Annotated in this window: 47 protein-coding genes (1 of these 47 cut by a window edge); 19 read left to right on the top strand and 28 right to left on the bottom strand. The window is 58.0% G+C overall.

The window, feature by feature from the left end:
- The 3 genes from uca to ACNAZS_RS07180 all read left to right on the top strand — a co-directional run.
- Positions 1-2,485: the 3' portion of an urea carboxylase gene (gene uca / locus ACNAZS_RS07190; protein WP_415787684.1), read on the top strand. The gene continues 1,223 nt to the left of window position 1, outside the view; the window shows 2,485 of its 3,708 coding nt (coding positions 1,224-3,708); its start codon lies off the left edge, out of view; the stop codon is at positions 2,483-2,485.
- A gap of 1 nt (position 2,486) precedes the next feature.
- Complete coding sequence (locus ACNAZS_RS07185; protein WP_415787682.1) at positions 2,487-3,209, top strand: GntR family transcriptional regulator; 723 nt, start codon at positions 2,487-2,489, stop codon at positions 3,207-3,209.
- Between the two features lie 89 nt (positions 3,210-3,298).
- Positions 3,299-4,279: a phosphoribosyltransferase gene (locus ACNAZS_RS07180; protein WP_415787680.1), complete on the top strand. Its 981-nt coding sequence runs from the start codon at positions 3,299-3,301 to the stop codon at positions 4,277-4,279.
- Positions 4,280-4,305: 26 nt separating this feature from the next.
- On the opposite strand, the gene ACNAZS_RS07175 is transcribed toward ACNAZS_RS07180, so the two are convergent.
- Positions 4,306-5,412 (bottom strand): DUF1615 domain-containing protein, encoded by a 1,107-nt coding sequence (locus ACNAZS_RS07175; RefSeq protein ID WP_415787678.1) that lies wholly within the window; start codon positions 5,410-5,412, stop codon positions 4,306-4,308.
- Between the two features lie 331 nt (positions 5,413-5,743).
- Here ACNAZS_RS07175 and hppD point away from each other — a divergent pair, with 331 nt between their 5' ends.
- The gene (hppD, locus tag ACNAZS_RS07170; protein ID WP_415787676.1) at positions 5,744-6,820 is read left to right on the top strand and encodes a 4-hydroxyphenylpyruvate dioxygenase; all 1,077 of its coding nucleotides are present in this window, start codon (positions 5,744-5,746) and stop codon (positions 6,818-6,820) included.
- A 9-nt stretch (positions 6,821-6,829) separates the two neighbouring features.
- On the opposite strand, the gene ACNAZS_RS07165 is transcribed toward hppD, so the two are convergent.
- Genes ACNAZS_RS07165 through ACNAZS_RS07155 form a run of 3 tightly spaced genes read right to left on the bottom strand, consistent with a single transcriptional unit; the run spans position 6,830 to position 10,140 of the window.
- On the bottom strand, positions 6,830-7,900 hold the full coding sequence (locus ACNAZS_RS07165; protein WP_415787674.1) for a CaiB/BaiF CoA transferase family protein: 1,071 nt from the start codon (positions 7,898-7,900) through the stop codon (positions 6,830-6,832).
- Positions 7,897-8,910: a YhdH/YhfP family quinone oxidoreductase gene (locus tag ACNAZS_RS07160; protein ID WP_415787672.1), complete on the bottom strand. Its 1,014-nt coding sequence runs from the start codon at positions 8,908-8,910 to the stop codon at positions 7,897-7,899. The genes ACNAZS_RS07165 and ACNAZS_RS07160 overlap by 4 nt, the downstream gene beginning before the upstream one ends.
- A gap of 18 nt (positions 8,911-8,928) precedes the next feature.
- Positions 8,929-10,140, bottom strand: coding sequence for a CaiB/BaiF CoA transferase family protein (locus ACNAZS_RS07155; protein WP_415787670.1), 1,212 nt, complete (start codon positions 10,138-10,140; stop codon positions 8,929-8,931).
- Between the two features lie 126 nt (positions 10,141-10,266).
- Between ACNAZS_RS07155 and ACNAZS_RS07150 the strand changes: the two genes are divergently transcribed.
- The 5 genes from ACNAZS_RS07150 to ACNAZS_RS07130 are packed head-to-tail and all read left to right on the top strand — an operon-like array spanning position 10,267 to position 15,286.
- Positions 10,267-11,106 (top strand): IclR family transcriptional regulator, encoded by an 840-nt coding sequence (locus tag ACNAZS_RS07150; RefSeq protein ID WP_415787668.1) that lies wholly within the window; start codon positions 10,267-10,269, stop codon positions 11,104-11,106.
- A 25-nt stretch (positions 11,107-11,131) separates the two neighbouring features.
- A complete protein-coding gene (locus ACNAZS_RS07145) occupies positions 11,132-12,286 on the top strand; it encodes an acyl-CoA dehydrogenase family protein (RefSeq protein WP_415787666.1) in 1,155 nt (384 codons plus the stop codon).
- 56 nt (positions 12,287-12,342) lie between these two features.
- Complete coding sequence (locus tag ACNAZS_RS07140; protein WP_415788846.1) at positions 12,343-13,293, top strand: tripartite tricarboxylate transporter substrate binding protein; 951 nt, start codon at positions 12,343-12,345, stop codon at positions 13,291-13,293.
- Between the two features lies 1 nt (position 13,294).
- Positions 13,295-14,389 carry a nitronate monooxygenase gene (locus ACNAZS_RS07135; RefSeq protein WP_415787664.1) on the top strand — a complete coding sequence of 365 codons (1,095 nt, stop codon included), beginning with the start codon at positions 13,295-13,297 and terminating at the stop codon, positions 14,387-14,389.
- Between the two features lie 39 nt (positions 14,390-14,428).
- Positions 14,429-15,286, top strand: coding sequence for an enoyl-CoA hydratase/isomerase family protein (locus ACNAZS_RS07130; RefSeq protein ID WP_415787662.1), 858 nt, complete (start codon positions 14,429-14,431; stop codon positions 15,284-15,286).
- A 105-nt stretch (positions 15,287-15,391) separates the two neighbouring features.
- Here ACNAZS_RS07130 and ACNAZS_RS07125 read toward each other — a convergent pair whose 3' ends face one another.
- The 3 genes from ACNAZS_RS07125 to ACNAZS_RS07115 form a co-directional block, all read right to left on the bottom strand.
- Entirely contained in the window at positions 15,392-16,255 is an 864-nt protein-coding gene (locus ACNAZS_RS07125; RefSeq protein WP_415787659.1) for a YqjF family protein, read from the bottom strand.
- A gap of 41 nt (positions 16,256-16,296) precedes the next feature.
- Positions 16,297-17,511 carry a CaiB/BaiF CoA transferase family protein gene (locus ACNAZS_RS07120; RefSeq protein ID WP_415787657.1) on the bottom strand — a complete coding sequence of 405 codons (1,215 nt, stop codon included), beginning with the start codon at positions 17,509-17,511 and terminating at the stop codon, positions 16,297-16,299.
- A 74-nt stretch (positions 17,512-17,585) separates the two neighbouring features.
- Positions 17,586-18,521, bottom strand: a complete 936-nt coding sequence (locus ACNAZS_RS07115) for a hydroxymethylglutaryl-CoA lyase (RefSeq protein WP_415787654.1) — start codon at positions 18,519-18,521, stop codon at positions 17,586-17,588.
- A 184-nt stretch (positions 18,522-18,705) separates the two neighbouring features.
- On the opposite strand from ACNAZS_RS07115, the gene ACNAZS_RS07110 reads away from it, so the two are divergent.
- The 3 genes from ACNAZS_RS07110 to ACNAZS_RS07100 all read left to right on the top strand — a co-directional run bounded on the left by ACNAZS_RS07110 (position 18,706) and on the right by ACNAZS_RS07100 (position 22,486).
- The gene (locus ACNAZS_RS07110; RefSeq protein ID WP_415787652.1) at positions 18,706-19,452 is read left to right on the top strand and encodes an IclR family transcriptional regulator; all 747 of its coding nucleotides are present in this window, start codon (positions 18,706-18,708) and stop codon (positions 19,450-19,452) included.
- Between the two features lie 100 nt (positions 19,453-19,552).
- Positions 19,553-21,085 carry a glycine betaine/L-proline transporter ProP gene (gene proP / locus ACNAZS_RS07105; protein WP_415787650.1) on the top strand — a complete coding sequence of 511 codons (1,533 nt, stop codon included), beginning with the start codon at positions 19,553-19,555 and terminating at the stop codon, positions 21,083-21,085.
- Positions 21,086-21,244: 159 nt separating this feature from the next.
- Complete coding sequence (locus tag ACNAZS_RS07100) at positions 21,245-22,486, top strand: MFS transporter (RefSeq protein WP_415787648.1); 1,242 nt, start codon at positions 21,245-21,247, stop codon at positions 22,484-22,486.
- Here ACNAZS_RS07100 and ACNAZS_RS07095 read toward each other — a convergent pair.
- Positions 22,483-23,868 carry a sensor histidine kinase gene (locus ACNAZS_RS07095; RefSeq protein ID WP_415787646.1) on the bottom strand — a complete coding sequence of 462 codons (1,386 nt, stop codon included), beginning with the start codon at positions 23,866-23,868 and terminating at the stop codon, positions 22,483-22,485. The two genes, ACNAZS_RS07100 and ACNAZS_RS07095, sit on opposite strands and share 4 nt — an antisense overlap.
- The gene (locus ACNAZS_RS07090) at positions 23,865-24,530 is read right to left on the bottom strand and encodes a response regulator (RefSeq protein WP_415787644.1); all 666 of its coding nucleotides are present in this window, start codon (positions 24,528-24,530) and stop codon (positions 23,865-23,867) included. Before ACNAZS_RS07090 ends, ACNAZS_RS07095 begins: the two co-directional genes overlap by 4 nt.
- Positions 24,531-24,801: 271 nt before the next feature.
- Here ACNAZS_RS07090 and ACNAZS_RS07085 point away from each other — a divergent pair, with 271 nt between their 5' ends.
- Positions 24,802-25,566: a MipA/OmpV family protein gene (locus ACNAZS_RS07085; RefSeq protein ID WP_415787641.1), complete on the top strand. Its 765-nt coding sequence runs from the start codon at positions 24,802-24,804 to the stop codon at positions 25,564-25,566.
- A 179-nt stretch (positions 25,567-25,745) separates the two neighbouring features.
- A complete protein-coding gene (locus ACNAZS_RS07080) occupies positions 25,746-27,764 on the top strand; it encodes an alkaline phosphatase D family protein (RefSeq protein ID WP_415787639.1) in 2,019 nt (672 codons plus the stop codon).
- Between the two features lie 118 nt (positions 27,765-27,882).
- Here ACNAZS_RS07080 and ACNAZS_RS07075 read toward each other — a convergent pair whose 3' ends face one another.
- Both ACNAZS_RS07075 and ACNAZS_RS07070 read right to left on the bottom strand, forming a co-directional pair.
- Positions 27,883-28,854 carry a Bug family tripartite tricarboxylate transporter substrate binding protein gene (locus tag ACNAZS_RS07075; protein ID WP_415787637.1) on the bottom strand — a complete coding sequence of 324 codons (972 nt, stop codon included), beginning with the start codon at positions 28,852-28,854 and terminating at the stop codon, positions 27,883-27,885.
- Positions 28,855-28,971: 117 nt separating this feature from the next.
- Positions 28,972-30,231, bottom strand: coding sequence for a flavin-dependent oxidoreductase (locus tag ACNAZS_RS07070; protein WP_415787635.1), 1,260 nt, complete (start codon positions 30,229-30,231; stop codon positions 28,972-28,974).
- A gap of 120 nt (positions 30,232-30,351) precedes the next feature.
- Here ACNAZS_RS07070 and ACNAZS_RS07065 point away from each other — a divergent pair, with 120 nt between their 5' ends.
- A complete protein-coding gene (locus ACNAZS_RS07065; protein ID WP_415787633.1) occupies positions 30,352-31,251 on the top strand; it encodes a LysR family transcriptional regulator in 900 nt (299 codons plus the stop codon).
- A 69-nt stretch (positions 31,252-31,320) separates the two neighbouring features.
- Here ACNAZS_RS07065 and ACNAZS_RS07060 read toward each other — a convergent pair whose 3' ends face one another.
- Both ACNAZS_RS07060 and ACNAZS_RS07055 read right to left on the bottom strand, forming a co-directional pair.
- A complete protein-coding gene (locus ACNAZS_RS07060; RefSeq protein WP_415787631.1) occupies positions 31,321-33,144 on the bottom strand; it encodes a sensor histidine kinase in 1,824 nt (607 codons plus the stop codon).
- The gene (locus ACNAZS_RS07055) at positions 33,135-33,854 is read right to left on the bottom strand and encodes a response regulator (RefSeq protein WP_415787629.1); all 720 of its coding nucleotides are present in this window, start codon (positions 33,852-33,854) and stop codon (positions 33,135-33,137) included. The genes ACNAZS_RS07060 and ACNAZS_RS07055 overlap by 10 nt, the downstream gene beginning before the upstream one ends.
- A 128-nt stretch (positions 33,855-33,982) precedes the next feature.
- On the opposite strand from ACNAZS_RS07055, the gene ACNAZS_RS07050 reads away from it, so the two are divergent.
- The 3 genes from ACNAZS_RS07050 to ACNAZS_RS07040 all read left to right on the top strand — a co-directional run bounded on the left by ACNAZS_RS07050 (position 33,983) and on the right by ACNAZS_RS07040 (position 39,778).
- Entirely contained in the window at positions 33,983-36,364 is a 2,382-nt protein-coding gene (locus ACNAZS_RS07050; protein ID WP_415787627.1) for a sulfatase family protein, read from the top strand.
- Positions 36,365-36,433: 69 nt separating this feature from the next.
- A complete protein-coding gene (locus ACNAZS_RS07045) occupies positions 36,434-37,576 on the top strand; it encodes a formylglycine-generating enzyme family protein (RefSeq protein WP_415787625.1) in 1,143 nt (380 codons plus the stop codon).
- Positions 37,577-37,591: 15 nt separating this feature from the next.
- Positions 37,592-39,778 (top strand): sulfatase-like hydrolase/transferase, encoded by a 2,187-nt coding sequence (locus ACNAZS_RS07040; protein WP_415787623.1) that lies wholly within the window; start codon positions 37,592-37,594, stop codon positions 39,776-39,778.
- A gap of 97 nt (positions 39,779-39,875) precedes the next feature.
- Here ACNAZS_RS07040 and ACNAZS_RS07035 read toward each other — a convergent pair whose 3' ends face one another.
- The 10 genes from ACNAZS_RS07035 to ACNAZS_RS06990 are packed head-to-tail and all read right to left on the bottom strand — an operon-like array spanning position 39,876 to position 49,693.
- The gene (locus ACNAZS_RS07035; RefSeq protein WP_415787621.1) at positions 39,876-40,796 is read right to left on the bottom strand and encodes an SMP-30/gluconolactonase/LRE family protein; all 921 of its coding nucleotides are present in this window, start codon (positions 40,794-40,796) and stop codon (positions 39,876-39,878) included.
- A gap of 45 nt (positions 40,797-40,841) precedes the next feature.
- A complete protein-coding gene (locus ACNAZS_RS07030) occupies positions 40,842-41,702 on the bottom strand; it encodes a TauD/TfdA dioxygenase family protein (RefSeq protein WP_415787619.1) in 861 nt (286 codons plus the stop codon).
- Between the two features lie 31 nt (positions 41,703-41,733).
- The gene (locus ACNAZS_RS07025) at positions 41,734-42,618 is read right to left on the bottom strand and encodes an ABC transporter permease (RefSeq protein ID WP_415787617.1); all 885 of its coding nucleotides are present in this window, start codon (positions 42,616-42,618) and stop codon (positions 41,734-41,736) included.
- Positions 42,615-43,445 (bottom strand): ABC transporter ATP-binding protein, encoded by an 831-nt coding sequence (locus ACNAZS_RS07020; RefSeq protein ID WP_415787615.1) that lies wholly within the window; start codon positions 43,443-43,445, stop codon positions 42,615-42,617. Before ACNAZS_RS07020 ends, ACNAZS_RS07025 begins: the two co-directional genes overlap by 4 nt.
- Positions 43,435-43,995 (bottom strand): 3-isopropylmalate dehydratase small subunit, encoded by a 561-nt coding sequence (locus tag ACNAZS_RS07015; RefSeq protein ID WP_415787613.1) that lies wholly within the window; start codon positions 43,993-43,995, stop codon positions 43,435-43,437. The genes ACNAZS_RS07020 and ACNAZS_RS07015 overlap by 11 nt, the downstream gene beginning before the upstream one ends.
- A complete protein-coding gene (locus tag ACNAZS_RS07010; protein WP_415787611.1) occupies positions 43,967-45,226 on the bottom strand; it encodes a 3-isopropylmalate dehydratase large subunit in 1,260 nt (419 codons plus the stop codon). The genes ACNAZS_RS07015 and ACNAZS_RS07010 overlap by 29 nt, the downstream gene beginning before the upstream one ends.
- Before the next feature lie 2 nt (positions 45,227-45,228).
- Positions 45,229-46,110, bottom strand: a complete 882-nt coding sequence (locus tag ACNAZS_RS07005) for an isocitrate lyase/PEP mutase family protein (RefSeq protein ID WP_415787609.1) — start codon at positions 46,108-46,110, stop codon at positions 45,229-45,231.
- 29 nt (positions 46,111-46,139) lie between these two features.
- Positions 46,140-47,213: an ABC transporter substrate-binding protein gene (locus ACNAZS_RS07000; RefSeq protein WP_415787607.1), complete on the bottom strand. Its 1,074-nt coding sequence runs from the start codon at positions 47,211-47,213 to the stop codon at positions 46,140-46,142.
- 49 nt (positions 47,214-47,262) lie between these two features.
- Positions 47,263-48,426, bottom strand: a complete 1,164-nt coding sequence (locus ACNAZS_RS06995; RefSeq protein WP_415787605.1) for an acyl-CoA dehydrogenase family protein — start codon at positions 48,424-48,426, stop codon at positions 47,263-47,265.
- Positions 48,427-48,448: 22 nt separating this feature from the next.
- Complete coding sequence (locus ACNAZS_RS06990) at positions 48,449-49,693, bottom strand: CaiB/BaiF CoA transferase family protein (protein ID WP_415787603.1); 1,245 nt, start codon at positions 49,691-49,693, stop codon at positions 48,449-48,451.
- A gap of 124 nt (positions 49,694-49,817) precedes the next feature.
- On the opposite strand from ACNAZS_RS06990, the gene ACNAZS_RS06985 reads away from it, so the two are divergent.
- Positions 49,818-50,690 (top strand): IclR family transcriptional regulator, encoded by an 873-nt coding sequence (locus ACNAZS_RS06985; RefSeq protein WP_415787601.1) that lies wholly within the window; start codon positions 49,818-49,820, stop codon positions 50,688-50,690.
- A 66-nt stretch (positions 50,691-50,756) separates the two neighbouring features.
- Here ACNAZS_RS06985 and ACNAZS_RS06980 read toward each other — a convergent pair whose 3' ends face one another.
- Genes ACNAZS_RS06980 through ACNAZS_RS06960 form a run of 5 tightly spaced genes read right to left on the bottom strand, consistent with a single transcriptional unit; the run spans position 50,757 to position 57,377 of the window.
- Positions 50,757-52,277: an efflux transporter outer membrane subunit gene (locus tag ACNAZS_RS06980; RefSeq protein WP_415787599.1), complete on the bottom strand. Its 1,521-nt coding sequence runs from the start codon at positions 52,275-52,277 to the stop codon at positions 50,757-50,759.
- Positions 52,278-52,291: 14 nt separating this feature from the next.
- The gene (locus ACNAZS_RS06975) at positions 52,292-53,410 is read right to left on the bottom strand and encodes an ABC transporter permease (protein WP_415787597.1); all 1,119 of its coding nucleotides are present in this window, start codon (positions 53,408-53,410) and stop codon (positions 52,292-52,294) included.
- A gap of 1 nt (position 53,411) precedes the next feature.
- Positions 53,412-54,590: an ABC transporter permease gene (locus ACNAZS_RS06970; protein WP_415787595.1), complete on the bottom strand. Its 1,179-nt coding sequence runs from the start codon at positions 54,588-54,590 to the stop codon at positions 53,412-53,414.
- Positions 54,587-56,377: an ATP-binding cassette domain-containing protein gene (locus tag ACNAZS_RS06965; RefSeq protein ID WP_415787593.1), complete on the bottom strand. Its 1,791-nt coding sequence runs from the start codon at positions 56,375-56,377 to the stop codon at positions 54,587-54,589. The genes ACNAZS_RS06970 and ACNAZS_RS06965 overlap by 4 nt, the downstream gene beginning before the upstream one ends.
- Before the next feature lie 4 nt (positions 56,378-56,381).
- On the bottom strand, positions 56,382-57,377 hold the full coding sequence (locus tag ACNAZS_RS06960; protein ID WP_415787591.1) for an efflux RND transporter periplasmic adaptor subunit: 996 nt from the start codon (positions 57,375-57,377) through the stop codon (positions 56,382-56,384).
- Between the last annotated feature and the right edge of the window lie 294 nt (positions 57,378-57,671).

Genomic DNA, 57,671 nt, shown 5'->3' with positions numbered 1-57,671 from the left:
ACAACTGCATGGCATCGCGACCAATCTGGCCTTTCTGCGCCAAATCGCGGCAGATACCCGCTTTGCCGCCGGCGCACTCTCGACGCGCTTTCTGGACAATTTTGATTTTCATCCGGCGGCACTAGAAATCCTGGAGGCAGGCACCTATACCAGCGTTCAAGACTACCCGGGACGTGTGGGCTATTGGAACATCGGCGTTCCACCGTCCGGCCCCATGGACGACTACGCGTTCCAGTTGGCCAATCGCATCGTGGGTAATGCCCCCGAAGCCGCTGGCCTGGAATGCACCCTGATCGGCCCTAGCCTGACGTTTCACAACGATGCAGTCATTGCCCTCACCGGGGCGCACATGGACGCCTCGCTAGACGGCGAGCCCATCTCAATGTGGCGGGCCGTGAACGTACGCAAAGGCCAAGTTCTCGTCATGGGACGCGCCCTCAGCGGCTGCCGCAGCTATCTGGCAGTACGCAATGGCCTGGATGTGCCCTGCTATCTGGGCAGCAGATCCACCTTTGCCCTGGGCCAGTTCGGTGGCCACGCGGGACGCTGCCTGCGTGCGGGTGACATGCTGCCCATCGCGCAGCCTGAATTGCCCGCCAGCCTGACACCACCGCCCAACGCAGCACCGTCCGCCCTCGATCCGGCTCTGGTGCCCGACTACCCCAATCACTGGCAAATCGGCGTCCTAATCGGCCCGCACGGCGCGCCCGACTTTTTTACGCCACAAGCCATCGATCAGTTTTTCGCGGCCGACTGGGAAGTGCACTACAACTCCAATCGACTTGGCGTACGCCTCTTGGGGCCCAAACCCACCTGGACTAGGCAGGACGGTGGTGAGGCCGGCCTACATCCGTCAAATATTCACGATTGTGAGTACGCGATCGGCAGCATCAACTTTACGGGTGATAGCCCCGTCATCCTGACCCGCGATGGGCCTAGTCTGGGAGGCTTCGTATGCCCTGTCACGATAGCGAAAGCCGAACTCTGGAAAGTCGGCCAGGTTCGCCCCGGTGATCGCATACGCTTCACCCCATTGACAATCGAAGACGCCCTGACACTACAAACCCAACAAGAGACCGCTATTGCGACCCTGCAGTCCGACGCGTCGTCCAGGATCGCCAGCACTGCCGCGATCCCTGATGACGTATCGTCACCCGCACTGAGCGGCCTCTCACCCATTGTGGCGAGTCTGCCCGCCACGGATGCGCAACCGCTCGTCACCTATCGACAAGCCGGCGACAGCTACCTACTGCTGGAGTACGGGGACAACGTGCTGGATCTCGCGCTACGCATGCGTGTGCATCTGTTGATGCAAACCCTCACCGAGACCCCAGTGACGGGCATTCTGGAATTTTCGCCGGGCGTGCGTTCCCTGCAGATTCAATACGACAATCACCTCATCAGCCAAGAGGCGTTGATCACACATCTCTTGAATATCGAGGAAACACTAGCCGATGTCCCGACGCTGAAAATACCAACACGCGTCGTGTATCTGCCTATGGCGTTCGAAGACAGCGCTACGTTGGGCGCCGTACAACGCTACCAGGAGACCGTGCGAGCCAGCGCGCCGTGGCTACCAAACAATGTGGATTTCATTCAGCGCATCAATGGCCTGAGTTCACGCGATGACGTACGCCGCATCGTCTTTGAGGCCAGCTACCTCATACTGGGTCTGGGCGATGTCTATCTGGGAGCGCCCTGCGCCGTTCCCATCGATCCGCGGCATCGCCTGCTGACGTCGAAATACAACCCAGCGCGCACATTTACCGCTGAAGGCACGGTTGGTATCGGTGGTGTCTACATGTGCATCTATGGCATGGACTCTCCAGGAGGCTATCAACTCGTGGGACGCACGCTGCCCATCTGGAACAAGTTCCTGAAAAACCCCGTATTCCAGCGCGGCGAGCCCTGGTTGCTTCGTTTCTTTGATCAGGTACGCTTTTACCCAGTCACGGAAGACGAGCTCTCCATTCTGCGCGAGGACTTCCGTGAGGGCCGTGCCACCTTGCGCATCGAAGAAGAGAATTTTGACTTCGCGGCTCATCAGCGCTTTCTCACGGAACACGCCACCGACATCGAGGCCTTTAAGTCGGCGCAGCAAACCGCCTTTGAATCGGAAGTCGCGCTGTGGCAGTCCGAGGAGTCCATCACCATCGAACACGATGCGCCGGACCAAGCGACTCTTGAGCTCTCGGGAACCGAGCGCGCCGTGTCGGCCGATCTATGTGGCAACGTGTGGAAAATCCCAGTCTGCGAAGGTCAATACGTCGAGGCCGGCGATACGCTAGTGGTGGTAGAAGCTATGAAAATGGAGCTATCGATCAAAGCTACGTTTAGCGGCACGATCACGACGATACGTTGTTCGCAGGGCAAGCCCGTCAATAGCGGCGACATGCTGCTGGTCATTGATACGGCGACCGCGCCTGACGCAAAGGTCGGCAACGAGTCTCAGGCTCCATCCGAAACACTGTACGCCGTCTCCTGACATGCGACTGAATCTGATCACTTTGCCCGGCTCAACAGCCACCCCGGGCCCTGGAATCACCCTGGCCGGCCAGGCTTACGAACTCATCAAACGAGATCTCTTCGAGTTTCGGATGCTGCCGGGCGACGAATTTACCGAAAGCGAACTCGTCGCCCGGCTTGGCGTCAGCCGCACCCCCGTACGGCAAGCCCTGTACCGGTTGGAACGCGAGGGCTTTGTCCTGCTACGGCATCGTAGCGGCTGGCGCGTCCACCCATTCGACTTCGAGCGGTTCGAGGCGCTGTATGATGTACGCATTGTGCTCGAGCAGGCCGCCGTCACGCGGCTTTGTGGTCTACACAACATGAATAGCCACGGCGAACTCACTGCCCTTAAACATCTCTGGCTGATTCCTCCGGAAGAGCGCCTGCGTAGCGGCACCCAGGTCGCCGAACAGGACGAAGCCTTTCACTGTGCGCTGGTCGCCGCCACTGGCAACGCCGAGATGGCCAAAATCCATCGTGACGTCACAGAAAAGATCCGCATCATCCGGCAGTTGGACTTCACCAAGGACCATCGCGTCGACGCCACCTACCAGGAACACGGCGCCATTCTGCGCGCCATCTTGGCACGCAGGACAGACGAAGCCGTGCGCATGCTGAAATCACATATCGAGATGAGCAAGGCCGAAGTCCGCAAGATCACCCTGCATCGCTTGCAGGCTGCTCGGCAAATGCTGACGTAATCATAGAGACCTAACGCTATCGTATTTTCAGGTAGGGAGCAGATCTATGGCAAAATTTCCTGGCCATAGATTTGTAGCCCTGCCATACCATGCCACGCCCTCTAGCCGCCTTTTCCTACGATTACACCCGCGTCGAGCAGGTCGTCGCTGACCACCTGCCGCAATGGCGCCAATTGGGCTTTGACGCGATTGTGGCCGTCGCGCGAGGGGGCTTGGCGCCCGCCCTCGTTGCAAGCACTGCCCTGGATCTACCGCTGTATGCGGTGTCCTACGATCGACGGCACCGCAGCGTATCGTGGTTCACGGCCCAAACGCCCCCTACCGGTACGCACATCCTGTTGATCGAAGATATCGCCGGACGTGGCACCACGTTGTCCGACAGTATTCAGTTTCTGTCGTCAGCAGGATATAGACTGCACGTATTCGCGCTGGCTTACGACGCCCAATCGCGCATACGGCCAGATTCCGGGATAGAAATTCCCGCCGGCTTTCGGGCGTGGTTCCCCTGGGAGCGCGAATCCATCACACCGGCCTATTACGCCACCGGCAATCTGCCTGATCGGCCTGCCGAGACCTATGCGTCCTGGGCCATTGATCTCGACGGCATCCTGCTGCCTGATGTACCGACCCAGGCCTATGCGTCCAATCTCGCCGCTGCGCTGTCACAACGCGACGGCCTTGTACCCAATACGACGCTGCCGGGACGCGAGCTCCGCGAACTGCCCATCATTACGGGTCGCCCCGAGCAGGACCGCACCCGCACCCAAGGCTGGCTCGATCTCCATGGATTTCGGGGCCCGTTGATCATGCGTGACGAGGCCCGGTACACCGCGGCACAAACGGCAGAACACAAAGCGCAAGCCATCATCGCCGGCTGCCACACGCACTATATCGAAAGCGAACTCGCCCAAGCCGTAGAGATCGCAAGTCGCGTCCCCGTAGCGCGCGTGTATTGGTGGAACGGCCAAACCGCGTTATCCATCTATGCCAGCCTGGCCTCCGAATTGAGTCCGTTAATGCCCCAACTCGGTCACTCAAGTGCCCCACCCAATATCGCCGAACCAGCATAAGCGATGACGCAGAACATTGATGTATCTCAAGAGGCGCGCCCCCGAGACATGCACTGCTTCCACCTATCGTTCACGCGATTGGCAAACCAGGCGGTCGTCAAGTTTCGCGTGATCTTGGGGCTATTCAGTTTGATTCCTGGCAGGACCGCTCGCGGCAGGGGTTTGCCGGCATCCCGGTCCGCCCACTCAAATACGCGCTCATAGAGATCAGTCTCCTCGAACGCCAGGGAATCACCCTCCTCCAGTGCACGCCGAACACCTGACTCGCTGATATCCATCTGTCGTCGAATGGTGCGCACGGCGCGTTCGGTCTGGCTGGGATCGATAGCCCCGCGGATGAGCAAGTCGCCATCCAGCGCCAGCTCAATGCCCGACAGGCGGCTGACCGCCGCCTGGAATGCGGCATTACGACTCGCGTACCAACCCGCATTAAAGTCCGCGAACCGGTACAACACGGAATCATAATGGGCCGGATAGCCCAGCAAATGGGCAATACCAAAGTACATCCCGCCGCGTCGTGTGAAGACCTCGCGACGGACCGAGCCATCAACGGTATAGGGATAATCCTGCGCGTGTGATTCGGCAAAAGTGACGCGCACCTGCATCGGCCCGCCCGTGCGCACGGGATTCAGGCCACTAAACAATTGACGCCCCATGGGCACCATGCCGATGAAGTCTTCAAAAATCTCGCTCAATTGACGCTCGGTGCGTACGGTATCCAGGCGCTGGTTGTACGTTTTCCCTGTCGGAGACTCAATATTCAACGCGGCGTTGACGAGAAAAGCCGGCAGATGCATGGCCTGTGTCCGACGCTCGATTTCTTGACGGGCAATTTTCGGCAAACCAGAGACGACAGGATCTGCGTTGAAGGTGGACTCCTGCTCCGTAATCGCGACCACGGCACAGAGGTTGTCACGGCTCGAGTCCAGCCCCTGTGCCGTAAAGGCCACCGCGATATCCCGTGCCCAGCCCTCGCGGTCCGGTGCCTTCGACGGCATCAGATGCTGTAGGTCGGCCTGTATTTCGCTCGCCCCGCGAGGAGTCGTCTTTGACGTTTGGGTCGCGCAACCTGCCAACAAGGTCAGCAGCACGACAACGGGTACCCATGCGTGTAATGCCCGCAGCTTAACCATTACATCCCTCATCATTTTTTTATGACTGACACTCGCTGCTAGCACACATGACCCTGCCGCCATCAACGAACTGGCAGTCTACACATCATTGGAGCTTGACGTCACGGCTTGGCGCATGCAATGCTGTCAGATCCATAGGGCGTCTCGACAGGCGGCCCGGGCGCATTTCCAGCGCCGTTTACCCTGCTTGCAATGAAATTTCTGGGCTTTCAACTCCTGATCGGCGATTACCTGGCACGCAGTGTGCGGGGCCGCCCCTGTGCGCCACCCATCTGAACGGTTTGCTTCGCCAAGCTTCACGTTCACGCTACGCACACTCAGGAGCCAGAAAATGGCAGACCTTTTCGACAATCCCATGGGCCTCATGGGCTTTGAATTCATTGAATTCGCCTCGCCCACCCCAAACGTCATCGAACCCGTGCTCGAAAGCATGGGATTCACCAAAGTCGCCAATCACCGTTCCAAGGCTGTATCGCTGTTTCGCCAAGGGGACATCAACGCCATCGTCAATAGCGAGCCTGATAGCCCGGCGGCTTATTTCGCCGCAGAGCACGGCCCATCGGTATGTGGCTTGGCTTTTCGTGTCCGCAACGCCCAGCAGGCCCATCAGCGTGCGCTCGATCTCGGTGCCCAGCCCGTGGAAATCCATACGGGCTTTATGGAGCTGCGCCTGCCTGCCATCAAGGGTATCGGTGGCGCCCCCCTGTATCTGATCGACCGTTTCGAAGAAGGCTCGTCCATCTACGATATCGACTTTCAATTCATCGAAGGCATTGACCGCCATCCCGTCGGTGCGGGCCTGAAAATCGTCGACCACCTGACGCATAACGTCTATCGCGGCCGCATGGCGTACTGGGCGGAGTTCTACGAGAAACTCTTCAACTTCCGCGAGATTCGCTACTTTGACATCAAAGGCGAATACACCGGCTTGACGTCCAAAGCCATGACCGCGCCAGACGGCATGATCCGCATCCCGTTGAACGAAGAGTCCTCCAAGGGCGCCGGCCAGATCGAAGAGTTTCTGATGCAGTTCAACGGCGAAGGCATCCAGCACGTGGCCTTCCTGACCGACGATCTGCTCAAAACGTGGGACGCCCTGAAAGCCAGCGGTACGCGTTTCATGACCGCACCGCCGCAGACCTACTACGAGATGCTGGAAGGTCGCCTGCCCGACCACGGCGAACCCGTCGAGGAACTGCAATCGCGCGGCATCTTGCTTGACGGTACATCAGAAGGTGGGGAACGCCGCCTGCTGCTGCAGATCTTCTCAGAAACGTTGCTGGGCCCCGTGTTTTTCGAGTTCATCCAACGCAAGGGCGATAGCGGCTTTGGCGAAGGCAACTTCAAAGCGCTCTTTGAGTCCATTGAGCGCGATCAAGTCCGGCGCGGGGTGCTCTCGGCGGAATAGCGGAATAATTTATTCCGAATGCCGATGGGCTGGGGAAGACGGAACCGCACAAGGGGTTCGTGAAAAACGCGGTGCGGGTGCGGGATGCAAGACCTGATCGATCTGAAGAAAATTATCCCGTACCAAGAAATGTCGGTGTGTTGTCGCTTCTTCTAGTGACAACACGGGCGACACACAGGCCTCGGTTCCTTCAAAACGTCGCACCCAGTACTCGCGTGGATGCTGCTTGAAGATATCGGCGAACCGAGAGCGCATCTCGGGCCAACAAGTGCGGTCGTGCTGAGCAGGCAACGATGCCTTGTCCAGCTCCAGCCCCTCGAGCAGGGCGTTATAAAAACGCGGTTCAATGGCGCCCACCGCCATGGCTTGACCATCAGAGGTTGCATAGGTGGTATAGAAATGCGCGCCGCCGTCCAGAAAATTGGCCGCCCGCCTATCCTCCCATTGCCCCGCTTGCCAGCGTCCCAGAATCGGCGCTAACAACAGCAGTGATCCATCTACCATGGCGGCGTCGATCACCTGTCCTTTTCCACTCGTGCGTGCTTCAAACAGCGCGGCCAGCACGCCAACCAGCAGCAGCATCCCCCCCGCGCCGAAATCACCGATCAGATTTAGCGGTACTGCGGGTGGCCCTTCTGCGGGGCCAATGGCATGCAACACGCCGGTGGCAGCCAGGTAGTTGATGTCATGGCCGACTGTCTGCGCCTGCGGGCCTGTCTGGCCCCAGCCTGTCATTCGGCCGTAGATCAACGCGGGATTCTGTTCCAAGCATGTCTCGGGACCCAGACCCAAACGCTCCATCACGCCCGGCCGCAAGCCCTCCAGCAAGACGTCTGACTGTGCCACAAGATCGAGCACGGTTGCTCGGCCCGCATCTGTTTTCAGATCTGCGGCGACACCCTGCTTTCCCCTGGAGGTCAACTCATAACGCGCCTCTCGCGCAAGCCCCATATCGGCTGCCACGGGCCGCTCCACACGCGTCACCGTTGCCCCCATATCCGCAAGCATCATTGCGGCCCAAGGGACCGGTCCGATCGCTTCCATCTCCAGTACCCGAAGGCCCGTCAGCGGGCCACTCACGAGCGATCTCCAAACGCCACGATCGTCCTGCCGGTCGTCTGACCGCTCAATTGACGCTCTGCTTGCGGGAGCAGATCAACCAGAGGAATCATAGACACGTGGGGTTCGACCACCGCGAAATCGGGCTTCCAATCTGAGGCCAGCTTTCCCCACAAGCGCCTACGTTCCGGCCAAGAAGCATTGGCAACGATGCCAAACATCTGAACGCGGCGCATGATGAAGGGCAGCACACTGCCGTCATACGTATTGCCGGAGGCGTTGCCGACTGACGCGAGTTGACCGCCGTCCTTCATGGAGCGTAATAACCATGAAAGCGTCTGGCCACCCACGTTATCGATGGCCGCGGAAAATCGGGCAGACTCCAGCGGTCGAGTTGAAAGCGTTTGCCCTGCATCTATGACCTCGGTAGCACCCAGCTTGCGCAGTACCTCTGTTTGCGCCATCCGGCGCGTAATGGCAGCAACCTCGTAACCCGCTTGAGCCAAAATGGCAATGGCCAACATACCCACGGCCCCAGTGGCACCAGACACGGCAATAGGCCCGGCATCGGGACGCAGGCCATTGGCCTCGAAGCGATCCAGCGCCATCGCCACCGTAAATCCGGGTACACCCAAAACCGCCGTCTGGCGTTGCGTCAAACCATTCGGCACAAACTGCAGATGATCGGCCGATACCCGCACTCGCTCGGCAAAACCGCCATCGTAGGCAATGCCGGTCTGGAACCCGTGAACCAGCACACCATCCCCGGGCGCAAAGCCGTCAGCGTCGGAACGAATGACTTCTCCCACAGCTTCAATACCCGCCACTCGAGGAAACTCAGTAATGATCTTTGCGCGGCCGGTGATCGCGAGAGAGTCCTTGTAGTTCACGCCTGCATAACGGGTTTTCAGTACAACCTCTCCCGCAGTCAACTGTGACACATCCAATGGCTCGATGGCAGACCGGGTATGGCCGTCAGTGCGACGCGTCACCAACGCATCAAACCGATCAAGGGAATCCGAATGCTCCATAGTCTTGCCCCTCATGTCTTAGATAACGCGCTGGTCACGCAATGCTGACAGCATCTCTTCGCTAATCCCAAACTCGGCATAAACCTCAGCGTTATGCTCACCCACTGCCGGCCCGGAACGAGGGATCGGCATATCGCGACCCATCACACGTGGAACGATGCACGGCGCCGGCACGCTGCCGTAATCGGCATCCGGTAACCGGATAATGGCTTGGCGCGCCTGAAAATGAGGGTCTGCCTTGATATCAGTAATATCGTAGACCTTACTAAAGGGAATCTCATACGGTTCAAGCTGTGCACAGATATCCACATATCGGTGTGCGGCGAACCATTCTGCGAACTGGTTATCCAGAGAATCGATGTTCAGTACGCGTTTAGGCAACGTGTCGTAATTGGGATCGGTAATCAAGTCAGCGCGTCCCACTGCCTTACACAAGCGAACGTAAACGGCCTGTGATGACGCCACCAGTGAAAAATGCACGCCATCAAGACTGCGATACATATTAGAGGGCGCGGTATATGACGTGCGATTTCCGGCGGCACACCGTACCTGTCCCAACTGCTCATGTTCCACGGGTAGCGGATCAAGCATCCGAAACAACGCCTCTGTCGCGGCCAGATCGACTTCGACGCCTGCAGCGTCAGGATTCCCCCGCAGACGAGCGACTTCGGCCGCAATGGAAAATGCGCAGAATATCCCAGCGATGGAATCGCCTAGCGGAAAGTTGCTGTGCAGTGGAGACCCGCCAACCTCCCCGGTCAAGTTGGTAAAGCCACTCATCGCCTCGAAGACACGAGCAAAACCTGCCCGAGACCGATATGGGCCGGTCTGTCCGAATCCCGTCAGCCGCACGACAATGAGGCGGGGATTGACGCGATGCAGCGTTTCAATATCCAGCCCCCATTTATCCAGACTACCGCTACGAAAATTCTCTACCAACACATCGAACTTCGGCAGCATAGACAAGAATATTTCCCTGCCCTTGGGCTTTCTTACATCCAGTGTGATTCCCCGTTTCCCACGGTTAACGACCTTCCACCATAAGGGCGTGCCGTCTTTGATGGGCTGCATGTGACGCAGCGCATCACTGCCATCGGGCAATTCCAGTTTGACCACGTCGGCGCCATGATCCGCACACAGCGTCGCACCACTGGGGGCAGCCAGAACGGTCGCCATATCTAGGATTCGTACACCGGCCAGGGCACCGGGATGGGAAGCGGTCTGTGTCATGCGAAGGTGAAGGACAAGTTACGTAGAACCTCTTTATGCCCGAACCTGCCGTGCGCCACAATGAAGTGTTTTGCACAGCGAAATGCTTCGATCAAATCGTTGACTGCCCATTTCAAAGGACCAATCATGTCCGCGCCTACTGAGAAAAACCGCAACGTGAACGTCATCACCCTTCCCGGCCTGGTCAACCCACATGACCTATCGTCAGACCGCCAATTCTCTATGAATCTGGCCAGAGGTCTGGAGGTACTGCGCGCGTTCTCCGCGTCGACACCATTACTCGGCAATCGCGAAATCGCGGATCGCACGGGTCTGGCAAAACCGACCGTTTCCAGATTGACATACACCCTGACGTTGTTGGGCTATCTGGCTCGCGATCCGAAGCTGCAGAAATACCGACTGGGCCCTGGCGTGCTGTCATTGGGCCACCCGTTGCTTGCCAGTATGCAGGTGCGTCAACTGGCCAAACCACTCATGGAATCACTGGCTCGCGCGACCGGCTGCACGGTGAATCTGGGAATTAGGGATCGAGGCAATGTGGTCTATATCGACTCTGTACGCGCCGATTCAGCCAACCAGCATTTGCCCGATATCGGAACCTCTCGCCCCTTGCTGCTCAGCTCAATCGGACGCGCCTTGATCCTGGCCTATCCCGCCACGGAGCGCACGGCTATTTTGAACTACCTGAAGGTGCAGAACCCGCAAGATTTCGAGCAATGCCGGGCGTTTTGGGAAGCCGATGTCAAACGGTTTACGGCCTATGGGTACTGCCATTCGCAGGGCGACTGGCAAAAAGACATACATGCCGTGGCGGTGCCGATACGGCAGCGTCCCGATGAGCCGCCGCTAGCCATGAACTGCACCATCGCGGCCCACCGCGCACAAAAAGACCGCCTTGTACACGAAGTCATACCGCTACTGAAAGAATCCGTCCACCAGTTGGAGTTTTCTCAAGGCCTGCATTGAACGATTGCCACTATCAAGGACCACCATGATTCGAAATCCCGTCAAGTTCGACACCATGCTGCAGCAAATCCGCACATTCCTGGAAACAGAGTGCAAACCGATAGAGCCGCTTGTCGATCAAACCGATGAGATCCCCGAATCTGTCGTACAGCGCATGCGCGATCTGGGCTTGTTCGGCCACAGCATTCCCGAGGAGTATGGCGGTGCAGGCCTGACGACTGAAGAACTGGCACGGGTAAACATCGAAGTCTCCCAGGTCGCCACCGCATTTCGGGCCCGTTTTGGCGGCAATACCGGCATAGCCTCCGAGTCGTTGGTGGTCGACGGTACGCCCGAACAAAAGCGCAAGTATTTGCCGTTGCTGGCGAGCGGCGAAGTCACCGGCTGCTTTGCACTCACTGAGCCCGAGGCCGGCTCTGATGCCACTGCATTACAGACTACCGCGGTGCGCGATGGAGAGTACTACGAGATCAGCGGCAAAAAATGCTTTATCACCAATGCCCCTATCGCCAATCTTTTCACGGTCTTCGCACGCACCGACCCTCAAGCCAAAGGTGCCGCCGGGATTACCGCGTTCCTGATTGAACGTGGAACGCCCGGACTCAGCACACCGCCTGCTTATCGCAAACTCGGGCAGCACGGCTCACCCGTCGGTGAGGTCATCCTTGAACGCGTTCGCGTTCATGAGAGTGCCATTATTGGCGCAAAAGAAGGTCAGGGATTCCGTACGGCGATGAAAGCGCTGAATAAGCAGCGCATCAATCTGGCCGGTTTATGTGTGGGACCCGCGCTGCGCCTGATCACAGAAATGGTGCGACAAGCACGGACTCGCAAACAATTCGGTCGACCCATCAGTGAGTTTCAGCTGGTGCAACAGATGATCGCGGAGAGCAACACCGAAGCCCATGCCGCACGCGCGCTAGTACTCGAAACTGCACGAAAACGGGATGACGGGGTGGACGTCACGCTGGAAGCCTCTATGTGCAAATTATTTGCCTCCGAAATGTGCGGACGCGTCGCTGACCGCACGGTGCAAGTGTTCGGCGGAGGCGGTTATATCGCCGACAACGTGGCGGAGCGGTTCTATCGCGACGTCCGGCTGTTCCGTCTTTATGAAGGGACTAGCCAGATTCACATCACTAATATCGCCAAGCGAACAATGGCGACCTTGGCCGTCTGAACGGTCACTACAACAACACAAAGCAAGGAGACATCATGACATTCACCAAAGCACTCATGACATGCATCATGGCCAGCACGTTGCTCACGCCCGCCATGGCGCAAACGCAGTATCCGGACAAACCCATCAAGATTATCGTCCCCTTCTCGGCAGGCGGCATTGTCGACTCGGTGGCGCGACTGATGGGCGATAAGCTATCAGTACAGTACGGTAAGCCGGTCGTGGTAGAAAACCGTACCGGCGCGGGAGGATCAATCGGAACGGACTACGTCGCGAATGCGCCAGCAGACGGATATACCCTGTTGCTTGTCAGCCCCAGTCATGCTGTTGCCCCCAGTCTGCAAAAGAGCATCACCTGGAATCCGGTACGCGACTTCAAGGCGATCGCGGGGTTTGGCATCGTCCCCAACATTATCGTGGTGCATCCCGACACGCCGGCCAAAACAATCGCCGAGTTCATCGACTTGGCGAAAAAGAGTAACCCGTCGCTGACTTACGCCACCGCAGGGGTGGGTACTTCCAACCATTTAGCAGGGGAGTTGCTGTCACAAGAGGCCAAGATTGACCTGACTCATGTGCCATACAAAGGACAAACTGACGCGCTGAATGACTTGGTATCGGGACGCGTGGACATGATGCCGTTGACGGCGGCGTTGGCCATGCCCTATATCAAAGCCAACAAGTTGCGCGGACTCGCCGTCACCACATCGGAACGCGCGAGCGCCGTTCCCGACCTGCCCACAGTGGCCGAGGCGGGCGGGTTGCCCAATTACGAAGTCGGCACCTGGTTCGGACTCGTCGCGCCCGCCGCCACGCCAGCACCGGTGATCAATAAACTGGCTGCCGACGTCGACAAAATTCTCGACATGCCAGACGTGCAAGCCAAACTTGCAACGCTGGGAATGGAGTTGGCCCCGCAATCACCGGCGGAATTTGATGCGTTCGTTGCCAAAGAGTTTGAAAAATGGGCCGAGGTCATGAAGCACGCGGACACTGGGGAAAATTAATATGTCGCGGATTCGTACGCCAATATGCGACGGGCTTGGTATTGACTATCCGATTTTTGGCTTTTCGCACGAACCGGACGTCGTGGTGGCCATTGCTCAGGCAGGCGGTTTTCCGGTACTTGGACTGGGACGAGACGCACCCGAGCAGATCCCCGCGATTGTGACCGAAGTTGAGCGCAGGCTAGACGGCCTCCCATACGGAATAGACCTTATGCTGCCCTCGAATGTGCCTCCACAAGCGGACCTGGCTGATCTGCGCGAGGCGCTTCCGAAAGAACATGTGGCGTTCGTGGAGTCGCTGCGTGAAAGCTTCGGCATCAAACCACCAAGCAAGCCCAGTTTTTTTACCTCTCAGGCACGATCCGAAGCCCTCTTCGAAGCGCAGATCGATGCGGTGCTCAACTCGAATGCTCGCGCCATCGCCACAGCCATCGGTTTACGATCCGCGTTGATTCAAGAAGCCAAACGGCGAGACAAACTCACCATCTCACTGGTGGGCTCTGTCAAACACGCCAGAAAAGCCCTGTCGATGGGTGTTGACGTGTTGGTGGCACAAGGCTACGACGCGGGCGGCCACACAGGTTCCGTTGGGACGATGTCGCTACTGCCGCAAATCATCGCGGTCGCCGAAGGCAAACCTGTACTTGCCGCCGGCGGCATTGCCACCGGCGCGCAGATATTGGGTTGCATTGGGATGGGCGCCGAAGGGGCATGGCTCGGCACACTGTGGATGGCTGCCCGCGAAAACCATACGCCAAAATCACTGTTGAATCGGTTGATTGCCAGCGCCAGTGAAGACACCGTCATATCGCGGGCTCACAGCGGCAAACCCTGCAGAGTCGTGCGTAGTGACTGGATTGATGCCTGGGCCGCCGACGCCGCACCCGACCCGCTGGGTATGCCTTTTCAACAGGTACTCACGGGTGACGTCTTTGCATCCATTCATGAACACGATGATGCACGTCTCATTTATGAGGCTGCAGGTCAGAGCGTATTCGGAATCGAAGACGAAACGTGCGTGGCCGATCAAATGCACAAACTCGTCCATGACATGAATTCAGCCTGGACACGTGTCCGTTCGCTGTCGGACGATTAAGTCGCAGCGCATCGCCATCAACGCAGGAGTGGTCTCATCATGAATCTACCGGGTTTCCTAGCGTCCTCCCTCAATATCGAAGGAGAAATCGCTGAGTTCGTTCATACGATGCCGACGTCGCGCAACGCGATGTCCGGCGATTTGCGTATGGACTATGCCCGTATGCTAAAGGAGATCGAGGCCAACGAATCGATACGGATACTCATTCTACGTGGTGATGGCGGCAGTTTCTGCGCTGGCGGAGACCTGAACGAAATGGTAAGCCGCGTGGATGATCCCACCCAGGGGGCACCCACTGCCACCCGCCACCGCATCAACAGCACAATGCCATGGCTGCGCCGTCTATTGGAACTCGATGTCATCGTTATCGCAGCCATCGACGGCCCCGCCGCCGGGGCGGGTTTTAGCCTGGCACTACACGCCGACTTTGTATTGGCTTCGGCGCAAGCAAAGTTCAGTATGTCATTCCCGCGCGTCGGGGCGGTGCCCGATTTTGGGGCCCACTATCTATTGCCGCGGATCGTTGGCTTGAGCGCTGCGCGTGGCATTCTACTTACTGGACGCACGATTGACGCGAACGAGGCCAAAGCGCTAGGAATAGTCCATGAGATTCATACTGCTGAAACCCTGGCAAAGGGAGCCCAGGATCTAGCCAGGCAGATTCTTCTAGGCCCCAACGATGCTCTGGCTATGAGTAAACGAATGTTGAATCTAAGTTTCGACGTGGATTACGGCACGCTATCGAATATGGAAGCCTTATCCCAAGCGGTAGCCATGTCGACCTCATATCATCGCGATGCCATCGTGCGTTTCCAGAATAAACAAACCCCGCTGTACAACTGGGACCGCGATAGACCTGCGTCCGTTCTAAATGCGCCTTCAAAAAGTACCGATTAGAACGGCATCATTATCTTCAACGAGGCTCGCTGACAGTTGAGCTGTGATGAGGACTGGCATCCATCAACCACGGGTCAACCATGGCGCACGGCCTGCTGTATTCGCCTAGGTAGACAATAATCGTTCCGAGATAGCCTCAAAACGCACACGCTCCACCACAAAGCAAAAGGGGTCCGAGACAGGCTGCAATTCAGGCAAGAGTGAGCATGTCATCGATGCTGCCTGGCAAAGCGAGGCAGGCAAGACATTCGAAACCTCGATTGGCAATCGTATTTCCGCATAGGCTAATTGCCCGGTGTCCTCGGTGATTGCGACTGCCGCATCTTGGCATGCCAAGAACGATACTGCTTCATTCCACGACTCGAACACACTCGAGAACGCTTCATTCAAAGACCTATCGCCACCGACTCGGACTGAGGCGCTCAAAGCGGGGGAACTCCCATCGCCCGGCTGGATCTCGGTATGTATTTGATCCAGATGTCTACGATGCACAAATTTTTCGGGAAGATGCGTCGGCAAGGCATCACTAAAAAGCCGAGTTGCCGCAGCGTAAGCGAAACTGCTGATGATATTCTTTAGAAACCATACGGTGCGCGCGGCCCCCGCGCTATCAGGCGACGTATCAAGATAGAGACGCCAATTGCTCTGGCGTGGTGACGGGAAAGATTGTCTCGCGAAGCCCATCACCGATGGGCCAAAGTGAACGTGTTGATACGAGAGCACGGTAAACGGCGTCAACCCATTACGCTGCCAAAGCGATACCCCTTTGGGGACAAAGGCCTCCGCGGCCTGAACAGGCACCAGCCAAGTCAAATACACGACGTCCCGTACATCACTAGATAGCTTGAGGAACGGAATTCGCGACATCAGGGCGCGACGGATACGTGCAAGCTGGCTGTTATTGAAAATAACTTCAACAACCCGTCCAAACCAACCTGATTGAGGATGCTTGTAAGTATTCGATCTCATGTGATTGATTGGAAGCCCCTCCTAACGGCCGTACATCGCATTTACACGGGCTCTACCGATGGTCGGGCTTGCGTGATGCCCCTGGCTTTCATCGCCTGAACGTCGTCATCGGAATAACCGAGCTCGCGCAGCAACGCATCAGTATGCTCACCGATGTGCGGCGGTTGCAGACGCAATGGAGGCTGCTCGCCATTCAAGCTCATCGGCATCAACGGCACATGGGAGGACTGTCCATCCGGCAGCGTAATCGGCGCCAGGCCGCCTGTAGCCAAGAGATGCGGATCGTCAAACAATTGTTCCGGTCGCGTGATCGGCGCGAAGGGCAGCCCTTCTTTTTCGAACACGGCGGCCAATTGTGCCGCTGATGTATCGGCAAGTCGCTCTCGTAGTCTGGGCATCAACCACTCTCGTGCCCGTACACGATCATTGTTTGTCTTGAGCCGGGGATCCGCGAACCAATCTGCCAGATCGAATGCGCGGCAGAATATTTCCCATTGTTTATCACTGACCACCGCAAGGAAAATCTGTTCGCCCTCTTTGACCGTGAACACGTCATAAATGGCCCATGCGGAAATACGGCTGGGCATCGGGGCCGCGGCGCGACCCGTCACCGCATACTGCATCATGTGCTGGGCAACCAGAAAGACATTGTTTTCGAACAATGATGCCTGCACCTCCATGCCCTCATGGGTGCGTTCACGTTGTGCCAGCGCCGCCATAGCGCCCATCGCGCCAAACATGCCACCCATGATGTCATTGACGCTGGTGCCCGCGCGCAATGGGTCGCCCGGGCGGCCCGTCATGTAAGCCAATCCGCCCATCATTTGCACCACCTCATCCAAGGCGGTGCGATGCTCGTAGGGGCCCGGTAAAAATCCCTTGTGACTCACGTAGATGATTTTCGGGTTACGAGCTTTCAACGCCGCAAACCCCAAGCCGAGTTTCTCCATCACGCCAGACTTGAAGTTCTCGCTGACGATGTCGGCCGTGTCGATCAAACGTAATGCAGCCTCTTTGCCTTCTGGCTGCTTCAGGTCCAACACAATGCTCTTCTTGTTCCGATTGAACATCGGAAAAAAGCCCGCGCCGGAACCCAGTAATTTGCGTGTGGTATCGCCACCGACCGGTTCGACCTTGATGACCTCGGCGCCCAGATCCGCCAGCAGCATGCCGCAGGTAGGCCCCATGACCATATGGGTAAATTCGACGACGCGAATGCCTGCATAGGGCAAGCGAGAATTGGCGTTACTGGACATGTTCTGGTTGATCTCGATGAGTTTGATGACGTATTCGTCGTAACGTATGAGGCTCGGTAGCGCCTACCCGCACACTAGGGCTGCTGCGCAAAGCCTTTCGGCAGACCGGCATCGGGGGTCATGCCGTACAGCGCCTCGCCCGGCAATCCAACGGCGAGCGGCTCACGCGCCGCAACGATCTTGGCAAGATCAATGCCCGTACGCACGCCCATCGCCTCGAACATAAAGACCAGATCTTCTGTCACCACGTTGCCCGACGCGCCAGGCGCATAGGGACATCCTCCCAATCCCCCCAGCGAACTATCAAACGTACGAACGCCTTCGTCCCAGGCAGCCAGGCAATTCGCTAGCCCCAGGCCACGTGTATTGTGCATATGCGCGGCGCCGGCATGCTCGCCCAGTTCTTGGCGCAAGCGACGAAACAACCGACGCACCTGAGCCGGATTCGCGTAACCCACGGTATCCGATAGGCCAGACTCGTTGGCGCCCGCCTGCACACACAATGTGGCCAGTCGAATCACATCGTCCTCGGCCACCTCGCCCTGCAACGTACACCCAAACGCCGTGGATATGCCGGCTTCGAGCTTGACCGCAGGCGCCAGCTCGTCTCGCAGACGAGCAATCGCACGTACCTCTTCTACCATGTCCTCTGGTGTCTTGCGTACATTGGCCAGCGAATGGGCCCGACTGGCAGACACCGGCATCGTCAACTTGTGTGCACCAGCCGCTAACGCGGCTTGCGCCCCGCGAAGGTTTGGGACCAGCGCCATGACGGTCACATTCGGATGCCTCGTTGCGTACTTGACGACCTCCGCCGCATCCGCCATCTGCGGCAACAAACGCGCGGGTACGAATGAGGCGACCTCGATCTCTCGGACGCCTGCCGCAACCAGGGCATCAATCCACTTGAACTTGTCAGCGGTGGACATCGTCGCTTTCACGGATTGCAAGCCGTCCCGGGGGCCAACTTCGCTGATCAATACATCGGGCTGGGAGGAATGATTCAACATTCGGGCCTCATTCTCTAATTCTGTTAGATAGAACATAGTGCTTTATAATGAAACGACAATATAAACCAAGTTTGCCGTATGCTAAGGCATATCATTAAGGGAAGTCGTAAATTTCCATGATCACTCATTCGCCATTCGTTCTGTAGGATAGAATTCTCGAGATCATTCAAAAGCAGAAAGCAAGATGCCTCGTAAAGCAATGATCGAATCAGTGGCTGACGCCGACGCGGCACAAGGCGGCGTCGCCGCCGTTGATCGGGCGCTTAGCCTGATGGCCGTGTTCACCCACAATGACCACGCGCTGTCATTGCGCGAGTTGGCGGAACGAACACGCCTGTACAAAAGCACAATCCTACGTCTCTTGGCGTCCCTGGAACATGCTCACTGGATTCAACGGCTGGATGACGGGCGCTATGCACTCGGGCCGGAGGTGGCGCGATTGCACGGCGTGTATTCGGCGTCATTCTCTCTTGATCGTGTAGTGATCCCCGTACTGCGCGAGCTCGTCGCCACAACCGGAGAGAGCGCCGCATATCACGTACGCCAAGGGAACGCCAGACTTTGTCTATATCGTGTCGACTCGCCGCATCCTGTCCGCGACCATATTCGTGCAGGCGATTTGCTGCCTCTGGAGCGCGGCACCGGTGGTCGTATATTGACGGCATTCGACGACATCCTGGGTACCGCGCCCGGCCCGGATCAAGCGCTGTATCAAAAAATTCGCCGTGATGGCTACTACGCAGCGGTGGGAGATCGACTCGCCGAAGTCGCCGGCATCTCTGCGCCAGTGTTCTCCGTGTCCGGTGCGATCGCAGCCGCCGTGACCTTAACCGTGCCGGCGCATCGTTACGATCTTAACCATATCGCGGCAGTCACGCGCGCGGCCAACCAGCTCTGCGCTCGCGTGGACGGAAAGCGACAGCTGCCTTAAAGCGTACGCGTACACAGCAAGAGATCAGAAGTAGAATCCGTAATTGTGCGACGCTATCGATCACCATTCTCTTGCCTTGCCCGTCACGGAAAGCAGATTTATGACTCAGCCAGCCGCAGCATCATCCGACGCCCGACCGCTACAGATCGGTGACATCACCGTCATCGATGATAGCAAGCTTAAAAAGGCCGTCACGGCCGCCGCACTTGGCAACGCCATGGAGTGGTTCGATTTTGGCGTTTATGGTTTTGTCGCCTTCGCGTTAGGCAAAGTCTTTTTCCCCAGCGCCTCGCCCGCTGTGCAGACGATTGCGGCACTCGGTACGTTTTCGGTGCCCTTTCTGGTTCGGCCGCTAGGCGGAGTCTTCTTCGGCGTGATGGGCGACCGCTTTGGGCGACAAAAGGTCCTGTCGCTGACCATCATCATCATGGCGATCAGCACCTTCTGCATCGGGCTGATTCCTTCTTATGCAGCCATCGGCCTGTGGGCCCCCATCCTGTTGTTGCTCTGCAAGCTCGCCCAAGGTTTTTCTGTGGGCGGCGAGTACACGGGTGCTGCGATCTTCGTCGCGGAGTATGCGCCAGACCGACGGCGCGGATTCCTGGGAAGTTGGCTGGATTTTGGCTCGATCGCCGGTTTTGTCCTGGGTGCCGGCCTGGTGGTACTGCTGCAAACCCTCTTGGATTCTGCATCCTTTCTGGATTGGGGCTGGCGCATTCCCTTCTTTATAGCCGGGCCACTGGGGTTACTAGGGCTGTACTTGCGTCACGCTGCCGAGGAAACCCCCGCTTTTACTCAGCAACTCGAAAAAATGGAGAAGGAAGACCGCGACGCCATCAAAGAACGCCCCACTGTCTCTTTCGTCGAGATTTTCTCCAAATACCGCAAGGCGCTCCTGGTCTGCATCGGTATGGTTCTGGTGACCAATATCACCTATTACATGCTACTGACGTACATGCCGACCTACCTGTCCAGCAGTCTGGGCTACTCCGAGGATCACGGCGTACTCATCATCGTCGTCGTCATGATAGGTATGCTATTCGTGCAACCCGTCGTGGGTTTCTTTAGCGACAAATTCGGCCGCAGACCCTTTTTACTGATAGGTAGCCTGGGCTTATTAGTATGCTCGATACCCGCTTATCGTCTCGTCGGCAGCGACAACATTGCGCTGATTTTCCTGGGCCTACTGTTGATCGCCATTTTTTTGAACTGCCTGACCGGCATCATGGCATCAACACTGCCCGCACTCTTTCCCACACGCATTCGCTACAGCGCGCTGGCCAGTTCTTTTAATATCGCAATCATCATCGCCGGTCTGACGCCGACCGTGGCCGCTTGGCTGGTCGCGCAAACCGGCAGCTTGATGTTGCCCGCCTATTATCTGATCGGGGCGGCGATCATCGGATTAATCACCTCTTTCTATCTGCCCGAGACGGCAAACCGGCCGATGCGTGGAGATACTCCGACCGCCTCCAATCTTCGTGAAGCCAAAGTGCTATTGCAGCAAGCCTACGAGCACATTGAACTGACGGTACAAGGCATTGACGGCGAGATTCAGGAACTGGAAGAGCAAATCGAGGCGCTTAAGCAACGACGCCAACGCCTGACGGATCGACACCCGGAGTTAACGTAAAGCGTCTGGGATAACGCCCGCCACCGCTCGACACCCGACTTGACGACAGCGACCGCTCACTCGCCGGGAGTATGATCGAAGCGGAGAAGAGGCAACCCGGCGCCGGGGGCGATACCGTTCGCCCCATCATCACTCCACAAAAACAGCATCGTAGACGCAATGACCCGTGCAGCACCTCCTTGGCTAATGCCCGTAGCGGCAATTTTTACCCTACAAACCATCTCGTCATTTCTCAATCGGCTGGTTCCCATTCTTGCCCCGGCCATGTCGAAAGATTTCGGGTGGAGCGGCAGCTTCATTGGATATCTGACCGCCAGCGCGTCTCTGGGCGGGTTGGCGATTTTGGTAGCGGGCTCCGCGATGCTGAAGCAGTTTGGCGGCATGCGTATGTTGCAGTGGACGCTGGTAGCTGGCGCCGCTTGTATGGCGTGGCTGCTGGTTCCCAGTTTCAGCGTCGCCATCATCGCATGTTTTGTGATGGGCTCAAGCGTTGGCGCGGCAAACCCGGCGGGTAGCGAGGTCTTGCAACGGTATTCGCCGCCCAGTATGCGCAACCTGATGTTCTCCATTAAACAAGCCGGCGTGCCCCTGGGCGGCGTGATCGCAGGACTACTGGTGCCCGCATTGGTGGTATTCGCGGGGTGGCGAGTCGCCCTGTTCTTATGCGGCCTGATCGTGGTAATACCCACGATCATGACCTGGCGGGCCAGTTCTCGCCTGGATGAGCTCCCCGAGAAGCAAGATCACTTCTTTCATTTCCCGACGCGACAGTCGCTACGGACCTTGAGCGTGCCTCTGGCCTCATTACGTCACAGCCGCGGCCTGACTCAGATATCCATCGTTGGGGGGTTGTTTGCCGTGTGCCAGAGCTGCTGGTTCACCTTCACCGTAATCTATCTGGTCGATCGACTGGACTACTCCCTGGGATTGGCCGGCATGGTGTTTGCCGTGATGCAAGCCGGCGGGGTGGTGGGCCGCATCCTGCTGGGTTGGCTGTCTGATCACTTCCGCTCAGCGAACGTGACTCTGTCCATCGCCGCCATCCTCTCGGCCATTACCACGGCCCTTTTGGGATTGACGAGCCCGCAGTGGCCGCTATGGTCCATTATTGTTCTGGCATTTGTCGCAGGCTCTTCGGCTGCGAGCTGGAATGGCGTACAGATTGCAGAAGTCGCACGGCGATCCCCTTCGCATCTGATCTCAGAAACGGCGGCCGGATCCAGCATCCTGGTGAACCTGATGAATATGGTAGCCCCGACGGCGATTGCGGCGTTTGTGGCCATCAGCGGACGCTATGACTATGCCTTCATCTGCGCCGGCGCATGCTCGCTGCTTGTACTGGTATTTTTACCGCGTGACCGACGCAGTGGCGCTCGCGCACCGCAAACTCCTTCGCGCTAAATATTTCGTTTGGCTGCAGCCAAGCGCAACGTGACGCCTAGTCCTTTTCCCTCTATGCCAGGCCCGACCTCCAGGTCCGCACCGTGCAAACGCGCAATGCGCGCCACTAGCGACAGGCCAATGCCGCTTCCGTGGCCCGTTGCTCGAGGCATGCGGTAGAAACGATCCAGAATACGATGGCGGTATTCCTGCGGCACGCCAGGACCGTCATCCTGCACCGCCAGCCGAACGTAGCCCGGCATCGGGTCCGGTCCGCACACGACACGAATATTGCCTCCAATGTCACCATAGCGCGTCGCATTATCCAACAGGTTGCGCAGCAAAATGCCCAGCGTATCCAAATGCCCCAATACGAAACCAGGCTGAAGGTCCTCGGTCAACGTCTGGCTGCGTGAAGCCACGCGCTGCCGATAATCTTTAACGACCGTGTGTGCCACGGACGCCAGATCGATACGCGTTGCGGCCTCGTTCAGGCCCGTCGATTCCAACCTCGCCATGTCCAGCAACTGCTCGGCGATACGAGCGCTGCGTTGCGTGGCAAGGTTGATCTGCCGAACCGAATGATGAATCTCATCAAGATCCTGACTGCGTAGCGCATTCTCGGCCTGTAGCGAGAGCACGGCCAATGGCGTACGCAACTCATGGGCGGCATCCTGCAAGAAGCGGCGCTCGTTTTCAACCGCCGCCTCTACCCGACTCAATTGCTGATTAAACGACTCCACCAACGGCTTGATCTCGTCGGGCAAATCCTGGGTGGCCAGTGGATCGAGATCCAGGGGGTGACGCCGGCGCAAGAGCGTCGACAGTCGCAAAACGGGCGTAAACGCAACATAGGTAATCGCCCAAGCCACAGCGGCAAGCGGCAGAAACAACGCCGCCAGAAAAAGAAATGCATTCTGCATGCGGTGACTCAGTTCCTGCTGCAGGGCCGCAAGGGATTTTCCAACTTGGACCTGGATGAGGCCATCGGCATCGGACACAGCATACGTGCGCCAAGATTCGCCATTGATCATACTGGTAGCGAAGCCATCCTGGTAGGACGCAATAAACGGCTGCGAAGGTGAATTCGGTGAGTGCAGCAATAACCGGCCATTGGCAAGCGAATAGACTTGTATTTCCAAATTGGCGTCGTTTTCTACCGAAGGTGCTGGGCTTGCCAGGCGATAGCCTCGCGGCAGCGCCACGTCCTCGAGCCCTTGAGGCAAGGACTCCAATGCCGTAAATCCGGCGCGCTGAAGGCTGATATCCCATTCGCCGGTACGCTCACGCGTGCGATCACGCTGAACCCAGGTAAGCAAAATGACCCAGGCAATCAACACCGTGATCAGCATGCCCAGCAGCAAGCGCCATCGCAATGAGTTTTGCGTAGGTACGCGACTCATGCGGGCATACCCTTTATGCGGTAACCGTAGCCGTGTACCGTCTCGATCAGATCGTCACCTAGCTTGCGCCGCAATTGATGGATATAAACGGCAACCGTATTGCTGCCCGTCGCGCCGCTATCACCATAGACCGCACTTTCCAGCGCCGCACGGGACACCGCTCTACCGCCACGTTCTACCAGGGCAAGCAAGGTCCGATACTCGAGCGAGCTCAGCGCAACGGGCTCGCCTGCGTGAATGACACGTTGATTGGCGGGCTCCACCGTCACGTCCCCCACGATCAGGATAGGGGCCACGCGCCCCTTGCTGCGGCGCACGGTCGCGCGCGCACGCGCCAGCAATTCATCGATCTGGAAAGGTTTGACGAGATAATCGTCCGCCCCGGCGTCGAGCCCGGCGATCCGCTCGCTCAGACGGTCTCGGGCCGTCATGATGATCACCGGCGTCGTGTCATAGCGGCTGCGCAACTGCGACAGAATGCCCATGCCGGATCCCCCTGGCAAGCCCAGATCCAGCAGTATCAGTTCGTAATCATGGTCGACCAGCGCCGTTTGGGCCAATCGTGCGTCGGCCGCGATATCCACGCTAGCCCCTTCGCGGCTGAGCGCCAGTTTAAGCGCATCAGCCAGCATAGCGTCGTCTTCGACCAGAAGTGTGCGCATAGGAGTATGTCCTTTTTCAATGCGCGCCATTATTCCGCGAACAGATTAAGTCGAGTTTAACGGTCACAGGTCTCATGAATACGAGCATCGTGGCCACAAGGGGCGAAAGCAGAAGACGACGGAAATGACATGCAGCGAAGCCGCTGCGTGCTGGCGCCCGACACCGGATCACCAAGTTCTTAAAAAAATCCTAAAACTGTCTAGGCAGTATAGCGGCTGAAATCAGGTCGCCGCCCATGCGGCAAATGACTACGGAATACAAGGAATACCCATGCAAGCAGTCACAAAGGCACGCTACGCAGTCTCTCTGGCACTGTTCGCGAGCGCGGGACCAGCCATCGCCGAAGGAACGAATTTCATCGGGGTAGGCGTAGGTTACGTCCCCAACTATGCCGGCTCCGACGAGTACCGGGTTGTCCCGACGCCGTTGATCAACTATCGATCCGGAAACTTCTTTGTTACACCTCGTGCTGGTTTGCCGGCCATGGGGTTGAGCTTTGAGCTCGCACCCGACCTCGAAGCCGGTGTGTTTGTCGGTCTGGAACTCGGTCGGGATTCGGACGATTCAGATCGTACTCGCGGCATGGACGACATCGATTTTCATGGCGCGTATGGTGCATTTGTAGAATGGACACCGGGCCGCTACTCGCTGGGAGCCGCCTATCGTCAGGCAGCCAAATCCGGTTATGGCGGCGCACTGGAACTGCGTACATCCTATGCCGTCGTGCAAACAGAACAGCAACAACTGCGGCTCGGTGTCAGCACGGAATGGGCCAACAGCAACGATATGCAGACGTGGTATGGCGTGAGCACATCCGACGCCGCGCGCAGCCGTGAGCATCTTTCTCCCTACACGGCCTCATCAGGATTCAAGTCTGCGGCGCTATTCGCCAGCTGGAAATACGACCTGAACAAAGACTGGATCGTCATGAGCACGGTGGGCGTGAGTACCGTGCTTGGCGACGCGCGCGACAGCCCGCTGACGGAACGCAAGACAAACCTCTTTGGCACGATGGGCGTGGCTTACCGCTTCTGACGCACGTTAAGTCAGAGGCGGCCTACACCGCCGCCCTATCGTCAAGCTGTCACACCGCTGCAATGCTCCGATGCGGTAATACCGACGCTCCAGGTGATCTATGACGTTCACGTCGTGGCTTGCCTGGTCCCGCTACGCCGGTAATTCCATCGGCGCATTTCATTGGGGCAGACTTGGACATGGATCGCAGAAAATTCCTCAAATGGGGCAGCTTCCTCACCATTTCCACCGCTGCCGCGGGTTTGGCTGGCTGTAGCAACAGTGATGACGATGATGACAGCGATACTGGCGATGGCGGCAATGCCGGTCCGATTCAATATCCCCAAGGGGTCGCCTCAGGCGATCCCCGCCCTGACAGTGTCATCCTCTGGACACGTGCGATAGGCGAGGATGCCACCGCGGTTTCTGTCCGAGTGCAGGTGGCAAGCGAGGAAAACTTCACGCAGCTCCTGGTCGATGAATTGGTCAGTGCCGAACCCGACTGGGATCATACGGTACGTCACAAGGTGATCGGTCTGGATGCGGGAACCGACTACTACTATCGCTTCGTGTCGGGCGACAGCATCAGCCCCGTAGGCAGAACGCGTACTGCCCCCTTGGAAAACGCTGACGTTGCACAGCTAAAGTTCGCGTTCATCTCCTGTCAGGATTGGAGCGTGAATCATTGGGCCGCCTTTGACGAGTTGCTCACTCAAGATCTGGACTTTGTGGTGCACCTGGGTGACTACGTCTACGAGACCGTCTCCGCTGATTTCCAGAGTGGCGCGGTAGAAAGCGCGCACGCGCCGCTGACATTGCCCGATGGCACGGTCCGCGACGATGGCGCGACATATGCGACAACGTTGGCAGACTATCGGACCTTGTATCGCAGCTATCGATCCGATCCGCGGTTACAGGCACTGCATGCGCGTTTTCCGGTTATCGGTATCTGGGACGATCACGAATTTTCGGATGACTGCTGGCAAGATCGGCAAACCTACGAAACCACGGATGATGAGACTCGGCACACGCCGCGTCGGCGTAGCGCGAGCCAAGCCTGGTTCGAATTCATGCCTGCCGACGTTTCGCTGGATCTGGAGAACCCGTCTTTCGATAATATCCAGATTTATCGCGCGTTTCGCTTTGGAACATTGGCGACATTGTTGATGACGGATGAGCGCCTTTATCGCGCGGATCACATCATTCCCGAGCAACAGGTTGGTAGCGATATTGGTAGCAGATACTTTGTTCCCAAGAGCTTGCTGTCGCAGGTCGAAGCGCAGAAGATGGCTAACGCCGGCGGTCAGTTGGGACCGGTGTCTATCCTGGGCGATACGCAGAGGGGTTGGTGGAAGACCCAATTACGTTCCAGCACCACAACGTGGAATCTTTGGGGCAACGAAGTGTCGTTGCTGCGCATGCAGTTTAACGGCACACTGGCCGTGGCGGGTTTGCTGGCGCAAGGATTGGTTGCAGCCATCCCCGCGCTGGCGCCCCTGGTCCCTGAGATAGCAAAGGCACTGGCGCAAGACCTGGCGAATGCCGATCATAGTAGTGGAAAGCCGGTGACCGACTATCCCGCTTTATCTGCCGTGCTCGGCCAGGCGGGTATTCCTGCGGCCGTCGTGGCCAGTCAGATCAAGCCGCTATTGGATGCGCAATTACCCCCCTCGCTGCTGTTGGATGAATATCTGCTCAACGCGGACCAATGGGATGGCTATAACGCCGAACGTAAAGACCTGATGGCCTTTGTAAGAGATACGGGCATTCGCAATCTGGTGGCACTGACTGGCGACATTCATGCGTTCTTTGCGGGGCCTGTGATGGACGATTACGATGCAAATCATCCACAGCCAATCATGGTTGATCTGGTAACGGCAGGTATCTCCAGCAACTCATTTTTTAGCTATTTCAAGAGCGTGGTCGACAACGACCCGACGTTTCAGGTCGCTAAGCCACTAATCTATACCGAAGAAAATGGCGTGGTCGTCAATACCTTCAACGACACATTGAGGCAGTTCAATGCGGATTGGCTGCGCTATATCGATACCGATGCACAGGGCTTCGCGACGGTGACGTTGACGGCGGCCAAGTTGAGCTGCGTCTTCAACAAGCTAAAGCCGCTGGACGGCGGGCAGGCACCCGCAACGCCCGCGGTGGCATCACAAACGTTGTTGACGGTAACCGCCGGCACGCCTGGTGTGACGCTGGGAGCATAGCCGCTTTAAAAAGGTGTCAACTGTATGGCGCGGCCTTCATATTGAGCACGGGCTTTGGCTGGAATTCGAGAGGCTTCGTTGGGGCGCATGATGTCATGGGGTTTCAGCGCCGCCAGCATTATTCCGTCGAAATATTCCCTTTCTTCACAACCTCTGCCCAGCGTTTTTCGTCTTTTGTAATTAAGGAACGAAACGCGTCAGGCGCGGATGGTGCCGGGACCATCCCTTGAGATTCGAACGCCTTTGCGACTTCCGTTTCTGCAAGGATTTTGGCGATCTCCTGATTGAGGCGGTCCACCACGTCTGGCGGCGTGCCTTTCGGGGCGAGTACGCCGTACCACATGTCCAAATTATCCGAGGTCACCCCCGCCTCGGAAAGCGTCGGCACCTCGGGAAGCTGCGGGAGACGTTTGGCGCTGCCCGTGGCGACGGCTTTCAATTTTCCGCTTTGAATGTGCGGCAGAGCGACATGTACCGGCAAAAACATGTAGTCAATGCGGCCGCCCAGCAAATCGGTCACTGCCCCCGCCGTCCCCTTATAGGGCACATGTAGCATGTCTACGTTCCCTTGCTGCAGGAACAGCGCCATGGCGAGATGATGCGGTGTCCCCACGCCCGGCGTGGCGTACGTAAGCTGCTTCGGACGCGACTTTGCCAAGTCAATGATGTCTTTGACTGTCGACGTTTTTTGTACCGATGGATTTTCTACCAGCAACAATGTTCCCCACGATGTCTGGGAAACAGGATCAAAGTCATTGACGGGATCGTAAGGCAGCTTCGGATAGAGGCTCTTGTTCATGACCAAGGTATTGACCTGCACCAAGAAGGTATAACCGTCCGGCTTGCTCCGAGCGACTTTTTCGCTGCCGATGTTCCCGCTCGCTCCTGGCACGTTTTCAACAATGACGGGTTGCCCCAGCGCTTGAGGCAGGCGGGCCGCCAACTGACGCGCGATGGTGTCGATACCGGTCCCCGGGGTATAGGGGACTACAAACGTAATGGGGCGATCAGGCCACGCGGCGTACGCGGGCGACATCGCGGCGCACATCATCGCCAGGCCCGAAAACGTATTCATCCATTTTTTCAACATGCGAAGTCTCCTCGCTCGACCTACATTGTTTTATCTAAATTCCACGCCTTCTTGCGTGGTCAGACTGCGAAAGTGAACGTCAATGAGCCGGCTCTTTGCTGCCCTCCGGTCAGGAAACTAAAGAAAGGAAGGGCGGTTTTTAAGTTGAGCGGGGTCATATCCGGCCACTCGCTTATAGCGATCGGAAATGCTCTGTAGCTCCGACCGCGAGACGATTTCCTCGAGATTATCGAATCGCTTGCCTCCCGATCGTTCGTAGACCTCACGCAGGATCGCGTCCGGAGGCGTCTTTCTGTTGGTCAGCACGACATTCGTCGTGGCCGGGACCCGCTCTTTATCGTAGCTCTCAAGCGCCTGCGGGCTGACGCCCTCCCGCTTGAGCCATCCTGCAAGACAGCGCGCATCAATGATGGCTTGACCTGCGCCGTTGGATCCGCGCGGCACCATGGGATGTGCGGCGTCTCCCAGGAGGGTGATCCTGCCGTGCGTCCAACGTGGCAGCGGGTCTTGGTCAACCATCGGGTACTCCAGGATCGAGTCCGCGGCACGGATCAACGCCGGTACATCCAGCCAGTCGAATTTCCAGTTCTCGAAAACAGGCAGAAAGTCCTCCAGGCGACCCGCGCGGCTCCAATCTCGTTGTGCAGGTTGCTCGGATTCGAGCTCCGCCACCCAATTGACGAGTTGGCGTCCTTGCTCGTCAATGGCGTTCCGGATGGGATAGATCACCATCTTCCCGATCGAAAGCCATCCCGCACGGATCATGCTGGCCCCCGACAAAATTGGCTGCCAGCGCGTTACGCCGCGCCACATGTTTACGCCAGAATAACGGGGTGCGCCTTCGTTGGGATAGAGTTTCTTTCGCACAACCGAATGAATGCCATCGCATGCAATCGCCACAGCGGCCTGAATATTTTCTCGCGGCCTACCGGCAGCGTCGACAAAGCTCACCGTCACGCCGTTTGCGTCCTGGGTGACATCCACGCAGCGATGGTCACACACCACGCTGTCCTGCCCAAGCCGTTCTTGCACCGCGGCCAACAGCACGGTCTGGAGGTCACCCCGATGAATAGAGAACTGCGGCCAGTCATAACCTGCCGCAGCGCCAGCGGGCTCGTTGAAAACAAGCTGACCGTGCTCGGTGAAAAAGACGGCCTCTTTGGTGCGCACGCTCACGGCGTCTAAGGCGGAAAGCAACCCTAATTCACTGAGTTCACGGACTGCGTGGGGCAACAGATTAACGCCGACGCCGAGCGGCTTGAGCTCCTGGACCGCCTCGTAGACCTTACAAGGAATGCCTGCCTGATGAAGGCTCAGCGCTAGCGTAAGGCCGCCAATGCCTGCCCCAAGAATAGCGACGTGCTCATTGCAACTCATGATTCTGTGTCCCGCGATCTATTGTGATTAGCCAATGGAAGGCTCCATGTTTGCTGTATTAGGCATCACTTCATAAAATATGGGAAATTTAGATATCACATGGACTCATAACAAAACCCTATGAATCTATCGATGCGCCAGATGCGTGCATTTCGCTACGTAGCCCGCACGGAAAGCTTCACGCGCGCCGCCGAACTCGCACACATGACTCAAGCGGGACTGAGCATTCTCGTTCGCGAAATGGAGCGACAAATCGGTACGCGGCTATTCGACCGGACAACAAGAACCGTGCAACTGACGCCCGCAGGACGACGCCTGGCGCCGGTGGTGGAGAGGGTGCTCTTGGAGCTTGATGGCGTCACAGAGGAAATCGGTGCACTAGGCGACACGGCACGCCAGACGTTGCGCATTGCGGCAACGCCTCTGGTGTCGTCGCATCTCTTGCCACAGTTGCTGGCGACGTACAGAGAGACGCACCCTAACGTGCAAGTCCGCCTGTTTGACGCGCGGCTCGAAGAAGTGGAGCGCGCCGTCCTGGCCGACGAAGCCGATCTGGGACTCGGCTTTTTCTTTAAAGCAGCGCCAGGCCTGACACGCACGGCAATCGCGACCTTTCAGTTGATGCGGGTAATGGCTGCTGGCGGATTGCAGCGAAAACCAGGGTCGGTACCGTGGTCTGATCTCGCCAAGGCAAAGATGATCGGCTTGCCCGCCGGCAACCCTATTCAGAAGGTCATTGATGCGCAATTGTCCAAGCTGGGTATCGTCAACCGTGACGGCCAATGCGTCAGTTTCTTCAATACGTTGATTTCGATGGCTGAAGCGGGATTCGGAACCGCCGTGATGCCGACATTCGCCATTACCGCTTGCAAGCGGCACGACGTCAATATTGACTTGCTCACGTCACCCAAAGTCGCGCTATCGTTCTATCGCATCGCAAAGCGGGGGACGAAGGACTCAGAGGCCCTCATCGACTTTGTGGACATCCTGAAAGATCGATTGCCGCTCATGTCTCGGTAAAGCATGCTTCGATCAAACATGCGCAGCGACAGCAGTTCAAGATATACGGCGGCCTGTCGGCATCTGCAGTCATCCTGCCGAAGGCGCGTGACCACCAGACAGCTGTAACGGCAACGCGAGCGTGACCCGCGTCCCCCCTTCCAGCGCCTCGATATACAGCGTACCGCCCAGAAAAGCAGCGCGCTGGCGCATGTTGTGCACCCCGGCTCCACACTGGCGCGCCCCCGCATAGGGGACGCCATCATTCTCGATGACGATACGCGCGTCGCCCTGCGGTCCCGCGCTGCCACGCACGGCAATATACGAGGCCGGACCGTGGCGCAACGCGTTGGTAATGGCTTCTTGTACGATGCGCAACACGTTCAACGCTTGGGCCGGCGTGACGCCGGAAATTTCGGGCAACCGCAGCATCGACCACTCCAACTCGACGCCCAAGCGCCTGAGCTGGGACTCCAGCCGTTCGCGCAGACCCGAGAGCGCAGCCACGAGTTCGCGGTCGCCGATATCCAGCGAATGAATCACCAGGCGCAAGTCATCGAGCGCCTCGCGTGCGGTGTGCTCGATATCGGTTGAGCGCTCGCGTTCAGCTAACGCGATGATCGACGCCAGGTGGCCGCTCAAGCCATCATGCAGATCGACCGTAAGCCGATGGCGCTCTTCGCTACGGACGAGACGGGCGGCCTCGGTACGCTCTTCTTCATACAAGCGCTGCAGCTCGGCCTCGCGCTCGGTCAGGCGCTGTTTGAGATGGGCATTCGCATCGTCCAGCCGCATCAGGCTCAAGCCCAACCGACGCATCAGGATGACCGCGATCGCCACGATCAACAATTGCCGGTAGTACAGAGACAGAAATACCGGGCCGTCCACCGTACCGGCGATTAACGCACCGTCGTACAGCGTGGCCAGCGAGAAGAAGCCAAGCGGCAACAGCAGCAGCCAGGCTTCCCGCACCTTCTTTGCCAGGGCTCCCCAGGCTGATATGGCGACCGTAATCACGGGCGAAATCACCATAATGGGCATCACCACGGTAAACAACACGACACGGGCCGGCACTACGCCCAGCGCCATCGTCAGCAAGCACAAGCCAGGTACGACGACCACACACGCGCGTAGCCAACGCGGTGGTGCCGTGCCGTTGATCTTCAGCGCAATAATGTGCAGGATGAACACGCTGGACATGCTGACAGTGAAGGCATATGGCAGCCAGTTGAATACGCCGGGAAAGATGTCGGCCAGCAGACCCGCATACGAGGCCGTGGATACCCCGTGCAACAGGAACAGCCAGCCGTACAGTGTCTCTTGTGGCCGGTAGATCCAGGCCATCAGGGTGGCAATGGCCAGCAGCAACTGGCAGGCCAGCACCATCATGCGTGTGTATTCCAGCACCAGAACCTGAAGCCTGTGATATGGCGCAATCTGCTTCGCAGTGCCTACATACAGAGGCGATAGATACCCACGCGTCACGCCCGGCGCCTCCAGCAGTATGTCGATCACATGGGGGCCAGCGGTCAGATGACGCGCCGACAGCGGCACCAGCACCGATATGCCTAGCGTAATGCCTGGGATCAGAGAGTGGGTGCCGGTGTCTAGCGCCACATCCCCGTCCACCGCGATAACCGCGCGATAGCTAAGCATCGGAATGAATAAGTAGAGCTGTTGCGTGGGAGGCTGGGCCAGCTCGAAAGTCATACGGTAGTAGCCCGTCGCGCGACGGCTGCCCTGAACGTGGGGCAATGCCACTGGCATGGCAGTGTTGTCAGCAGCCGTGAACTGGGCTTGATCGATCACCAGGGTGTGCGACGGTACAGGGAGCGTCAACCATAGCGGGGCACTGGCCGCCACCGTCGCCAATACGGCCAGGACAGCCCAGAACCACCGCGGCCCTACAACCATATCAGACCCAGGCGCGAGGCTTCGAACACGGCTTCCGAACGGTTACCGACTTGCAGCTTGCGATAAATGCTCTTGATATGCACGGGCACGGTCTGTCGCGAGAGGCCAAGCTGCTCGGCCACTTCGGCATAGGTCAGGCCCTTGGCAATGCCCCACAGAATATCCGTCTCGCGCGGCGTCAGCGCAGCCGATTCCCGCAAGGGCGCCGCGGCTTGGGCTTGCGGCGGTTGTCCACGCTCGCTCAGCCGCCGGACGATGACGCGCGCGATGGACGACGAAATCGGCGAGCGCCCTGCGCGCAACTCTTCGATGGCCTGAATCAGATCCGAGGAGTCGATGTCCTTAAGCAAATAGCCTGTTGCCCCGGCTTCGATGGCCGCGATCACGATTTCGTTGTCGGTCAGCGCCGAGACCACCATTGCCTCGGCGTGTGGGTTGATCGCGCGCAAGCGGCGAATGCCCTGAATGCCATGACCGTCCGGCAGGCGCAAGTCGGTAATGAGCAGGTCGACGGGCTCGCGTTGCAGGACGGCCATCGCCTGGGCCAGCGTGCCACAGGCGGCGACCACGCGACCGCCGCGCCAACTCGACAGGATCGACTCGAAGCGCATGCGTAGAGGAGTGTCATCCTCAACCAACAGCGTGCGACACAACACCGTGCTGTTGCCCGGGCTCGTGTCGGTGTGGGGGTGCGCTCCCGCAGATTCCATCGACCTTACCCTTTTCATGGTATAGGCTAGCAGCAAGCTGGCCGTTAATCTATTGTCACGAGTTTTCTTAGTTTGTCACGACCTGGCTGGCTTGTCACGCCCGGTTCCTAGATAAGGGGCGCACGTCCATGCTTGCCAAACCACCCAGGTTCGCCCTCGCGGTAGCACTGGCGGCGATGACCGCACTGCTGGCCGCTTGCTCAGACAATGATTCTTCCTCGACGAATAACCCGCCCAAGCCCGATCCAGTCGCCTCGTCCAAGCCCAATATTCTCTTCGTCGTGCTCGACGACCTGGGCGTGGACCAAATGGCGATCTACGGCTACGGCGGCGTGGCTCCGCCCAGAATACCCAATCTGACCGCCATCGCCCGAGCCGGCGTCCAGTTTCGCAATGCATGGGCAATGCCCGACTGTACGCCTACGCGGGCCACTTTTTTCACCGGGCGCTATCCGTCTCAGATAAACGTGCTGAACGCCCTGGTCGCGACCGATTTGGCCAATTCGGCGCCCTCTCCCTACGAAATGACGTTGCCCAAGCTCCTGAAAACACAGGGCTACACCAACGCACTCATCGGCAAAATGCATCTCACGGGCTCGGACCTCAATGGCGGATTCAATCTACCGTACGGTTATGACAGCATGTGGAAGTTAGGTTGGGATTATTTCGATGGTTTCCTGGATGGCGCGCCCTATAACATCGACACTCGGGCTGGGCTGACGACCAAGGGGGCCGACGTTGACAGCGGCCCCTATAAGTGCGGATTCATCCCGACGACCCGGATCGACAAGACCAATGGCGCGGATTCGGGCGCCTGCTACGTCGCCAGCGGCAGTTGCTCGCAGATGGCGATCGGCACAGACATCACCACGCCGGGGCGCAGTTGCCTCGAACGCGGCGGCATCCTGGACCCGGGCCAGTCCTGCCAGTCCACACTGCCCAGTTACATCGATTTCACGGCGCAGAACGGTTATTACACGGGCCGATGGGTCAAAAGCACCGCCGAGGGCGATGGCCGTGTCATCCCGGCTTCCGATCCGTCCTCGCGCGGCTACCGCAGCACTCTGGAGACGGACCGTGCCCTCGAATGGGCCGGGCGGCAACCTGCCGGCCAACCCTGGATGTTGACGGTAGGCTATTCGGCCATTCATACGCCCCTGCAGGTGCCACCTGTGGCACTGATCCCGGAAGGCACACCGGGTCGCAACGATAACTTGGTGTGTTCGCCCTTGGCCGACTCGGAAAGCACGCCAGTCCTGACGCAAGCCACCGACCTCATCGACGCCCATCTCATCACTAACCTGATGATTACGGCCGTGGACAAGAAAATCGGCGACCTGCTGGTGGGTTTGGGCTTGGCTCAGTACAACGCTGACGGCACGCTGAACTACCAGCCCGAAAAAACCAATACCGTCGTGGTGGTCGTAGGCGACAACGGTACCTACGTAAACAGCGTCAAATTCACCTCACCAGGCAAATTCGATCCCACGCGCGCCAAGGCCTCGCCTTATCAGACCGGCGTGTGGGTACCGCTGTTGATAGCCGGGCCAATGGTCTCATCACCTGGACGCGAGATACCGCACATGGTGGGCTCGGTCGATCTGTATCAGCTGTTTGCCGACATCGCGGGCGCCGACCTGAACAAGGCGATTCCTGCCAATCGTCCGCTTGACGCGCAGCCCATGCTGGCTTACCTGACCGACGCGGGGCAGAGCAGTATTCGCAGCACAAACTTCACGGAGATGGGAACCAACCTCAGGGCGGTCGGCTCGGAGGAGGAGCAATCCGCCTGCGTCATACCTGCCGCCAACAACGTCTGCACCACACTTTTCCCGCAAAAGGGGGTGTGCCTGGCCCAAGGCGGTATCTGGTACGGAGACAACCTGTCCAGCGACACCAGCGACGTGCCCGCGGCGGGCTACAACAACTGCTGCCAAGTCCAGGCGTACCGGTTGGCCCGGGACGAATCGACTACTTTCCTGCCCACTGCCACCAAGGCGGTCACCGATGGCACCTATAAGCTGGTGCGTCAGACACGTAACCAATGTGATCCAGTCATGGGCTCCGTCAGCGATCCCAGCGCCTACCGCTACAGCGCGACGGGTTATGACGTTGCTGACGAGTTTTATCAGATCGATACCGCCACCCCCGATCCCAAGCTAGACAAGGAAGGCAGTGAGTTGATCGCGATTACCGCGCCTCCCCTGGATACCTCGTCGTTGAACAATGCGCAGCAGCAGGCCTACACCACCCTCAGCGCCGAGATGGCACAGCACGATGCCGTGGCCAGCTACAACCAGGACTACGACACCGTCAGTTGCCCGGGTGACGGCAATCACGACTTGGTTGTAGATCAGAAAGACCTGGCCAACTGGCAGGAACTGAGTCGGTTGAACAGTGGCCAATCAAGCTGGTACGACTTCAACCATGACGGCAAGACGGATGCGGCCGACCAGATGATTATCCAAAACAACATGGACAAGACTTGCAGCGGTAGCAGCAACACTTGATTGAAGCCGACACCAAAGAAGACCTGTGTCGCTCACTACGGACAATGAACCTGACCAGAATGAATACCTATGCTCTCCATTAAGAAGAAACGGCTGGCCCTGGGCGCAACACTATGCGTGGCCCTGGCCGGGGTGGGCTGGTTCACCGCCCAGGCCCTGTCGTCTCCGATCGAACGTGTGACCATCGCGACCAAGCCCATCCTGGGCAACGGCGTCGACACGCCCAAGGCCATGGCCTGGGTGCCGGGCGGCCCTTTCCAGATGGGCAGTGACAGTGCATTGGCCAATCTCAATGAGCGCCCCGCCCATCAGGTACGGGTACGGGGCTTCTGGATGGACATCACCGACGTCACCAATGATCAGTTCGCCGAGTTTGTAAAGCAAACCGGCTACGTGACCACCGCGCAGCGCAAGCCCGATTGGGAGACCATCCGCGTGCAGTTGCCCGCCGGCACCCCGAAGCCACCGGACAGTGTGCTGGTGCCCGGCGCGATGGTGTTCACGGGAACCGCCGCGCCGGTACAACTGGACCAGTATTGGCGATGGTGGCACTTTGTCCCTGGCGCTGACTGGCTCCACCCTCAAGGCCCCGGCAGTAGCATCGAGGGCAAGGGCGACCACCCCGTGGTACAGGTCAGCTACGAAGATGCCCAAGCCTACGCAAAATGGGCGGACAAGCGCCTGCCCACCGAAGCCGAGTGGGAATTCGCCGCGCGTGGCGGCCTGGAACAGGCCGATTACGCCTGGGGCAACGTCCTAGCGCCCGACCGCCAGAAACACGCCAATTACTGGGACGTGAATCAAGGCACCTTCCCCGCACTACAGCCCGACAGCCAAGTCCGCGCCCCGGGCACGCAGCCCGTCAAGACCTATCCGGACAATGCCTATGGCCTGTACGACATGACCGGCAACGCCTGGCAGTGGGTAGCCGATTGGTATCGCACCGATTATTTTGCGCAGCAGGCCGCCAAGAGCACCCCCATCAACGACCCGATAGGTCCGGCCGACACCTACGACCCCTCCGATCCGGGTGTGCCGGCCAATGCGCCGCGCCGGGTCATCCGCGGCGGCTCGTTCCTGTGCAACGAGGATTTCTGTACCTCATACCGTCCCAGCGCCAGACGTGGCGCCGACCCCTACAGCCCCATGTCGCACCTGGGCTTTCGGCTGGTCAAGGACGCTACGCCCGCCGTGGCTCGCGCCGGAGGCTGAACCATGGAGCGTGTCTTGAAGAAACCCTTTCGCACCCTGCTTGTAGCGGGGCTTGCCGCCATTGTCTTGAGTGCATGCGATAACAGTGGCAGTGATTCTCGCGATGAAAGCGCCGCACCTCCCGATCAAGCACAGACATCGAACATTTTGTTCGTCATCATGGACGATGTAGGTATCGACCAGATGGCGTCCTTTGGCTACGGTGGCGCAACTCCGCCGAGCATGCCGAACATTGATGCAATTGCACGCGCAGGCGTGCGTTTTCACAACGCGTGGTCCATGCCCGAATGCTCACCCGGACGGGCCGCGTTCTTTGTGGGACGTTATCCATTTCGCACCAACATGAATCAGGCACTCGGCCCCAACGATCTCGCCAATTCGCAGCTATCACCCTATGACTCAACAGTGCCCAAGGTACTGAAACGGGCGGGTTATGAAAATGCCATGTTCGGAAAATTTCATCTGGCCGGGCCCGAGAACAACGAGGCGGAGAACGCAACACCAAGGGTGTTGGGCTGGGATCATTTCTATGGCTGGATCGGCGGGCTGCCTGGCTCCATCGACACCACTGCCGGCGGTATCGCACCCGAGAAAACCTACTCTTGCGGCTTTGTTCCGGGCGCCCAAGCCGGTGGTACGGATTCGGGGGCGTGCTACCAGGCTGACAACAGCTGCAGTGTCATCAAGCGCACGGCCGCGTCCCAAGACGCCCCCGGCCTGCAATGCCTGTCGTCGGGCGGCATTTTCGTTCCAGACCAGAGTTGTGGCACGCCACCATCGACCTTGAATTTCGATCGCGAGAACGGCTACTACGTTTCACCGCTGGTCATCATCAACGGCCCCAGCCTGGAAGAGGTGCCCCTTACCGACCCGCGGGCCCGCCAATACCGCACGAAAACCGAAGCCGACGCGGCAATCGACTGGATCAAAGCCCGCCCGGGCGACAAACCCTGGATGGCCACGATAAGCTTCAGTGCCCCCCATACACCTTGGCAACAGCCACCTGGCGATTTGCTCGATCCGCGCAACGGGCTTTCCTCGGACGGATGGAGTTGCCAGGAGACAGCAACGGGCCGACTCATTCAGAACAAAATGACCGAGGCGATGGATACGGAGTTTGGCCGGCTGCTGGTCGAAACCGGATTGGCCAGCCAAGCAAAGGATGGTCGCCTGATCTATGATCCCATGGCTTCGAATACGGTCATTGTCATCATGGGTGACAACGGCACGCTGGGCAACGCTGTCAAACTACCCTTCTCGGGCACTCAAGCGAAGGGCACGGCTTATCAGACGGGTGTCTGGGATCCCCTGATCATTGCCGGACCGCAGGTTGTCGAGCCTGGCCGGAAAGTCGATCATATGGTCAATGCCGTGGATCTGTTTCAGTTCTTTGGTGAGATCGCAGGCCTGGATGTCCATAAAGAAGTCCCGCGAGTCGTCGATTCGGTAGGCATACTGCCTTACCTGAGCAATCCGGGGCAGTCCAGCCTGCGCACCATCAACTTCACGCTGGGCGGCGTAAACCTGCAGGCCAACGGTGGCAGGAATGCGCCCTGCGTCGTCAGTACGAGTTGCACGCAGATTCCGGTCAGCAAGAGCGTCTGCGAAGATAACCTGGGCATTTACTGGGGGCCTGGTTATACCGATCCTTCTGTGGTGGACAACGGCGGTGCGGGATACAAGATGTGCTCCGATGTGAACCAGGCGCTCTATGATGCGGGCCGTCCGCTGTTGAACATCTTGCCGGAAACCTCGATCGCGGTTCGCAATGATCGTTTCAAGCTGGTGCGCAATTCCACGCAGAATTTCAACACCACTACCCGAGAGGCCGAGACCGATGTGGTTGATGAGTTGTATGAAATCGATCAGGCGGTTCCCAAGCCCCTGCTCGACACGCTAGATCGCAATCTACTGGTGACCGCACCGACTACGGAAAACCTGGCCGTCTATGACGACCTGCGCGCAACGATGGAGAAGATACTTTCGTCTGAACCTGATTGCCCGGGCGACGGCAACAAGGACGGCGTCGTGAACGCGAAAGATCTGGAGAACTGGCGCAAGATCGCCAATGGTTGGGGGCTGTCCAGTGTTTACGACTTTATCGTCGATGGTGTGCTGGATGGCTTGACCAATAATACCGACGAAACGATCATCCAGAACAACTTGAATACCAACTGCCCTGCCGCATATGGCGTCTACTAAGTAAGAGCCGCATACGGTGTTGGGCGGCGCGCTGTATCGGCTTTCATCCCCACCAAAAAAATTCAGCTCGGCTGTTTTTGGGTATGGCCAAGCGCTGTTAATTTAACCGCAGCCCTGGCACCGGACAATCGTCAATAGCAATCAATCTGCCCGAGCCGCTCAGCGTCACGTACAGCGTCCTCATGTCGGGTCCGCCGAAGCACAGATTGGTCGGATAGCGATCAGGCAATGGCAGGTGTCGGCAGATACGGCCGTCCGGGCTAATGATGGTAATGCCCCCGTGCAGCAAAGTTCCGATATATAGATTGCCATATACGTCCACTGCCATGGAATCAAAACGCTGATATTGGCCGCCCGGCGCTGCCGTCAGCAATCTGCCCCCATGCATCGAAGGCCATGGATCTCGCTTGAGGCGACCTGGTTGCTCGATGTCGAACGCCCATAGGCGGGCGCCTTCTGTTTCCGCATAATAAAGCGTGGCACCGTCAGGAGACAATGCAACGCCATTGGCTGTCATAACGGGATAGGCAACGATTTGCGGCTTGGCCCCGACCTCGGGCACATAGAAAACGCCACCCCAATCCAAGTCATGTTGCCGTGCTTTGCCTAGGTCCGTGAAATAAAAACCCCCATGCTTGTCGAAGACAAGATCATTAGGCCCTTTGAGCCGTTCCCCGTCGACTTTATCGAAGAGGCGCTCGACGTTTCCGGTGTGAAGATCGACGCGTTCAACTCTGCCACCGGAATAGTCTGCAGATTCGTGCCCAGGCTTCAAGGTGCCGTCATCTAGGGTAGTGAACCGCAGGCCGCCGTTATTACACACGATGACGTCGCCGTTTGGCGCGAGTGCCGCCCCGTTAGGACCGCCACCAAGAGTCACGAGTCGATGGACTTTCCCGTTTGATGAAACACGCGTAAGCATGCCGCTGGCGATTTCGACTAACAGGACTGAGCCGTCCTCCATAGCAATAGGGCCTTCCGGAAACTGCAGCCCGGTGGCAATCTCGCGAATTTTCATGATAGACGGCCTTAAATCGAAAGACTCAAAGTGGATGTGTAAGACTCAAGCGATGCTGGCCAATCGCCCAGAGGGGTTTCCCATCAGTGTGGTCCTGTGCATGCTACGGTTTTCGGACGCATCATAATCAGCGAGCGCGATATGCATGACACAACGATTGTCCCAAAGTATCGAATCGCCCCTTCGCCAAACGTGGCGATATACATTCTCGTGCAGCGTACTTCGTTTATATAAATACTCAAGCAACGGCTGGCTTTCTTCTTTGGTCAGTCCATCAATATGCGAGGTAGTCATCTCGCTGACATAGAGCGCCTTGCGTCCAGTTGTGTCATGAGCTCGGCAGATTGGTTGAAGGACAGGAGGGTTGCGCAGAGCGATCTCTTGGAGTTCGGCAGGCGTGCGTTGCAACCGTGTTTCTCGAGCAATGGTCATGTCGTGAACGGCGCTTCTATCGCCAAGCCATTGCTGTAGTAGCGGCGACAACCCTTCCCAGGCACGATACATATTGCAGAACAAGGTGTCTCCGCCAACAGAAGGCAACTGGACAGCATGGAGCAGCGATCCTTTAGCCGGTCGCAAGGTGGTGGATAGATCCGAGTGCCATTGACGCCCGACCGACAGCCGCTTGTTCGTTGCGGCTTCCCGATTGTTGACCAACAGGATTTCGGGATGATTGGCGTGACGAAATTTCGGGATAGCCGCGTGGTCATCTAGTTCCCCGAAATATCGGCTGAATCCAATCTGTTGTTCTGGTGTCAGGGGCTGATCTCTAAACAACAGGACCAAATGCTCGGACCAGGCAGTGTGCAGTGCGGCTATCGTATTTGCATCAAGCTTCTGGCAGAGATCCAGCCCTTTGATTTCTGCTCCCAAAGCAGATCCCAACTTGCATACTTCGAAGCTCATTGACGACCCCTAAAATAGGATGTGTAGTGGTTCAAGTTCCGGGAATCCTGTTTTGATCTGCCCAGAACAACAGTTTTTTCTGTATCCAGTGCATGATCAAGTGAAGCGTGATTCCAATGCTGGAAAGGCAAACGAGCACCGCGAAAACACCTGCGGTGTCCAAGTTGATATTCATCTGCATGATCAAATTTCCCAGTCCAGCTTGCGAACCGACGAATTCACCAACGATGGCGCCGAGTAAGCTGAAGATGATCGCGACCTGAAGCCCGGCGAAAATCATAGGCAGCGCACTAGGCAGCATCACCATCTTGAAAATTTGCCAACGAGAGGCTCGAAGCGAGCGCATGAGCTCTATCCGTTGAGGATCGGTAGAGCGCAGTCCGGTAATGACATTCACCAAGATAGGGAAAAAAGCGATGATTCCCGCAATAATGATTTTGGACGAAATGCCAAAGCCAAACCAGATGATGAATAGCGGTGCTATGGCGACCTTGGGCGTTGTCTGGATAGCGATCAGATATGGGTAAATGACGCGCTCCACGAATCGCGATTGAGCGATGAAGCTACCTAAAATTATGGCCAAGACAGCGGCGCCGAGGAATCCGAGTAAGGCCTGAGTCAAAGTAACGAGACCATTGGAGATAAAAATCCCGCTGGAAATTCCCCTTATCAGCGATTGCAAGACTGCGGACGGTGCCGGTACAACATAGGCCGGCACATTAAACATTCTGATGATTGCTTCCCAGCCTCCGACCACAATAACAAACAACAAAGGGATACAGAGCCATTCCAACCAGTTGCGCGAGGCGGCAGGACCATCGGATGGCAACGATTCGAGCGTTGCATTCTGGGAATGTCGAGTCACGAGTTCCTCTTGTATCAGGCTGTCGTGGCTACGTACTTGTGCGCTGGTCATTCTATTGCTCCACTGGAATTAAAGTGGCGCCGAATACGGCGTGTGTAGGTACCAAAGGCATCGCTGGTAACCTGGTCCAGCGTTCTGCCAGCGCCAAGGTCGACGTCAACGACCTCCGCAATCTGCCCGGGGCGATTGGATAACACCAAGACTCTTGTGCCCAGGAATACCGCTTCCGGAATCGAGTGAGTGACAAAGACGACCGTTTTCCCCGATTCGGCCCATAACCGCCTGATCTCCACATTCATGTTTTCCCGCGTCATGGCGTCCAACGCACCAAACGGCTCGTCCATCAGTAATGTGGACGGCTCATGCATCAAGGCTCGAGCAATGGCAACACGCTGCTGCATTCCGCCCGAAAGCTCGTTCGGATATTTGGCATGGAAATCGCGCAGGCCTACCATTGACAGAAGATCCAGGGCACGCGCTTTGCTTCGGGCCGTATCGAGTTTGTTGACGGCAGCGGGCAACATGACGTTTTCAACCGCGGTTCGCCAAGGCAATAGCACAGGGGATTGAAATACCACACCGATATCCTGCTGCGGCCCAAAGACCGCTTGGCCACGCATGTGAATATGGCCCGCGCTTCTCGGGATCAAACCGGCCAGTAGCTTCAACAGTGTGGATTTCCCGCAACCAGAAGGTCCGACGATAGTCAGGAACTCCTTTTCCCGAATATCAAGGGTGATGGGGCCCAGCGCACGGATGCTTGCGCCGTCCTGGGATCGATACGATTTCTCAAGACCATCAATCTTGATGAACGGCCGCGATGAGGCCAACTCGGACAGGTGATCGGTGGTGATGTGATCGTCGGCTTCAATTGTCATGTGAAGTTTCCAGTGATGCCGCGTGTGCGGTGCTTAAATAGCCCAGCCCTCCACCCGCCTGAACAATCTGGAGCAAAAAGTCCGGAAGTGGCGTCGCCTCGATTTTTTGATTGCGAGTTATATTTTCTATCTGGCCAGTCCGGAAGTCGACGCTCATCTGATCGCCATCATCGAACATGCTCAACGCCTGCTCGCTGAGTTCCAACAATGGAATTCCGCTATATATCGCAAGACGAAACGGAGGGCGAAAAAGCCGGTGCGCCAGCAATCCGAGTCCCATTGCCCTCATGGCAAGGAAGGGGTGCGTATGCTGGCTTCCATGAGCGAAACGCTTGCCGGCCACGATAAGATCGCCCGCCTTGGCTTGCGAGGCGAGTTCGGGTCGAACCTCTGCAAGAAGATGCTTGCGCAACGTCTCGGGGTCGTACTCGAAGACGTGACGTGCGGAAATCAGTTCGTCGCTGGATATATCGTTGTCCAATTTCCAACAGCGGCCTTGGTAAACCAGATTCATACGAGACCTATTCCTGACAAAGAAAGCGGCGGACATCTGTTATATGCCCGGTAAGCGCAGAGGCGGCTACGGTAAGCGCACTGGCCAGGTAAATGTTTGCGTCAACGCTCCCCATCCGCCCGCGATCATTGCGCGTACTTGTACTAATACGAGTCTCTCCAGCACTTAGTTGTGCCAAGCCACCGAAGCAAGGCCCACAGGTCGAAGGAGAAACTTGGGCACCCGCACGCATCAATGTATTCAACGTACCGTCTTGCATCGCCTGCTCATGGATCTTTCGAGTGGCGGGAATAACCAACAGCTGAACATCAGGATGAACACGGCGTCCTTCCAGCAATCGGGCCGCAGCCTGCAGCTCGGCCAAGGTCCCCGAGGCGCAACTGCCGATATAAGCATGGTCTATCCGCACGGACTCCAGTTCGGTGACATCACGAACGTGCGTCGGCGAAGGCGGAACACAGACTTGCGGCGCCAGCGTCGCGGCGTCGATATATATTTCTTTACGAACCGGGGCATCGTCATCTCCCGCCAAGACTACTGCGTCATTAACCCCGAGTGCCTGCAAGGCTCGTATCGTCTTGCTATCGGCCGGCACGATACCCGTTTCGGCACCGCAATCAATACTCAAACCGGCTATGGTCATGCGTTCCGGGATCGAGAGTGCCGCCATGGTATTGCCGGTGTACTCAATCACGCTATAACTTGCCGTCTCCTCGTCGATCTGTCTGAGCGCCGCCAATACAATGTCGCGTGCGCCAACCCCAGTGGGCATCGTACCGTCGACGCGTACCCGTACAGTGCCGGGTACGCGAATCCAGATATCGCCGCGCGCCATGGGCATGGTTATCTCCATACCAAACGGTATGGCCAATGCCCCGGTCCCGCCGATTGCCGACGTATGCGTGTCCGCGCCCACCACGAACATTCCTGGCCAGACCAGACCTTGCTCAACAACCAGCGGATGCGTGATACCCAGCCCATCGTAGAAATATCCCACCTGTGTGCTGGCTGCCAGTTGCCGGGTCAAGCGATTACGGTCGGCGCCTGCCGTACTGTGGACCGGCACTTCGTGGTCGATCGCCACGACGATCCGCTCTGGGTGGGCGAAAGCCTCTACGCCGATATCTTTCAAGCGCTTCACATAAGCAGGAAACGAGACTTCGGGTACCGTGATCAGATCCGGCTTGGCCCAAATGATTTCTCCCTCCTCCACGAAGGACTTGCCGCTTGCGCGTGCGAGAATTTTTTGCACTAGCGACATCGCCATGACTACCTCGCGTTTCCAAGTATTTGTGATTCAAATTCTGCATACTGCTTGGCGTCAAGCAGCTCAGTGAGCTGGTGCAACGGCAGCATGACGTCGATAAAAGCAGCCGTGCTGCCTTTATGCTTCAGTTCCGATAAGAGTGCGCGTTGCACGTGGACGATCGCCTGAATCAATGAAATTGAATACAACACCATGCCCAATCCCGTGGACTGGAGTTCAGACTGGGTGAAAACCGGTCGTACCGTCTCGGCCACGGTATGCAACACCGGGACAGGAGACGCCCGAACGACGCGTTCGATGTCTTCGAGGCTAGACAGGGAAGGAACCATGACCGCATCCACCCCACTATCGGCCATACATTGACACCGCCGGATGGTTTCCGGCAGGCCGGCGATCGTCAAAGCATCGGTACGCCCGATAATCAGCATGTCGTGACGGGCGGCAACGGCTGCGCGCAAGCGCTGAGACATTTCCTCGTCGGACACCAACGCTTTTGATGCCATGGCGCCGCAACGCTTCGGATTCACTTGATCCTCCAGATGTAGCGCGGCAACGCCGCCACGCTCGTAAGCCTTTATCGTCGCCGCGATGTTGTTGACCCCGCCGTATCCGGTATCGGCATCAGCCACAACGGGTAACGTCACCGCGTCGGCAATGGCGATAGCCTGCGCCGTCATCTGGGTACCGCTGATCAATCCGATGTCGGGTACCCCGTGACTGGCGGCTACGGAGTACCCGGATACCGAGACTGCGTCAAAGCCAGCTTGCGCAATAAGACGTGCGCCTAGGGGATCATGGCAGCCGGGCGCCGCAGTGGCAGATCGGTTGTTCAGTAAAGCTTTCAGCCGCTTGGCCGGCGTACATGTTTGCGCTGGTTGCCTCATAGACGGTCCTTGTTCTGGCGACAGAGAAGTCATTCCCCCAGTGTTGCTGCTTGTTTCTCTATGGTTTTGGTATCAAAGTCATTTACCGCATCGACAAATTGATTGGTATAGAGCGTTTCCGGATCGAGCTCGCCTTTTACACGGCCATTGGTGCGCATAAACTGCACCATCGTCTTAGCCGCGTCGGCGGGAAATTCTCCCCAGCGCTCATTGGCGTCTAGCTCGATGAACTCGCTACGGACCTTGATCAAGTTAAGGGCCTGCGCCAACGCGTCGGCATCGCTCAGGTTGGTCGGTTTGCTGCTGGGATACACGCTCCAGTGTGCCTTGACCGCACCCTGTGGGTTGGCCAACACCAAGGCGGAACCTTGTGCAACACAACGCAGTACTTTCCGTATGATTTCCGGGTGTTTTTCGATGTAGTCGTCGCGCACGAAGTACGATCCGCCAAAAACCAGCTTTTCGGCGGCAGGGGTGGTAAAGCGGCGTAGCTTGATGCCCATATTTTCGGCAGTGGCGATCTGCGAATCCCAGGTGCCCCAAACGTCGACCCGACCGCTGGTGAGTGCCGCGATGGCCTGCGCTCCTGCGCCTGTTTCTACGAACGTGACGTCTTTATTTGGGTCGAGGCCCGCGTCGGCGAGCATGCCTTTTATGATCTCGACCAACTGGGCGCCATAAGAGATGACGCCGATGGTCTTGCCCTTGAAGTCTTCGATAGACTGGATTTCGCTGTCCGCGAGCACCACGGGAAACTGAAAGTTTCGACGCATGTTCAGATAAACAGCCTTGATAGGCGCCCCTTTAGCGCGTGCGAGTATCGCCGCGCCCGGCCCCATGTTCACGAACTGCGCCTGGTCTGACAGAACGGCTTGCATGGCTGATGAGGAATTAGTAGGCTGGATAGTTACGTCGAGCCCTTCCCGCTTCCAACACTCAGTCGCTATTGGGACCGATGTGTTGTTAGCTTGAGATGCATCCAGGACTGTCGTACCGATGGCGATGGTCACTTTGGTTGACTCTTGGGCTGCCGCCGTATGGCCAATACATAATGCGATGGTCAACGCTGCGCATGCGGCAGCGCGTCGTGTGGGATTTATCATGATTTGTCTCCTGTTGTGGTTTTAGGTGCACTGACGTTTTCTTCGTCGACTAGCGCACCGTTGCGTCTGCCCATTGGCTGAATCGGCGTCCCACCAGTCCACCTGCAATCATGGTTCGGTGGATGTCCAGCGGGCCTCCGGCAATGGAATAGCCACGCACATATCGGTATCGGCGTTCCACGCCTAGATCCTTGAGGTAGCCCGCGCCGCCCATCAACTGAATGGCATCGTCAGACACGCTCTTGGCAGCTTCATTGCCGAATACTTTGACCATTGACGACTCTTGTGCGTCAGGCCAGCCGTCGCATGCGTCCAGCGCGTGATAGAGCATCAACCGAGCGGCCTGAATCTGGATTGCCATGTCTGCCAAGCGCATTTGAACTGCCTGAAACGACGCCAGGCTTCTGCCGAACTGTTCCCGATTCGATACATGATCCAGCGCGACGTCATAAGCGCCTATAGCGGTTCCCAGGATCAGCGCGGTGCCACCGCATCGCTCCAGGTTGTAGCAGTTGGTCAGTTCGGCAAACCCGCCTTCACCCGCCAGCAGGTTGCCAATGGGCACGTTGCAATCATCGAACAGCAGATCCGCCTGGTAATGCCCAGCCATGTTTTCACTCAGCCGATCGACTGAAAATCCCGCTGTTTCACGCTCAACGAGTATGGCGCCTATGCCTTTCGCGCGAGGTGCGTCACTGACACGGCAATACACGATAAAGAGTCCCGCGTTGGGAACATTGGAAACATAGTGCTTGCGTCCGTTGATAGTGATGCTTTCCGCACTGAGAGCGGCGCGCGTGGTCAACGCCGTTGAAGCGGTGCCCGCGCCTGGCTCGGTGATGCCGATCGCGACGGTATATTTTCCCGCGCAGATATCTGGCAGATAGCGCCTGCGGTGCTCTTCGGTGCCAAACGCGTAGATGTAATACGCCTGACCCAGACTAGCAGCGGACATGAAACCGGCAGCATCCAAGCTATGGCGTGCCATTTCCTCTATGCACATAGCGGCATCCAAGTGAGGCAGGCCGATACCGTTGTATTCCTCCGGAATATTAAGCCCGAGCATGCCGCCTGATCCCAACAGGGCCAACAACCTGGCACCATAGTCGGGATCGTCCCCGGCGCTTTGCTCCAAGGGTAATACCTCACGTTGTGCAAAGCGCTTGACTTGGTCAATGAGCGCGCGTTGTTGTTCGGTAAGCCGAATAGTCATTGGGTGTCCTCAGTCACGCTGTTCAAGTAATGTTTATCGATGATGGGCATCGACTAATGACGCCACTGTCGGCGAGTCGACCAAGCTCTTCTTGGGTATAGCCAAGCAAGGCACTTAGAACCTCGTCGGTATGCTCACCTAGCAGAGGCGGCCTGCGGTAGGTATTTATGGGGTCAGATGCGTAGCGGATCGGGTTCGCGATGACGTCAAGAGGCGCTCGCGCGTCCTCTTGCACAGGGGTGCGCAAATTGCGGGAAACGACCTGCGAATCGGCAAAGACTTGCTCAATGTTGTTGATGGCACCCGCTGGAATATCGGCGGCAACCAGTGCGTTCAGGCATTGCGCTACGCTACGAGTCGCGAAATGTGCCTCCAAAATGGGGATGAGCTCATCACGATTTCTGATGCGTTCGACGCCGGTCGAGAAACGGCTGTCGTCTGCCCACTCGGGAGAACCCAATGCGCGGCAGAACCGGACGAATTGGGCATCGTTGCCGACGGTGAGCATGACGGAGCCGTCGCGGCACTGAAACACCTGAGATGGCACACCCCCATTACCGTAGTTTCCTCGGCGAGGCAGCATCTGCCCCGAGATCAGGTAATACATGGCGTAATGCGACATGGCCGCCACCGTAGAGTCCAGTAGCGCGACATCAATGTAGTCGCCGCGTCCCCCGTTATGGGCACGAGCGTGCACGGCTGCGATGATCGCCACGTCCGCGTACAGACTTGTAATGACATCCGTAATGGAAAGGCCCGTGCGCATGGGGCCACCCGCCGGATGATCATCGGGATAGCCAATGCTGCTCATCAAGCCACCCATAGACTGGAAAATTGCATCGTAGCCAGGACGCTTGGCGTAGGGTCCGGATTGACCGAAACCAGTCAGTGAGCAATAGACCAATCCAGGGTTGTCTGCTGAAAGCGCTGCGTAATCCAAGCCATAGCGTGCCAATGTGCCAACGCGGAAGTTTTCAATGACGACATCAGATTTTTCGATTAGTTGCCGAACTATGCGGCTGCCTTCAGGTTTGGAGAAATCCACGGTAACTGACCGCTTATTACGATTTGCCGCCAAGAAAAACGCTGTTCCGCCCTCCTCTTGTTCACCAAAAAAGGGCGGCCCATAGTGGCGCGCTTCGTCCCCAGCGCCGGGCTGCTCGATCTTGATGACTTCAGCGCCCAGGTCGGCCAGCATCTGGCCAGCCAGGGGCCCGGCGAGTACCCGGCTCATGTCAACGATGCGGATGCCGTGCAGCTTATCCATCCTGTCTCCGTATGTTCTTGTCTGGCGCGATTTCGTCGCGTCCTTGATGAAGGCAATTTCAAGTCATACGAGTTTTTCTGTCAAATGTTATTCTTATAGGAGATGATTTAATTCTCTATAGAAAATGAACAGAAAAAATATAGACGCGATCGACGGTGAGGAGCGCTCTGCCGGCAAGTTGCAAGACCTTGATCTTTCGGCAGGAAAGGTAGTAGGCGCTGCGGTGCAAGCCGCCAGACTGATGACCTATGCGGCCAATCGCCGAACGCCGTGGAGTGCGCCAGAGGTTACGCGCGAACTCGGCATGAATCCCAGCACCTGCTTTAACCTGATTCAAACGTTACTGGCCGTAGGGTGGCTAGCCTCCGCCGAGCTCATCGGTCCGGGCAAGCGCTACGTACTGGGCGGCAGTTTCGTGAACCTCGCGCACCGTACGGCATCGCGGACAGTCGTCCTGCGTGATGTCATGCCGCGATTGCAGGAATACGCCGATCGATGGAAGGTCACCGCGACAATTTGGCAACGTCAATCTTTGACGCGTATGGAATTAGTCGCCGTCACTCATTGCCAGACGGCCATCAACGTGCAAATGCCGATTGGTAAGCGTCTACCCATTCTTATGGGAGGTATGGGGCGTATCATGGCCACGCAGGCGGGCTTCGATGACGCCACGCTTGTTGCGATCTTCAATAGCTTGCGTTGGGATCGTCCGTTGACATTTGCACAGTTTATGGCTCAGGCACGGAAGGCGAAGCGGGTTGGATGGGGGCTGGATGATGGATATATGAACAGGTCCGTTACCGCACTATCGGTACCCGTAATGCCCACGGCGGACGGTTCAGTGGAATATGTGTGCAGCGCGACGATGTTTCGCCATCAATATGCCAGCGCGGTTCTTCCTTCATTGGCAGATGGCTTAATGCCTATTGCAAGCAGCGCACAGGCGATTATTTATGGTGATCAAGCATCCAATGATGTCTACACCACACAAGGTTGACGTCCGGTCATAACCGGATATTCATGCATATCTTTATCAGCCATGGCAAGTATGATCCCAATACGGTCAATCTCGACTCGTCGTTTGCGATGTAATCCGCGCGGGCACATTACCAAGTACCTTATTCACCATCACAAAACGATTATTCAAGCGCCCTTGACTCACCGCTAGATCACGGCGTGCCGCGACGTAGCCGCGTTGGGTGTCCAGCACGGTAATGAAGTCGGCAACGCCTCCGTCGTAACGCGCTTGCGCCAGCTCGTAAGCCTGCTGCGCCGCATGCACGCGCCGTTCGAGCTCCTCAAGCTTCTGCTGTTCAGCCGTGTATCCGCTCAGGGCGTCGTCGATTTCCTGCCAGGCCCTCAGAACCGTCTGTTGATAGTTCACGGCGGCTTCCTGCTGTTGCAGCTCACGCAGTTGCACCACGCTTTTACGCCTGCCGTGATCGAAAATCGGCAGGCTCAGAGTGGGGCCAATGGACCACGTGCGACTGCCCCAATCCGCAAACTCGCCACTGAGATAGCTCTCGTATCCAAACTGTGCGCCCAGGCGAATGCTCGGGTACAGATCCGCCTTAGCGATGCCGATGCTGGCGGTTGCGCTGTGCAGACGCGCTTGGGCGGCACGGATATCGGGTCGACGCAGTGCCACCTCTGACGGGAGACCCAACGCCAGATCGGGCAACGCAGCCGTCGCTGGTACGGGGGCAATCAGTTCGTCGCGCAGCGTACCCGGACGTTCTCCCAATAACAACGCGATCTGATTGATGTTGACCCCTTCCTGCGCCAACAGGTCGGGCAGTTGCGCCCTCAGTGTAGAGAGCTCTGCACGCTGCTGTTCGAGAGAAAGGTGGTTGATCATCCCTGCGCTCACCTGCGCCTCGAGCAATCCTAGGCGATCCTGCAGCGTGGCGATGTCCTCGCGCGTCAAACGGATCTGGCTCTGGGTAGTCCTCAAATCAAAGTAGTTGCGCGCGACGTCGCTTGCCAGCGTCAACCGGGTCAAGTCCAGCAAGGCAGCCTGCTGGGCGACGTCCGCATCGGCCGCTTCGACAGATCGGCGCACGCGTCCCCACAGGTCCAACTCCCAAGAGGCGTCAAAGCCCGCCTGGTAGAGGGTAAAGGGTTCGGACAGCAACTCAACAAGCTCCTCCCGATTACCGGGAGCCGCGACCGCATCGAGCAGCCGCGTACCGGCACCATACTCGCTTTGGCGCTGCCGGGTTACGCCTGCGCTAGCATTGACGTCGGGCCCCCACTGAGCGGCCGTGGTGGCGCGCTGCGCGCGTGCCTGAGCAAAGCGCAGCGCCGCCGTGCGCAGATCGGGACCGGCGTCAAAAGCCCGCTGCTCCAGCCGATCGAGTACCGGGTCGTCGAATGCACGCCACCACACCTCAGGCAACGCCGCGCCGGCGATGACTGAGGCACGCAGGCTGTCATCGCTACTGCGCCAACTAGTCCAATCATCCGGGGCCTGTGGCGTGGGCTTGCCGAAGTCCGGACCGACTGTGCATCCACCTAGCGTCAAGACGACCAGGCACGATGCCAGAAAGATGAAGGAACGATTGGGATGGAGAATATCGGACATGACAACGACCCGAATCAGGAAAGACGGTGGCGAAACAGCCAGGCCGCCAGCGGCAGGGTAATAGAGGCAATCGCTAGTAGCGGAACAAAATCCAGCGCAACATCAGCCAAGCCCGCACCTTCGAGATAGACGCGCCGCACAATGCTAGTACCAAAACGCAGAGGATTGAGGTAAGTCGCAATTTGCAAGATATCGGGCATATTTTTCACCGACGAGATCAGACCCGACAGCAGCATCAACGGCATGATGAGCAAGAAGGCGTAAAGCATGGCCTGCTGCATGGTGAGTGATAGTGCGGAGATCGAAAGCCCGAGTCCGACGGATGCGATGGTGAACGTAAGCAGCCCGAGGTACAGCAGCGCGACCGATCCGCTCATGGGTATCTGAAACCAAAAGCGAACGACCAGAAAAATAATCGTGGACTGCAGCAATCCGATCAGGATCGCCGGTATCGCCTTGCCGATCAGGATCTGCATCGGCGTGAGCGGCGTCACCAGCAACTGATCGAAGGTGCCTTGCTCGCGTTCGCGTGCCACGGACAGCGCCGAGATCAGCAAAGTCTGCAGCATACTCAACGCGCCAATCAACGCGGACATGATATTCCATCGAGACTCGAGGTTGGGATTGAACCAGGCACGTCGTTCGATATCGATACCCGGCGCCCCCACCCCCCTCGCGGCGTTGTAACTAGCGACGATGGAGCCTATGTAGCCGGCAGCGGAGGCGGCAGTCGAGGAGTTGCGTCCATCCAGAATCACTTGCAGGGGAGCGAGCTGGCCAGCATTGAGGCGCTGGTCGAAGTCGAACGGAATAGTCAACACCACCAGCGCCTCGCTGTCATCAATCACCTCGGCGATCTGCGAGGATGAGGTAAGCGTAACGGCACGATGAAATACACCCGTGCCGTCCAGCCTCGCCAACAACTCTGTAGCGGCCTGGCCACGACTCTGGTCGAGCACCGCGTAAGGCACATGCGTCAGATCGTAGGTCGCGCCATAACCGAACAGCACGGCCTGAATCAAGGCAGGAGCAAACAAGACCACCCGACTAGCCGGATCCTTTAACAAAACGAGGATTTCTTTGCGGATCAGTGCGGCAATTTGCGCGAGGGTGGCAATGAGATCAGTCGTCATGTCACTCCAGCGTTTTGCGCAACTTGGCGTGGGTGGCAATAGTCAGCACCACCGCGTAGAGCGTCAGTATCGCCACGCTCTGGATAATGGTCGGCCAGTGATCGCCTGCCAGAAACAGCGTCTTGATCAACGTCATGAAGTGCGTGGCCGGCAACAATTGGCTGATGACCTGAATAGCCACGGGCGTATTGCGCAGATCGAACACAAAGCCCGACAGCATCATGGCCGGCATGAAACTGACCAACAGAGCAATCTGGCTGGCCTGGAACTGATTGCGCGCGGCCGCTGAAATAAACAGGCCCAACAGCAGCGACACGACGAGGTACAACATCGAAACCATCACAATCGCCATGAGCGAACCGCGCATTGGCACGTGGAAAAGAAAGTGCGAGGCCAGCAGACACATCGACAGATCGATGACACCTATGACCAGATACGGCGCGACCTTGGAGAGCACGATTTCCAGCGGCCGAACCGGCGTCACAAACAAGGACTCGAGGGTGCCGCGCTCCCATTCACGCGCAACCAAGAGCGAGGTCAGAAATGCGCCTATCAGCGTCAGTACGAGTGCGATGAGACCCGGCACCAAATACCACCGGCTTTCGCCCGCCTCGTTAAACCACATGCGTTGCACCACCTCGACATTGCCTGTCGCGGGAGGCTTGTTGCCATTGCGATCGGCCTGCTGTTGTGCCCAAGTACCGATGGCGCCGCCCACGTACCCTTCGATGGTGAAGGCCGACGTGGAGTCAACGCCATTGAGCACCAGCTGAAGACGGGCGTCACCCTGATTGAGGCGACGCGAAAAATCCATGGGCACGCGCACGATGGCGTCGACGTCACCCCCTCGCATCAGGCGTTCCGCTTCGATCATGTCGGTCACGAACACAGGCGCGAGATAGTCCGAGCCTTGTAGGCCGGCGAGCACGTCGCGTGCGGTTGGCGACCGGTCTTCCATGACCACGGCAACCGGTGCGTGCTTCACGTCGAACGACAGGCCATAGCCGAACAACAGAATCAGCGCCACCGGCAGCAACAAGCCGACGGCAAGATTGCTTTTGTCGCGCAACACCTGCCTGACTTCTTTACGCAGCAAGGCGACAAAACGACGGGAAAAACCGGAGGTATACACCGACGCACGGGCTTCGCTCTCGTGGTGCGCCGGCCCATGGATATTCATGCCGTGGCTCCTGGCACCGATGAATTTGTCGCGCGAGCACGGCCTTGTTCGACGATGGCGATGAAAGCGCTATTCATATCCGTGCCTGCCTCGTCGTACCGCACGGGATCCGCCTGCTGGCGTACTTCTCGCGGCGTGCCCAAGGCCAGCATCTTGCCCGCATCCTGGATCGCGATACGGTCGCAATATTCCGCTTCTTCCATGAAGTGGGTCGTAATGATGATGGTCACACCGTCTTGCGCCAGTGCCGTAATGGTGCGCCAGAATGCGCGGCGCGCCAGCGGGTCGATCCCGCTGGTGGGTTCATCCAGGAACAGAATTTCTGGCTCGTGCAGCAGACCGGCGGCCATCGCCAACCGCTGTTTGTAGCCGCCGGGTAATAGACCGCTAATGGCTTTGGGCGCCAGTCCGAACTGTTCGATGGTGGCGGCGACGCGCTGTTGAAGTCGTTGGCCGCGAAGGCCGTACGCGCCACCGAAGAACGCTAGGTTTTCGCGGACCGACAGATTCTCGTAGAGCGCAAATTTCTGGGAGACATAGCCAATACGTGCTCGTGCCTGGGCTCGCGCAGTGCGCAAATCCAGACCCAGGACGTCCAGATGCCCGCTGGAGGCGGGCAGCAATCCGCACAACATCCGAAAGGTGGTGGTCTTGCCCGCGCCGTTTGGACCGAGTAGGCCAAAGATCTCGCCGCGCGCCACATCGAACGAAATGTGAGACACCGCGGTGAAATCACCAAATTTTCGTACGAGATCGCGCACAACGATGACGGGCTTGTCGTTGTCGGTCTTGGCCGGGCTCAACGATGCCGCGACATGTGGATGCGCAACGGCGCCGTCGTCGTCCTGATGGAGACGCAGCATCATCATGAAGGCGTCTTCGAGCTCTTCTGGACGCGATTGTGGGTCGAGATCGCCGAGCAATGCATCCACCGCCTGCGCATCGGCCTCAGGGTCCCGAATGAAGCGCACGGCGCCGCCCTTGGGCACCGCGTCGATGATCAGCGCGTCGGCGTCGATGAGTCGTGCTTGCAGGTCGCGTGCGGGGGTTCCCTGGGGCGCAGGCACCACGAAGGTCAAGCCGCGCGCACGCTCAGCCAGCGCCGCCGGCTCGCCCTCGGCCAGCAGCTTGCCCTGGTTCATCACGTACACCTGAGCGCAACGCTCAGCCTCGTCCATATAGGCTGTGCTGACGATGACGCTGAGTTGTTCGTCTTCAACCAACTGCTGCAGGATCTTCCACAGCTCGCGCCGCGACAACGGATCAACACCCACGCTGGGCTCGTCGAGCAACAGCAGGTCGGGCGAGCGTACGAGTGTGCAGGCCAGGCCAAGTTTTTGCTTCATCCCGCCGGACAGCTTGCCAGCCGGGCGATCGGTAAACCGGGCGAGATCCGTCATTTCCAAAAGCCGCGCGAATCGTTCGCGGCGCACGTCGCGGGGCACGCCGTGCAGGTCGGCGTAAAGATCCAGGTTTTCCTGCACCCCTAAGTCTTCGTACAGACCAAAGCGCTGCGGCATGTAGCTGATGCGATCCTGCACGGCCTGCGGGTGGGCGACCACGTCGATATCGAGTACGTGCAGGCTACCGGAATCGGGCCTGAGCAGGCCGGCAGCCATGCGTAGCAGTGTGGTCTTGCCTGCGCCATCCGGACCCACCAGCGCCGTCAATCTGCCACGACGGACGGTCAGTGAAATGTCATCTATCGCGTGCAATGGCTCACCGGTTGGCGAATCGAAAACCTTGCGCAGTTGCTGAGCGAGGACGATCGCGTCGGAATCGCGCATCGGGTCACTCGCCATTGACAAAGTGCACGGTCGCGGGCTGCCCGAGCCGCAGACGATTCTCGCCATCCTCGACGAGCACACGCACCTCGTAAACGAGGCTTGTGCGCAACTCCTCGGTTTGTACCGACTTGGGAGTGAACTCGGCTACCGACGAGATGTAGCCCACCTTGCCGTGAACGGGCTGATCGGGATAGCTATCCGTAAAGACCTCTGCGGCCATACCCAGCGCAAGCTTGCCCAGGTCTGGCTCGCTGACATACACGCGCACCCATTTGGGCTGGCTCAGCGCCAGCGCGAACACCGCCTTCTGGGGGGAGGCCATGTCACCCGGCTCAAGCAATCGAGAGCGCACCACAGCATCGGCCGGCGCCTTGAGTTCGCCCTGGGCGATCTGGTGCTCCAACAGTGCCAGTTGCGCCTGAGACACTCGCAACTGGGCCTCGGCGCCCGCGATGTCCTCCTTGCGCGGCCCCTGCTCTATCAAGCGCAGGGCGTCCTGCTGTTCCGCCACGGTGGCCTGAGCTACCTTGACACCACTGCGAGCCCGGTCCAGATCCTGCGCGCTCACCCCACGTCCCCGCGTCTTGGCCGCAATACCCTGGAGGCGGGCCAGATCCTGCCGGGCACGTGTCGCGTCAGCCTGGGCGGCGGCCAGCCGGCTACGGGCCTGGGCGATTTCTTCCGGGCGCGACCCGTTGTGCAGGCGCGCCAGATTCTGCCGCTGCACTTCGATCTGCGCTCGTGCCTGCTCGGCCTGCAGCGCCAAGGTTCGAGTGTCGAGCACGCCCAATACGGCACCAGCCTTGACGCGATCGCCCTCGTCGGCGTGCAGTTCAACCACCCTGCCGCTGCCGTCAAAGGCCAGCGAAATCTGCCGGATATCCACGTTGCCATGCAGGCTCAGCTTGCCGTTCGCATCGGTATCGCGGAAATACCACCACGCTCCGCCCACAACGGCCAACACGACGACAACCACAACGACGATGAGAGTTTTTTTCATGACGAGCGGCACCAAGAGGAACTATGCGCCAGTGGTGCGTGAGCCGACGCAGCGATTCTTGCACGACATCTATATAGTATAGATGTCGTAGGCATTACTAGATTCTGTCTGTGCGCGTCGAGCCAGATGGCGCTAGCGGCGCATCCTAGCGTCGAGATGAAGGACCTCAAATCCTTTCTCGATCTGCCGCCCAGCATGCGGCGCTGATCTCTCATCCCGATCCATATCGAATGCGACTAGCTCTCGGCCTTTTTCCGCCCCACCCGGCGCGCCNTGCGCGCCCCGNNGCGGCGG

Source organism: Bordetella tumulicola, from assembly GCF_965138755.1.
GTDB classification, from domain to species: Bacteria; Pseudomonadota; Gammaproteobacteria; order Burkholderiales; family Burkholderiaceae_B; genus Bordetella_A; species Bordetella_A tumulicola.
Note: the sequence above shows the minus strand (reverse complement) of the source record. Positions and strands in the feature narration are given on the sequence as shown.

What these genes read in the sequence shown, in the direction of transcription:
- ACNAZS_RS07185 (WP_415787682.1), top strand. Translation starts at nt 2,487, where the DNA reads ATGCGACTGAATCTGATCACTTTGCCCGGCTCAACAGCCACCCCGGGC.
- ACNAZS_RS07180 (WP_415787680.1), top strand. Translation starts at nt 3,299, where the DNA reads ATGCCACGCCCTCTAGCCGCCTTTTCCTACGATTACACCCGCGTCGAG.
- ACNAZS_RS07175 (WP_415787678.1), bottom strand. Translation starts at nt 5,412, where the DNA reads ATGGTTAAGCTGCGGGCATTACACGCATGGGTACCCGTTGTCGTGCTG.
- hppD (WP_415787676.1), top strand. Translation starts at nt 5,744, where the DNA reads ATGGCAGACCTTTTCGACAATCCCATGGGCCTCATGGGCTTTGAATTC.
- ACNAZS_RS07160 (WP_415787672.1), bottom strand. Translation starts at nt 8,910, where the DNA reads ATGGAGCATTCGGATTCCCTTGATCGGTTTGATGCGTTGGTGACGCGT.
- ACNAZS_RS07155 (WP_415787670.1), bottom strand. Translation starts at nt 10,140, where the DNA reads ATGACACAGACCGCTTCCCATCCCGGTGCCCTGGCCGGTGTACGAATC.
- ACNAZS_RS07150 (WP_415787668.1), top strand. Translation starts at nt 10,267, where the DNA reads ATGTCCGCGCCTACTGAGAAAAACCGCAACGTGAACGTCATCACCCTT.
- ACNAZS_RS07145 (WP_415787666.1), top strand. Translation starts at nt 11,132, where the DNA reads ATGATTCGAAATCCCGTCAAGTTCGACACCATGCTGCAGCAAATCCGC.
- ACNAZS_RS07140 (WP_415788846.1), top strand. Translation starts at nt 12,343, where the DNA reads ATGACATGCATCATGGCCAGCACGTTGCTCACGCCCGCCATGGCGCAA.
- ACNAZS_RS07135 (WP_415787664.1), top strand. Translation starts at nt 13,295, where the DNA reads ATGTCGCGGATTCGTACGCCAATATGCGACGGGCTTGGTATTGACTAT.
- ACNAZS_RS07130 (WP_415787662.1), top strand. Translation starts at nt 14,429, where the DNA reads ATGAATCTACCGGGTTTCCTAGCGTCCTCCCTCAATATCGAAGGAGAA.
- ACNAZS_RS07125 (WP_415787659.1), bottom strand. Translation starts at nt 16,255, where the DNA reads ATGAGATCGAATACTTACAAGCATCCTCAATCAGGTTGGTTTGGACGG.
- ACNAZS_RS07120 (WP_415787657.1), bottom strand. Translation starts at nt 17,511, where the DNA reads ATGTCCAGTAACGCCAATTCTCGCTTGCCCTATGCAGGCATTCGCGTC.
- ACNAZS_RS07115 (WP_415787654.1), bottom strand. Translation starts at nt 18,521, where the DNA reads ATGTTGAATCATTCCTCCCAGCCCGATGTATTGATCAGCGAAGTTGGC.
- ACNAZS_RS07110 (WP_415787652.1), top strand. Translation starts at nt 18,706, where the DNA reads ATGCCTCGTAAAGCAATGATCGAATCAGTGGCTGACGCCGACGCGGCA.
- proP (WP_415787650.1), top strand. Translation starts at nt 19,553, where the DNA reads ATGACTCAGCCAGCCGCAGCATCATCCGACGCCCGACCGCTACAGATC.
- ACNAZS_RS07100 (WP_415787648.1), top strand. Translation starts at nt 21,245, where the DNA reads ATGACCCGTGCAGCACCTCCTTGGCTAATGCCCGTAGCGGCAATTTTT.
- ACNAZS_RS07095 (WP_415787646.1), bottom strand. Translation starts at nt 23,868, where the DNA reads ATGAGTCGCGTACCTACGCAAAACTCATTGCGATGGCGCTTGCTGCTG.
- ACNAZS_RS07090 (WP_415787644.1), bottom strand. Translation starts at nt 24,530, where the DNA reads ATGCGCACACTTCTGGTCGAAGACGACGCTATGCTGGCTGATGCGCTT.
- ACNAZS_RS07085 (WP_415787641.1), top strand. Translation starts at nt 24,802, where the DNA reads ATGCAAGCAGTCACAAAGGCACGCTACGCAGTCTCTCTGGCACTGTTC.
- ACNAZS_RS07080 (WP_415787639.1), top strand. Translation starts at nt 25,746, where the DNA reads ATGGATCGCAGAAAATTCCTCAAATGGGGCAGCTTCCTCACCATTTCC.
- ACNAZS_RS07075 (WP_415787637.1), bottom strand. Translation starts at nt 28,854, where the DNA reads ATGTTGAAAAAATGGATGAATACGTTTTCGGGCCTGGCGATGATGTGC.
- ACNAZS_RS07070 (WP_415787635.1), bottom strand. Translation starts at nt 30,231, where the DNA reads ATGAGTTGCAATGAGCACGTCGCTATTCTTGGGGCAGGCATTGGCGGC.
- ACNAZS_RS07065 (WP_415787633.1), top strand. Translation starts at nt 30,352, where the DNA reads ATGAATCTATCGATGCGCCAGATGCGTGCATTTCGCTACGTAGCCCGC.
- ACNAZS_RS07060 (WP_415787631.1), bottom strand. Translation starts at nt 33,144, where the DNA reads ATGGTTGTAGGGCCGCGGTGGTTCTGGGCTGTCCTGGCCGTATTGGCG.
- ACNAZS_RS07055 (WP_415787629.1), bottom strand. Translation starts at nt 33,854, where the DNA reads ATGGAATCTGCGGGAGCGCACCCCCACACCGACACGAGCCCGGGCAAC.
- ACNAZS_RS07050 (WP_415787627.1), top strand. Translation starts at nt 33,983, where the DNA reads ATGCTTGCCAAACCACCCAGGTTCGCCCTCGCGGTAGCACTGGCGGCG.
- ACNAZS_RS07045 (WP_415787625.1), top strand. Translation starts at nt 36,434, where the DNA reads ATGCTCTCCATTAAGAAGAAACGGCTGGCCCTGGGCGCAACACTATGC.
- ACNAZS_RS07035 (WP_415787621.1), bottom strand. Translation starts at nt 40,796, where the DNA reads ATGAAAATTCGCGAGATTGCCACCGGGCTGCAGTTTCCGGAAGGCCCT.
- ACNAZS_RS07030 (WP_415787619.1), bottom strand. Translation starts at nt 41,702, where the DNA reads ATGAGCTTCGAAGTATGCAAGTTGGGATCTGCTTTGGGAGCAGAAATC.
- ACNAZS_RS07025 (WP_415787617.1), bottom strand. Translation starts at nt 42,618, where the DNA reads ATGACCAGCGCACAAGTACGTAGCCACGACAGCCTGATACAAGAGGAA.
- ACNAZS_RS07020 (WP_415787615.1), bottom strand. Translation starts at nt 43,445, where the DNA reads ATGACAATTGAAGCCGACGATCACATCACCACCGATCACCTGTCCGAG.
- ACNAZS_RS07015 (WP_415787613.1), bottom strand. Translation starts at nt 43,995, where the DNA reads ATGTCCGCCGCTTTCTTTGTCAGGAATAGGTCTCGTATGAATCTGGTT.
- ACNAZS_RS07010 (WP_415787611.1), bottom strand. Translation starts at nt 45,226, where the DNA reads ATGGCGATGTCGCTAGTGCAAAAAATTCTCGCACGCGCAAGCGGCAAG.
- ACNAZS_RS07005 (WP_415787609.1), bottom strand. Translation starts at nt 46,110, where the DNA reads ATGAGGCAACCAGCGCAAACATGTACGCCGGCCAAGCGGCTGAAAGCT.
- ACNAZS_RS07000 (WP_415787607.1), bottom strand. Translation starts at nt 47,213, where the DNA reads ATGATAAATCCCACACGACGCGCTGCCGCATGCGCAGCGTTGACCATC.
- ACNAZS_RS06995 (WP_415787605.1), bottom strand. Translation starts at nt 48,426, where the DNA reads ATGACTATTCGGCTTACCGAACAACAACGCGCGCTCATTGACCAAGTC.
- ACNAZS_RS06990 (WP_415787603.1), bottom strand. Translation starts at nt 49,693, where the DNA reads ATGGATAAGCTGCACGGCATCCGCATCGTTGACATGAGCCGGGTACTC.
- ACNAZS_RS06985 (WP_415787601.1), top strand. Translation starts at nt 49,818, where the DNA reads ATGAACAGAAAAAATATAGACGCGATCGACGGTGAGGAGCGCTCTGCC.
- ACNAZS_RS06980 (WP_415787599.1), bottom strand. Translation starts at nt 52,277, where the DNA reads ATGTCCGATATTCTCCATCCCAATCGTTCCTTCATCTTTCTGGCATCG.
- ACNAZS_RS06975 (WP_415787597.1), bottom strand. Translation starts at nt 53,410, where the DNA reads ATGACGACTGATCTCATTGCCACCCTCGCGCAAATTGCCGCACTGATC.
- ACNAZS_RS06970 (WP_415787595.1), bottom strand. Translation starts at nt 54,590, where the DNA reads ATGAATATCCATGGGCCGGCGCACCACGAGAGCGAAGCCCGTGCGTCG.
- ACNAZS_RS06965 (WP_415787593.1), bottom strand. Translation starts at nt 56,377, where the DNA reads ATGCGCGATTCCGACGCGATCGTCCTCGCTCAGCAACTGCGCAAGGTT.
- ACNAZS_RS06960 (WP_415787591.1), bottom strand. Translation starts at nt 57,377, where the DNA reads ATGAAAAAAACTCTCATCGTCGTTGTGGTTGTCGTCGTGTTGGCCGTT.